This is a genomic window from Enterococcus plantarum (assembly GCF_001730295.1).
In the GTDB taxonomy this organism is placed as follows: Bacteria; Bacillota; Bacilli; order Lactobacillales; family Enterococcaceae; genus Enterococcus_L; species Enterococcus_L plantarum.
The window spans coordinates 1-57,671 of the sequence record NZ_MIKA01000023.1 but is presented as its reverse complement, the minus strand read 5'-3'; the positions used below and the strand labels follow the sequence as shown (position 1 = coordinate 57,671).

At 36.8% G+C, this 57,671-nt stretch carries 53 protein-coding genes, 1 pseudogene, 1 riboswitch and 1 other annotated feature (1 of these 56 running past the window's edge); of the genes and pseudogenes, 43 read left to right on the top strand and 11 right to left on the bottom strand.

Annotation, left to right across the window (positions count from 1 at the left end; translation table 11 throughout):
* A protein-coding gene (locus tag BCR22_RS08540; protein WP_069654516.1) for an acyltransferase family protein crosses the window boundary here: on the top strand, positions 1 to 77 show its end. It extends 1,171 nt beyond the left edge of the window; 77 of the gene's 1,248 nt are visible here — the last part of the coding sequence; the start codon falls outside the window, past its left edge; its stop codon occupies positions 75 to 77.
* A 292-nt stretch (positions 78 to 369) separates the two neighbouring features.
* On the opposite strand, the gene BCR22_RS08535 is transcribed toward BCR22_RS08540, so the two are convergent.
* The 4 genes from BCR22_RS08535 to BCR22_RS08520 form a co-directional block, all read right to left on the bottom strand.
* Complete coding sequence (locus tag BCR22_RS08535) at positions 370 to 915, bottom strand: DUF5067 domain-containing protein (RefSeq protein ID WP_069654515.1); 546 nt, start codon at positions 913 to 915, stop codon at positions 370 to 372.
* A gap of 212 nt (positions 916 to 1,127) precedes the next feature.
* Positions 1,128 to 1,928, bottom strand: a complete 801-nt coding sequence (locus tag BCR22_RS08530) for a TPM domain-containing protein (RefSeq protein WP_069654514.1) — start codon at positions 1,926 to 1,928, stop codon at positions 1,128 to 1,130.
* Positions 1,925 to 3,097: a TFIIB-type zinc ribbon-containing protein gene (locus tag BCR22_RS08525; protein ID WP_069654513.1), complete on the bottom strand. Its 1,173-nt coding sequence runs from the start codon at positions 3,095 to 3,097 to the stop codon at positions 1,925 to 1,927. Before BCR22_RS08525 ends, BCR22_RS08530 begins: the two co-directional genes overlap by 4 nt.
* A 176-nt stretch (positions 3,098 to 3,273) precedes the next feature.
* Positions 3,274 to 4,506, bottom strand: coding sequence for an SPFH domain-containing protein (locus BCR22_RS08520; RefSeq protein ID WP_069654512.1), 1,233 nt, complete (start codon positions 4,504 to 4,506; stop codon positions 3,274 to 3,276).
* Positions 4,507 to 4,801: 295 nt separating this feature from the next.
* Between BCR22_RS08520 and pbp4 the strand changes: the two genes are divergently transcribed.
* From pbp4 to argS, 6 genes are all read left to right on the top strand, one after another.
* Complete coding sequence (gene pbp4, locus BCR22_RS08515) at positions 4,802 to 6,838, top strand: penicillin-binding protein PBP4(5) (protein ID WP_069654511.1); 2,037 nt, start codon at positions 4,802 to 4,804, stop codon at positions 6,836 to 6,838.
* Positions 6,839 to 6,965: 127 nt separating this feature from the next.
* A complete protein-coding gene (gene tsaB, locus BCR22_RS08510; RefSeq protein WP_069654690.1) occupies positions 6,966 to 7,685 on the top strand; it encodes a tRNA (adenosine(37)-N6)-threonylcarbamoyltransferase complex dimerization subunit type 1 TsaB in 720 nt (239 codons plus the stop codon).
* The gene (rimI, locus tag BCR22_RS08505) at positions 7,669 to 8,217 is read left to right on the top strand and encodes a ribosomal protein S18-alanine N-acetyltransferase (RefSeq protein ID WP_069654510.1); all 549 of its coding nucleotides are present in this window, start codon (positions 7,669 to 7,671) and stop codon (positions 8,215 to 8,217) included. The genes tsaB and rimI (BCR22_RS08505) overlap by 17 nt, the downstream gene beginning before the upstream one ends.
* 4 nt (positions 8,218 to 8,221) lie before the next feature.
* The gene (gene rimI, locus BCR22_RS08500; RefSeq protein ID WP_069654509.1) at positions 8,222 to 8,686 is read left to right on the top strand and encodes a ribosomal protein S18-alanine N-acetyltransferase; all 465 of its coding nucleotides are present in this window, start codon (positions 8,222 to 8,224) and stop codon (positions 8,684 to 8,686) included.
* Complete coding sequence (gene tsaD / locus BCR22_RS08495) at positions 8,683 to 9,717, top strand: tRNA (adenosine(37)-N6)-threonylcarbamoyltransferase complex transferase subunit TsaD (RefSeq protein ID WP_069654508.1); 1,035 nt, start codon at positions 8,683 to 8,685, stop codon at positions 9,715 to 9,717. Before rimI (BCR22_RS08500) ends, tsaD begins: the two co-directional genes overlap by 4 nt.
* A gap of 66 nt (positions 9,718 to 9,783) precedes the next feature.
* Positions 9,784 to 9,989 (top strand) — a binding site (T-box leader).
* Positions 9,990 to 10,257: 268 nt separating this feature from the next.
* Positions 10,258 to 11,949, top strand: a complete 1,692-nt coding sequence (gene argS / locus BCR22_RS08490; protein ID WP_069654507.1) for an arginine--tRNA ligase — start codon at positions 10,258 to 10,260, stop codon at positions 11,947 to 11,949.
* An 86-nt stretch (positions 11,950 to 12,035) separates the two neighbouring features.
* Here the strand turns inward: argS and BCR22_RS08485 are convergent, their stop codons facing one another.
* Complete coding sequence (locus tag BCR22_RS08485) at positions 12,036 to 12,989, bottom strand: Gfo/Idh/MocA family protein (protein WP_069654506.1); 954 nt, start codon at positions 12,987 to 12,989, stop codon at positions 12,036 to 12,038.
* A gap of 345 nt (positions 12,990 to 13,334) precedes the next feature.
* Here BCR22_RS08485 and BCR22_RS08480 point away from each other — a divergent pair, with 345 nt between their 5' ends.
* The 11 genes and pseudogenes from BCR22_RS08480 (at position 13,335) to purB (ending at position 22,049) form a co-directional block, all read left to right on the top strand.
* On the top strand, positions 13,335 to 13,856 hold the full coding sequence (locus BCR22_RS08480; protein WP_069654505.1) for a hypothetical protein: 522 nt from the start codon (positions 13,335 to 13,337) through the stop codon (positions 13,854 to 13,856).
* Positions 13,857 to 13,876: 20 nt separating this feature from the next.
* A complete protein-coding gene (locus tag BCR22_RS08475) occupies positions 13,877 to 14,077 on the top strand; it encodes a hypothetical protein (protein WP_069654504.1) in 201 nt (66 codons plus the stop codon).
* Between the two features lie 92 nt (positions 14,078 to 14,169).
* Entirely contained in the window at positions 14,170 to 14,793 is a 624-nt protein-coding gene (locus BCR22_RS08470; protein WP_069654503.1) for a glycoside hydrolase family 73 protein, read from the top strand.
* A gap of 27 nt (positions 14,794 to 14,820) precedes the next feature.
* A complete protein-coding gene (locus BCR22_RS08465; RefSeq protein WP_069654502.1) occupies positions 14,821 to 15,504 on the top strand; it encodes a beta/alpha barrel domain-containing protein in 684 nt (227 codons plus the stop codon).
* Positions 15,505 to 15,979: 475 nt separating this feature from the next.
* Positions 15,980 to 16,288: pseudogene (locus BCR22_RS15710) on the top strand (C40 family peptidase); the annotation flags it as partial.
* A complete protein-coding gene (locus BCR22_RS15420) occupies positions 16,286 to 16,768 on the top strand; it encodes a hypothetical protein (RefSeq protein WP_240485871.1) in 483 nt (160 codons plus the stop codon). The pseudogene BCR22_RS15710 and the gene BCR22_RS15420, both read left to right, overlap by 3 nt.
* A gap of 115 nt (positions 16,769 to 16,883) precedes the next feature.
* Positions 16,884 to 16,981: riboswitch (purine riboswitch) on the top strand.
* A gap of 83 nt (positions 16,982 to 17,064) precedes the next feature.
* A complete protein-coding gene (locus BCR22_RS08455) occupies positions 17,065 to 17,646 on the top strand; it encodes a xanthine phosphoribosyltransferase (protein ID WP_069654689.1) in 582 nt (193 codons plus the stop codon).
* A gap of 2 nt (positions 17,647 to 17,648) precedes the next feature.
* A complete protein-coding gene (locus BCR22_RS08450) occupies positions 17,649 to 18,977 on the top strand; it encodes a nucleobase:cation symporter-2 family protein (protein ID WP_083241790.1) in 1,329 nt (442 codons plus the stop codon).
* 155 nt (positions 18,978 to 19,132) lie between these two features.
* Entirely contained in the window at positions 19,133 to 19,621 is a 489-nt protein-coding gene (gene purE / locus BCR22_RS08445; protein ID WP_069654500.1) for a 5-(carboxyamino)imidazole ribonucleotide mutase, read from the top strand.
* Entirely contained in the window at positions 19,605 to 20,735 is a 1,131-nt protein-coding gene (purK, locus tag BCR22_RS08440; RefSeq protein WP_069654499.1) for a 5-(carboxyamino)imidazole ribonucleotide synthase, read from the top strand. The genes purE and purK overlap by 17 nt, the downstream gene beginning before the upstream one ends.
* 18 nt (positions 20,736 to 20,753) lie before the next feature.
* A complete protein-coding gene (purB, locus tag BCR22_RS08435) occupies positions 20,754 to 22,049 on the top strand; it encodes an adenylosuccinate lyase (protein ID WP_069654498.1) in 1,296 nt (431 codons plus the stop codon).
* Between the two features lie 273 nt (positions 22,050 to 22,322).
* Here purB and BCR22_RS08430 read toward each other — a convergent pair whose 3' ends face one another.
* Positions 22,323 to 22,709 carry a hypothetical protein gene (locus BCR22_RS08430; RefSeq protein ID WP_069654497.1) on the bottom strand — a complete coding sequence of 129 codons (387 nt, stop codon included), beginning with the start codon at positions 22,707 to 22,709 and terminating at the stop codon, positions 22,323 to 22,325.
* Between the two features lie 300 nt (positions 22,710 to 23,009).
* On the opposite strand from BCR22_RS08430, the gene purC reads away from it, so the two are divergent.
* From purC to purD, 9 genes are read left to right on the top strand one after another with little or no spacing between them, the layout of a single operon-like run.
* The gene (gene purC / locus BCR22_RS08425) at positions 23,010 to 23,726 is read left to right on the top strand and encodes a phosphoribosylaminoimidazolesuccinocarboxamide synthase (RefSeq protein ID WP_069654496.1); all 717 of its coding nucleotides are present in this window, start codon (positions 23,010 to 23,012) and stop codon (positions 23,724 to 23,726) included.
* Positions 23,727 to 23,743: 17 nt separating this feature from the next.
* Positions 23,744 to 23,992: a phosphoribosylformylglycinamidine synthase subunit PurS gene (purS, locus tag BCR22_RS08420; RefSeq protein ID WP_069654495.1), complete on the top strand. Its 249-nt coding sequence runs from the start codon at positions 23,744 to 23,746 to the stop codon at positions 23,990 to 23,992.
* A gap of 1 nt (position 23,993) precedes the next feature.
* A complete protein-coding gene (purQ, locus tag BCR22_RS08415) occupies positions 23,994 to 24,677 on the top strand; it encodes a phosphoribosylformylglycinamidine synthase subunit PurQ (RefSeq protein WP_069654494.1) in 684 nt (227 codons plus the stop codon).
* Entirely contained in the window at positions 24,674 to 26,896 is a 2,223-nt protein-coding gene (purL, locus tag BCR22_RS08410) for a phosphoribosylformylglycinamidine synthase subunit PurL (protein ID WP_069654493.1), read from the top strand. Before purQ ends, purL begins: the two co-directional genes overlap by 4 nt.
* A complete protein-coding gene (gene purF, locus BCR22_RS08405) occupies positions 26,881 to 28,329 on the top strand; it encodes an amidophosphoribosyltransferase (protein ID WP_069654492.1) in 1,449 nt (482 codons plus the stop codon). The genes purL and purF overlap by 16 nt, the downstream gene beginning before the upstream one ends.
* A gap of 47 nt (positions 28,330 to 28,376) precedes the next feature.
* Complete coding sequence (purM, locus tag BCR22_RS08400; RefSeq protein ID WP_069654491.1) at positions 28,377 to 29,417, top strand: phosphoribosylformylglycinamidine cyclo-ligase; 1,041 nt, start codon at positions 28,377 to 28,379, stop codon at positions 29,415 to 29,417.
* A 2-nt stretch (positions 29,418 to 29,419) separates the two neighbouring features.
* Positions 29,420 to 30,001: a phosphoribosylglycinamide formyltransferase gene (purN, locus tag BCR22_RS08395; RefSeq protein ID WP_069654490.1), complete on the top strand. Its 582-nt coding sequence runs from the start codon at positions 29,420 to 29,422 to the stop codon at positions 29,999 to 30,001.
* Positions 30,001 to 31,542: a bifunctional phosphoribosylaminoimidazolecarboxamide formyltransferase/IMP cyclohydrolase gene (purH, locus tag BCR22_RS08390; RefSeq protein ID WP_069654489.1), complete on the top strand. Its 1,542-nt coding sequence runs from the start codon at positions 30,001 to 30,003 to the stop codon at positions 31,540 to 31,542. Before purN ends, purH begins: the two co-directional genes overlap by 1 nt.
* Positions 31,543 to 31,556: 14 nt before the next feature.
* Complete coding sequence (gene purD / locus BCR22_RS08385; RefSeq protein WP_069654488.1) at positions 31,557 to 32,822, top strand: phosphoribosylamine--glycine ligase; 1,266 nt, start codon at positions 31,557 to 31,559, stop codon at positions 32,820 to 32,822.
* 85 nt (positions 32,823 to 32,907) lie between these two features.
* Here the strand turns inward: purD and BCR22_RS08380 are convergent, their stop codons facing one another.
* Together BCR22_RS08380 and BCR22_RS08375 are read right to left on the bottom strand one after the other, a co-directional pair.
* Positions 32,908 to 33,291: a hypothetical protein gene (locus BCR22_RS08380; protein WP_069654487.1), complete on the bottom strand. Its 384-nt coding sequence runs from the start codon at positions 33,289 to 33,291 to the stop codon at positions 32,908 to 32,910.
* Positions 33,292 to 33,386: 95 nt separating this feature from the next.
* Positions 33,387 to 34,055 carry a DNA/RNA non-specific endonuclease gene (locus BCR22_RS08375; RefSeq protein WP_069654486.1) on the bottom strand — a complete coding sequence of 223 codons (669 nt, stop codon included), beginning with the start codon at positions 34,053 to 34,055 and terminating at the stop codon, positions 33,387 to 33,389.
* Positions 34,056 to 34,254: 199 nt separating this feature from the next.
* Here BCR22_RS08375 and BCR22_RS08370 point away from each other — a divergent pair, with 199 nt between their 5' ends.
* The 4 genes from BCR22_RS08370 (at position 34,255) to BCR22_RS08355 (ending at position 40,650) form a co-directional block, all read left to right on the top strand.
* Positions 34,255 to 34,956 carry an ABC transporter ATP-binding protein gene (locus BCR22_RS08370; protein ID WP_069654485.1) on the top strand — a complete coding sequence of 234 codons (702 nt, stop codon included), beginning with the start codon at positions 34,255 to 34,257 and terminating at the stop codon, positions 34,954 to 34,956.
* Complete coding sequence (locus BCR22_RS08365) at positions 34,957 to 38,391, top strand: FtsX-like permease family protein (protein ID WP_083241788.1); 3,435 nt, start codon at positions 34,957 to 34,959, stop codon at positions 38,389 to 38,391.
* 235 nt (positions 38,392 to 38,626) lie between these two features.
* The gene (locus tag BCR22_RS08360) at positions 38,627 to 39,151 is read left to right on the top strand and encodes an NfeD family membrane protein (protein ID WP_069654483.1); all 525 of its coding nucleotides are present in this window, start codon (positions 38,627 to 38,629) and stop codon (positions 39,149 to 39,151) included.
* A gap of 20 nt (positions 39,152 to 39,171) precedes the next feature.
* Positions 39,172 to 40,650, top strand: a complete 1,479-nt coding sequence (locus BCR22_RS08355; RefSeq protein WP_069654482.1) for a flotillin family protein — start codon at positions 39,172 to 39,174, stop codon at positions 40,648 to 40,650.
* Positions 40,651 to 40,691: 41 nt separating this feature from the next.
* Here BCR22_RS08355 and BCR22_RS08350 read toward each other — a convergent pair whose 3' ends face one another.
* The gene (locus BCR22_RS08350; RefSeq protein WP_069654481.1) at positions 40,692 to 41,300 is read right to left on the bottom strand and encodes an FUSC family protein; all 609 of its coding nucleotides are present in this window, start codon (positions 41,298 to 41,300) and stop codon (positions 40,692 to 40,694) included.
* Positions 41,301 to 41,415: 115 nt separating this feature from the next.
* On the opposite strand from BCR22_RS08350, the gene BCR22_RS08345 reads away from it, so the two are divergent.
* Together BCR22_RS08345 and BCR22_RS08340 are read left to right on the top strand one after the other, a co-directional pair.
* Positions 41,416 to 42,375: an aromatic acid exporter family protein gene (locus BCR22_RS08345; protein WP_069654480.1), complete on the top strand. Its 960-nt coding sequence runs from the start codon at positions 41,416 to 41,418 to the stop codon at positions 42,373 to 42,375.
* Between the two features lie 140 nt (positions 42,376 to 42,515).
* Positions 42,516 to 43,019 (top strand): HD domain-containing protein, encoded by a 504-nt coding sequence (locus BCR22_RS08340; RefSeq protein ID WP_069654479.1) that lies wholly within the window; start codon positions 42,516 to 42,518, stop codon positions 43,017 to 43,019.
* Positions 43,020 to 43,073: 54 nt separating this feature from the next.
* Here BCR22_RS08340 and BCR22_RS08335 read toward each other — a convergent pair whose 3' ends face one another.
* On the bottom strand, positions 43,074 to 44,441 hold the full coding sequence (locus BCR22_RS08335) for an MATE family efflux transporter (RefSeq protein ID WP_069654478.1): 1,368 nt from the start codon (positions 44,439 to 44,441) through the stop codon (positions 43,074 to 43,076).
* A 317-nt stretch (positions 44,442 to 44,758) separates the two neighbouring features.
* On the opposite strand from BCR22_RS08335, the gene BCR22_RS08330 reads away from it, so the two are divergent.
* The 5 genes from BCR22_RS08330 to recQ all read left to right on the top strand — a co-directional run bounded on the left by BCR22_RS08330 (position 44,759) and on the right by recQ (position 51,227).
* On the top strand, positions 44,759 to 46,030 hold the full coding sequence (locus BCR22_RS08330; RefSeq protein ID WP_069654477.1) for a voltage-gated chloride channel family protein: 1,272 nt from the start codon (positions 44,759 to 44,761) through the stop codon (positions 46,028 to 46,030).
* A 52-nt stretch (positions 46,031 to 46,082) separates the two neighbouring features.
* Positions 46,083 to 46,361 (top strand): UPF0223 family protein, encoded by a 279-nt coding sequence (locus BCR22_RS08325; protein WP_069654476.1) that lies wholly within the window; start codon positions 46,083 to 46,085, stop codon positions 46,359 to 46,361.
* A gap of 1 nt (position 46,362) precedes the next feature.
* Positions 46,363 to 47,136, top strand: coding sequence for an inositol monophosphatase family protein (locus BCR22_RS08320; RefSeq protein ID WP_069654475.1), 774 nt, complete (start codon positions 46,363 to 46,365; stop codon positions 47,134 to 47,136).
* 222 nt (positions 47,137 to 47,358) lie between these two features.
* Positions 47,359 to 49,185, top strand: a complete 1,827-nt coding sequence (typA, locus tag BCR22_RS08315; protein WP_069654474.1) for a translational GTPase TypA — start codon at positions 47,359 to 47,361, stop codon at positions 49,183 to 49,185.
* A 254-nt stretch (positions 49,186 to 49,439) separates the two neighbouring features.
* Positions 49,440 to 51,227, top strand: a complete 1,788-nt coding sequence (gene recQ, locus BCR22_RS08310; RefSeq protein ID WP_069654473.1) for a DNA helicase RecQ — start codon at positions 49,440 to 49,442, stop codon at positions 51,225 to 51,227.
* 53 nt (positions 51,228 to 51,280) lie between these two features.
* Here recQ and BCR22_RS08305 read toward each other — a convergent pair whose 3' ends face one another.
* On the bottom strand, positions 51,281 to 52,060 hold the full coding sequence (locus tag BCR22_RS08305) for an ABC transporter ATP-binding protein (protein ID WP_069654472.1): 780 nt from the start codon (positions 52,058 to 52,060) through the stop codon (positions 51,281 to 51,283).
* A 158-nt stretch (positions 52,061 to 52,218) separates the two neighbouring features.
* Here BCR22_RS08305 and BCR22_RS08300 point away from each other — a divergent pair, with 158 nt between their 5' ends.
* From BCR22_RS08300 to BCR22_RS08280, 5 genes are all read left to right on the top strand, one after another.
* Complete coding sequence (locus tag BCR22_RS08300) at positions 52,219 to 52,788, top strand: YceD family protein (protein WP_069654471.1); 570 nt, start codon at positions 52,219 to 52,221, stop codon at positions 52,786 to 52,788.
* A gap of 56 nt (positions 52,789 to 52,844) precedes the next feature.
* Positions 52,845 to 53,024, top strand: coding sequence for a 50S ribosomal protein L32 (rpmF, locus tag BCR22_RS08295; RefSeq protein ID WP_010763436.1), 180 nt, complete (start codon positions 52,845 to 52,847; stop codon positions 53,022 to 53,024).
* Positions 53,025 to 53,270: 246 nt separating this feature from the next.
* The gene (gndA, locus tag BCR22_RS08290) at positions 53,271 to 54,692 is read left to right on the top strand and encodes an NADP-dependent phosphogluconate dehydrogenase (protein ID WP_069654470.1); all 1,422 of its coding nucleotides are present in this window, start codon (positions 53,271 to 53,273) and stop codon (positions 54,690 to 54,692) included.
* Between the two features lie 148 nt (positions 54,693 to 54,840).
* Positions 54,841 to 55,527, top strand: a complete 687-nt coding sequence (locus BCR22_RS08285) for a response regulator transcription factor (protein WP_010765234.1) — start codon at positions 54,841 to 54,843, stop codon at positions 55,525 to 55,527.
* A 5-nt stretch (positions 55,528 to 55,532) separates the two neighbouring features.
* Entirely contained in the window at positions 55,533 to 57,035 is a 1,503-nt protein-coding gene (locus BCR22_RS08280; protein WP_069654687.1) for a HAMP domain-containing sensor histidine kinase, read from the top strand.
* The last annotated feature ends 636 nt before the right edge of the window (positions 57,036 to 57,671 follow it).

The window sequence follows — 57,671 nt, the reverse complement described above, 5'->3', positions numbered from 1 at the left end:
TTATCAAGTTTATTAATAAACTATTCAAGAGTATTTTTTATAGTGATTTTAAAGAAATGAAAAAGAGTTTGGAATGAGGGGATAACTAGAAACACAATCTTTAGTGATTCTTCTAATGTGATTTGATTTCTGATAGTCTCGTTTTTAATCAATTTTAGTTTATTTTAAGAGGTAAATAGTATTATTATATAGGGGTGTATAAAAAGTTGATTACTTAAAATAAATCAAACGAGAAAAAAGTACATAGCTGTCAATGAAGTTATTTCTGTTTAACACGCAACTGTTAAATTTAGAGAAAAAAATGGAATAGCAATCATAAATTTCATGATTGCTATTCCATTTTTCAAATGAATATCTGAAAAGCGAGGATTATTTTAAGTTAATGGTTTTTTGCCCAAGTTCTTTTCCAGCCATTCCTTGAGTCGCTTTCAAAATAACTGGCGTTTCTGTGTCATCTAAGTCATAAGAAATAATAGCTTTCACTGTACCTCCAGGTTTAATATCATCCAGTTGATGTTCCGTGTATTCTGCAAATTTTTCATCTTGAGGCGTCATACCAACGGTTAGTTTATTGATCGTATCTTTACTTTCTTGTGTTAATCCCATACAAGCAATCCAAACTGTAGCAGCTGAAATCAGCTCTTCACTATTGTTCGTTACTTCATAAGTAATTGCTAACTGTGGTTTTTCTCTTAGGAGATTTTCGTCAGCAGGTAAAACTTCAGTTGATAATAGTTTAAGAGTAGCCATTTCAATTTTTAATGTATCGTCTTTAAAAGAGACATCATCTGTTTTTTGGGGGGAAGTTGAAGTCATTTCATTTTTTTTGGTATCGGTAGATTTACTATTGCCTCCACAAGCAACCAACGTTATACTACACAACGTTAACACACCTAAACTTAATAATTTTTTCATCGATATATCCTCGCTTTATAAAATAATGGTGATAAAAATCCCTAATAAGATTCAAATTAAATTTACTTATTTAAAAAAAGGATTTGTTTCTATACTACCTTGTATTTTACTAAATAACAAGGTGACTTTTACTCGTAATATAATTAATTGCAGAAACGAACAAAATTCGAGGAACACACTATAATACGAGACGATGTTTTATTTTTTAGGGATTAAAAGCTACGACCACCACCGCCAAATGTTCCGCCGCCTGTGGAGTGAGTACTGCTTCCGCCGCCTGAACCGCCATTGGAATTATTTCTAGGGATTCGACGGGTCGTGATAAATGAATTGATTAGCACATCGTTTCTTCGCGTCAAGTTAAGCGTTGATTTTTCTCTAAAAGGGTATTTGTAGGTACCAAATTTTAATTGGTATTTGGATACACTAATAGCAAAGAAGATACCACTTAAAACAATTGCTGCTACAAAGGCAATGATGATTTCAGTGGTAGTCAACGTTTTGAAACGAGTAATTTTTCCTGTTTCAGTGTCGACTCGATAATGTCCACCAGGAACACCTTGATCAAAGTAGGAACCTATATTTTCTAGGAAAGTTTGTGCTGCTTGAAAATAATTTCCGTTTCTCATGCTGGGTTCAATATCATCTAGTGTTTGGTTAATTCGCTTATCTGTCATGTAATCAATCATATTTCCAGAAGTTGAAATTCTAAACTTTCTTTGATTCATATCAACATAAAAAGTGATACCATTTTGATTTTTACCAATGCGGTCAAGCATATAATAGTCTGCGAACCGAGTAGAGTCTGAATCATTATCCGTATTGCTCATAATAAAAATCCGTGCTTTCGTTTTTGCCTCAATTGGGCCAATCGCTTCTTTCAATTGAGTAATTTGTTCAGAGCTGAAAAGAGAAGCTTGGTCATCGATGGAATCATCTGCCGCTTTGGCTTTTAACGAAAACCCAAATAGTAGAAAAAGAACAACGAACAGAGTAAAAGGGATCTTTCTCATATAAACCAACCTCCAATCAAGAAAATAGCTAAAATTGCAGCAAAAATGCCAAATGTAAATAACCCTAAACGCTTATAACTAACTGGTAAAATCCCACTTACTTTCCCTGTCTGTCCATTCATAGCGTAGTAATATACTTTTTTTGACTGACTGTTACTACGATATGTTACGACCCAAATCGGCAACAACATATAGTGATTTTTTTCGCTGTTTAAAGAAATATCTGTTCGTAAGTTGGTTAAAGTAGTATAGCCAGAAGCCGTATCTCTTAGTAACGATTCAGAATAATCTTTTAGTTCATTTTGAATAGCATTTTGGATCGTTTCATATTCAATGTCTCTTTTTTCAGCCTGAAATCCCGCCAAATATTGACTTTTAAAGGAAACAGCTTTGTCTATTAAAAAGGGCTGAACTGCTTCTACCATTTTTTGCTGTACATTTTTAGAAAGAGCATTTTTGATCAATTCCGTAAAAGAAATCTTTCCTTGTCGTTCGATATCGAATTGTTTCGTTTCAGTGTATTCAATATCACCAACACGCCATATACGAATCGCAGTTCCCGTCCCATTTAGTTGACCATCGATTTGAGCATCTACGACCCAATAGGGGAAATAGACACCTGTCATCAGATCAATTTGTTGTTTATTGAAAAAGTCTTTTGGAATAAACCATTTTTTCTTTGTCCAAGCTAAGAACTTTTCAATCGCTTCTTCTTTTTCAATAGCAAAAGGCAAGACTTTTTCAGGAAGAAAATTACCACTCAATCTTCCAGATAAAACAACCGGATTATGACAATAATAGCAATATGTAGCCGCAGTTGTTGCTTCAGTAACGATTTGCGCACCACAGCTTGGACAATTGAATAATTCCATTGCTCCTTCTAAGGTATCATTTGTCAAACCATCTGAACCAGTTGCTTCTTTAAAAGTAGCCGTATCTTCAGGAGTCATGTCCTCTTTCTGCGATTCGGCTGTAAATGTTAACTCAGCTTCAATATATTGCTTCTGCTCATCTTCTAGATGTGCTTCTCGTTGTGAGGATTCATAAGAGGTTACTTCAGCTTCTGTATAGACACTGAGACAGTATTCACAATGAAACATTTGATCTTTCGGATCAAATAATAAGGGACCGCCACAGTTTGGGCATTTGTGTGTAAAGGTATCCGTCATAATTGTTCCTTTCTTTGAGTAGCGAATTAATATAAGTGAAAAGCGCTTTTACAAATAGTTGAGTGTTGATTAGAAGAAAAAGAAGCTAGGATTGCTTCTGCTCCAACCGTTTATTTGCATTTAGGGTGTGATACAAAAGTATTTTTTACTTTTGTCCCACACCCAATTTCTTCGGCTTATAAAGGAATTCCTTGAAATGGTTTGCCACAATGTGGACAGAATTTTGGAATACCAGTAGATAAATCAACGATTTCACTGCATTCGCTGCATTTCATTTCTAATTTTGGTTTTTCATTTGTTGGCTTTGGTGTTCCACAGTTTGAACAGAACTTGCCGCTATTTTCAGTTCCACATTGCGGACAGGTCCAGGTACTATCAGATCCTTGCGCATTTTGTTGATTTTGTTTTTCTTGTATTTGTTGTTGATTGGTTTGAGACGCTTGAGCAAAGTAATTACCACTTGTATTCATGCCCATTCCAACGCCCATAAAACCATTCATTGCTCCACCTTCATTACTTCCGGCAGCTTCCATGCCACGAGCCATTGCGCCTTGTACATAGCCTTCACGAACTCCAGCATCACTAAGCATGGCACCTTGATTGCGCATATTGATCAATTTAGTAGAATCATCTGTATAAGAGATGCTTGCTACCGCAACAGAAACGATTTCCATTCCTCGTAGTGAGCGCCATTCATCATCTAGTACTTGCCCCATATATTTACTTAATTCTAAGCTTTTAGATGGTACATAAGAAATGCGTTCGCCATCTGCTGACATTTTGTTGATTGCTGCCTGTAGTGCCGTTAAAAATTCAGCTAAATATTGTTCGTTGGTATCATTAATATCAACTTGGGATTTATTTCTAGGAATTGCATTTGAAAAGAATAATAAAGGATCTGTAATTTTGATTGAGTAATTCCCATGTGCACGTAGAAATAGTTCAGCATTGTAAAAATTATCAAAATAATTAATCGGTGAAGATGTTCCAAATTTGATACCTCTGATTTCTTGTAGGTTGATGTAAAAAACTTGTTGTTTTTGAGGTGTTACGCCACCAAATTTAAAACGGTCGAATGTTTCAGAAATCGCATCTTTCAATGAGCCATTAAAAGCAGAAGGTGCGGAATCATTTTTCACAGTATAATATCCTTCTTCAGCCGTATAATCAATGATCTTTCCGCCATCGACTAAAATCATCATCATATTCGGATAAACATGAATAACAGAACCATCAGTCAAAACATCTTCTGTTCCTTTGCGATTTGACCCTCTTTTATCATTTTTACGAACAAAAACGCCTTTTGTCATAACGGTTGTATCACTCATGTTATCGGGTTCAATAACTTCGATCCATTGGTCCGCTAAACCGCCACCGATTGCACTTGTTGCTGCTTTAATAATTCCCATCTGAAATTCCTCCTAAATTTAAAGCCGTATTTCGCTTGATTCATTTATACCTTCTTTTGAATACTAGTTCAAGAAGCTAGATAAGAAAGTAGTAAGTAAAAATAGTATACCATAGGTTGGTGTAAGAAAAACAGCACCAAAGCCTGATTATAAAGGCAATTCAATCACAAAAAAGCAGCGCGATAATCAAAAATTTTTCTTTTTTTATAAAACTTCCTTTTTTCTATCTTAGATTTTATAAGTTAAGGTATAATAAAGAAAAGAACGTCGAAACAAGGACTTGGGGGATGAGAAATTGGAAAGAAGAAGTAAGAAAAAATCAAACAAAACAATTATTTTAGCAATAAGTGGCGTGGTGATACTGGCAGCGGCTGTCGGAGGCTATGTTGTTTATGGTACTTGGCAGAAGAAGCAGGAATTAAATAAAGCAGAAAAATCTGCTAAGGCTTTTCTAAACAACCTTTCAAAACAAGAGTTTGATCAATTCTCAGATTTATTAGATGAACCATCAGTAAAGGATAGCGGTTATGAGAACAAGCAGGTCATAGAAAAATATCAAACCATTTTTTCTGGCATTCAAGCTGAAGGAATCAAAAGTAAAGAAGTAAAGGTGAAACAAGAAAAAGAAGGAGAATATACATTTACCTACAAATTAGATATGACAACACCTTTAGGGAAATTAAATGATTTATCTTATAAAACGACTATCAAAAAAGTAGATCAACAGTATAAAATCAATTGGGCTCCCAATTTGATTTTTCCAGAAATGTCAGGCCAGGATAAAATTTCAATTGGTATCGATGCGGCGAATAGAGGAGAAATCGTTGATCGTAATGGAGAAGGATTAGCTGTTAATCAAGCTTTTGATCAAGTAGGAATCGTACCTGGTAAGCTTGGAGAAGGCCAAGAAAAGACAGATAATATCAAAGCATTCAGTGATCAATTCAATGTATCTGTTGATGAAATTGAGCAAAAACTCAAACAAGATTGGGTCAAACCAGATGCTTTTGTACCTTTGACGGTTTCTTTTGATCCAGTGACAACATTACCTCAAGGAGCCGCTTCTCAAGATACGGTTGTTCGTTACTATCCTTTAAAAGAATCTGCTGCTCAATTAGTCGGATATGTCGGCACGATTACTGCTGAAGATATCGAGAAAGATCCTACACTTAGTAGTACTGGTGTGATAGGGAAAGTCGGCTTAGAACAGGCTTTTGATAAACAGTTACGCGGACAAGACGGTGGAAATATCACAATCACTGACGCACAAGGGGATGCAAAAAGTGTCCTGCAAAAAGTAGATAAAAGAGATGGTGAAAAAATTCAATTAACGCTTGATAAGAATGTTCAATCGCAAGCATACGATATCTTTAATAATCGCCCGGGGAGTGCGGTCATCATGGATCCGCAACAAGGGGATTTATTAGCGGCAGCGAGTTCTCCGTCGTTTGATCCGAATAAGATGGCTAATGGTATTTCTCAAAAAGAATATGATGGCTATGCGAATAATGAGAATTTACCATTTACAGCTAGATTTGCGACAGGCTACGCACCAGGTTCGACCTTTAAGACAATCACGGGGGGAATTGGGTTAGATGCAGGCACATTGAAGCCAGAAGAAGAAATCGCTATCGATGGGTTGAAATGGCAAAAAGATGCCTCTTGGGGAGATTATTTTGTGACGCGTGTGAAAGAAGCTAGTCCTGTAAACCTAAGAACAGCGTTGGTTAATTCTGACAATATTTATTTCGCTCAACAAACATTGCGAATGGGAGAAGATAAATTTAGAAAAGGACTGGATAAATTTATTTTTGGAGAGAAATTAGATTTATCTATCCCAATGAATCCAGCGCAAATTTCGAATGAAGACAAGTTCAATTCAGAAATCTTACTAGCCGATACAGGATATGGTCAGGGACAACTGTTGGTAACGCCTATTCAGCAAGCCGCAATGTATACGGTATTTCAAAATGAAGGCAAACTTGTTTATCCAAAAATCGAGCTAAACAAAGAAACTAAAACAAAAGATAATGTCATTAGTTCGAATGCCGCGAATACGATTGTGACAGATTTGCTTGGTAGTGTTGAAGATGAAACGGGGTATGTCCACAATATGTACAATCCAGAATTTTCATTAGCGGCGAAAACAGGAACTGCTGAAATCAAGGAAAAACAGGATACGCTTGGAAAAGAAAATAGTTTTCTTTTAGCAATGGATCGAAGCAACAACAAATTTTCAGCGATGATCATGGTGGAAGATTCAAGAAAAAATGATACAGCAACAAATATCAGTAAAACGTTAATCGATTATTTAGAAGCAAATATCAAATAATAACACAAAAAGGAGCGAAGCGCTTGAGGCGTTTTCGCCCCTTTTTATGTTATTGCCACGTTTTTTTACGAACGTACAAAAATATGCTACAATGAACCAACTACATGATGAAAGAAAGGGATTTTTTGTGCGGATTTTAGCGATCGATACGTCAAATCAAACATTGGCCATTGCTGTTTGTGAAGACAAGAAAATAATAGGACAATATACAATCACTGTAAAGAGAAACCATAGCTTAACGTTGATGCCAGCAATCACACAATTGGTGAAAGATGTTGGGATGACACCTAAGGACATTGATCGGATTGTTGTGGCTCAAGGTCCAGGTTCATATACAGGATTAAGAATAGGTGTAACAACGGCCAAAACATTGGCTTACACATTAAATAAAGAATTAGTAGGTGTGTCTAGTTTAAAAACGTTAGCCGCAAATTGTGTTAAGGTAAGAGGAACAATCATACCGATTTTTGATGCGAGAAGAAATAATGTTTATACTGGAGCATATCAATATGTTAACGGTGTTTTGACAAATGTCATAGAGGACCGGCATATAGCGATGGAAGATTGGCTTGGTCAGCTAAAAGACATTGATTCTGTTTACTTTGTTGGAGAAGATGTTGAAAAATTCCGCTCACTGATTGAAGCCACTCTCCCTAATGCTGAAATTTGTGCTAGTTCAGAATGGCAAATTCCAAACGGTGCAGTCTTAGCAGAATTGGGTAGAGTAAGTGAACCTGAAGCGGATATCCATCACTTTTTACCTAATTATTTAAAACGAGTAGAAGCAGAAGAGAACTGGTTAAAAGATCATGTATCTGAGGTAGATAATTATGTTGAAAAAATTTAATCTTTTTCATAGTATTTTGGGCATTTTTTTTAAGAATCGCCCATATGATGAGAAGACTGTAAAAATCTCAGAACAAGAGTATTATGTTCGTGGGATCACACTCGATGATATCAAAGATTTACTTTCAATTGAAAGGGAAGTATATGCTGGAGAATTACCTTGGACAAAAACGGCTTTTTTAGTTGAACTTCAAGCAGCAGAGCCTCATTTATACTTACTTATTCAAAAAGAAGGAAAAACAATTGGGTTTATTGGATGCCGTATTTTTGATAAGGATGCTCATATTACAAATGTTGCCGTTGCAATGCAAAATCAAGGAAAAGGAATTGGGAGTTTCTTGATAAGAGAGGTTCAGCAGTTTGCAAGAATCAACAATTGTGAGAAGATCTCGTTAGAAGTCCGAATCAGCAATAAAAATGCACAGCGGGTCTATCGACAACTTGGATTTGTATCCAATACCATTAAGCCACATTATTATACTGAAAATAAAGAAGATGCATTAGAAATGATATTATCTTTAAAAGAAGAGTGAAGCGATGTATTATTCAAAAGAAGAGTTGCCAACAAGACAGGCTGCTAAGAAACTTTGGCGGATATGTGACCATTCATATGACCATGGATCACCCTGGACAGAAAAACAATTTGACGTTGATTTAGCACAAGAAACAAGTCACTATCTTGTCTTAATTAAAGAAGGCAAGTGGATTGGTTTTGTCAGCTATCATTTAGTATTAGATGAAGTTGAAATTACGCATGTTGTGATTCGTAAGGAATGTCAGCAAAAAGGTTATGGCAGTCAATTGATTGATCAGTTGATTCAACGAGTAAATGAACAAGATGCTTGTCAAGTGTTTTTAGAAGTTCGAACATCAAATGTATATGCACAAAATTTATATGAAAGAAAAGGATTCAACGCGATCAATCGTCGAAAAAAATATTATAGTAATCCACAAGAAGACGGGATTGTGATGTGTTTAACTGTTAAGGAAGTGAAACAATGATTTTTTTAAATAAAAAAAGAAAATTGATACTGGCTATTGAAAGTAGTTGTGACGAAACCAGTGTTGCTGTTATTGAAAATGGCGATACAATTTTATCTAACGTTGTGGCTTCTCAAGTGAAGAGCCATCAACGTTTTGGAGGTGTTGTACCAGAAGTTGCGAGTCGTCATCATGTAGAAGAAATTACGTTATGTATTGAAGATGCTCTAGCTGAAGCAGATGTAAAACCAGATGACTTAGGTGCAGTAGGCGTTACGTATGGTCCTGGTTTGGTAGGGGCTTTATTAATCGGTATCTCCGCTGCTAAGGCATTTGCTTGGGCACATGATTTACCGCTGATTCCAGTCAATCATATGGCTGGGCATATTTATGCGGCTCATTTTGTAGAACCTTTGCAGTTTCCGTTAATGGCATTATTAGTGAGTGGTGGTCATACGGAATTAGTTTACATGAGAGAGACAGGTTCTTTTGAAATCATCGGTGAAACAAGAGATGATGCTGCAGGTGAAGCATATGATAAAGTCGGCAGAGTTTTAGGTCTAACCTATCCAAGCGGTAAAGAGATCGATGAACTGGCCCACCTTGGAGAAGATACGTGCCATTTTCCACGAGCTATGATGAAAGAAGACAATTATGATTTTAGTTTTAGTGGTTTGAAAAGCTCATTTATCAATACGGTTCATAATGCTGAACAACGCAATGAAGAATTGATAGTAAAAGATTTAGCTGCAAGTTTTCAAGCGAGTGTTATCGATGTTTTAGCCGATAAAACGATTCGAGCTTGCAAAGAATATCCTGTCAAACAATTAGTTATGGCAGGTGGTGTTGCCGCAAATATAGGCTTGCGTGATCGATTAAGCAAAGAAGTGACGGAAGAACTGCAAGGCGTAACATTTATCGTGCCACCACTTAGACTATGCGGTGACAATGCAGCGATGATTGGTGCTGCTGCATTTGTCGAAGCTGAAAAAGCTCATTTTGCTGATTACCACTTAAACGCGGATCCTAGTTTATCCTTTACGACCATCTAAACATTAAAATCAACAGACAAGACTAGGCATAGAGAAAAATATTTGTTATAATGAACCAAGTTTAATAATGATTCATCGATAAAGAGAGTACTTCATTAGCTATTATTCAAGCGATTTCGGGAAGGTGCAAGCCGAAAATAATCAAATGAAGGAAGCGCACTTTTGAGAATCTGCCAAGGCAGACGGCTATCTACCGTTAATAGATTAAGTGGGTTCGTCTTTATAGAGGACGAACAATTAGAGTGGTACCGCGGGAAAATCTCGTCTCTGGTGTTTTTTAACACTAGGGATTTTTTTTGTTTATCACGCCACTTCGTTTTGATATCGTTGTTGCAAATCAAGTAGAAAAGAATCATTTTATAATGTGTCAGAAAGTCAGGTTGCTTTGCTTATATTTTAAGAAATGAATCACTAAGTTTAACTCTGGTAAACTATTGAATCACCAATCCACTTTGATTTAAAAAAGTAGGACCCATTTCTCAAAATCAATGATAATGCAGCTAGAATAAATAATACAAATCACCTATTAGGAGGATAACTATGAATAACAAAGAAATCGTAGCAAAAGCCATTTATGAAGTGGTAAAAGAAGATTTATCATTAGAAACCGTTACCCAATTATTGGAAAATCCTAAGTCAGTTGATCACGGAGATGTAGCGTTTCCAGCTTTCTCATTGGCGAAAGTCTACCGTAAAGCACCGCAACAAATTGCAGCTGATTTAGCTGAGAAAATTGCTGGAACAGACTTTGAAAAAATCGAAGTGGTTGGACCTTACCTGAACTTTTTCATGAATAAAAAAATGGTAAGTCAAACAATCATCGGTCAAATTGCAAAAGAAAAAGGACACTACGGAGATAGCTCGATCGGTAACAAAGGCAATGTACCAATCGATATGTCTTCACCTAACATCGCGAAACCAATTTCAATGGGGCATTTGCGTTCAACAGTTATTGGGAATTCAATTGCGTTTATTCTTGAAAAGAGTGGTTATACACCTATTCGTATCAATCACTTAGGGGATTGGGGCACTCAATTCGGTAAATTGATTGTGGCTTATAAAAAATGGGGTTCAGAAGACGGAGTCAAATCGGCGCCAATCACTGAATTATTACGTCTGTATGTTCAATTTCATGAAGAAGCTGAAACACAACCTGAACTAGAAGAAGAAGCACGCGCTTGGTTTAAAAAACTAGAAGAAGGCGATGCTGAAGCCACTGAATTATGGAAATGGTTCCGTACAGAATCACTAAAAGAATTCGACAAAATCTATGCAATGCTAGAAGTTTCCTTTGATTCATACAACGGAGAAGCTTTCTACAACGATAAAATGGACGAAATTGTAACAATGCTAGAAGAAAAACATCTATTGCAAGAAAATGAAGGAGCTGAAATCGTTGATTTATCTGCATATGACCTAAATCCAGCGCTAATCAAAAAATCAGACGGTGCAACGCTTTATATCACACGTGATTTAGCGGCGGCTGTTTACCGTAAACGTAATTATGATTTTGCCAAAGCGATTTATGTTGTCGGAAATGAACAAAGCAATCATTTCAAGCAATTAAAAGCTGTTTTAAATGAGCTTGGATTTGACTGGTCCAAAGATATGCATCACGTACCATTCGGTTTGATTACACAAGGTGGCAAAAAACTATCAACGCGTAAAGGGAAAATCGTTTTGCTTGAAGAAGTGTTGAACGAAGCAGTTGAACTGGCGAATAACCAAATTATGGAGAAAAACCCTGATTTACCGAATCGAGAAGAAGTGGCGAGACAAGTTGGAATTGGTTCTGTTATTTTCCACGATTTAAAAAATGATCGTTTGAATAACTTTGATTTTGTTTTAGAAGAAGTTGTTCGTTTTGAAGGTGAAACAGGTCCGTATGTACAATATACACATGCACGTGCAATGAGTATTTTAAGAAAAGCTGATTTCACAATCGATGAGACGAAAGAGTATGCCTTAGATGATAAAGATAGCTGGGAAGTTGTGAAACTATTGCAAAAATTCCCAGAAGTTGTCATGCAAGCTGCTGAAAAATACGAACCATCAGTTATTGCAAAACATGCGATCCAAGTTGCTCAAGCCTTCAATAAATACTATGCACATGTCAAAATTTTAGCTGAAGATGAGCAAAAAGAAGCGCGTTTAGCGTTAGTGTATGCGATGGCAACGATTATTAAAGAAGATTTACGCTTACTTGGTCTACATGCGCCGAATGAAATGTAACGAGCAAAAAAGCTGAGGCAAAAGGACAGTAATTCCTTTTTGACTCAGCTTTTTTTTAACTAAAAAACCTACTTTTCTGGCATTATTTAATTAGTCCAATTTTGTTGCATTTGGTCCAAAAGATCGATAACGTCTTTTGTTAAAAAGAGAGAACGATTGGATATTTCTCCTTCGATCATTTTAATCATATTAGTGATTTCGTAGTTTAAGGCTTGAGTACTGTCCCCAGAAACAATTGTTTCCACAGTTCCGTCATTAAAGAAAATTTTTGCTTCATCTGCTCGTGGATACTCGTTGATCACAATATAAGCATCTTCAAAAGCGACAACTCCTTGTTTGGGCATTTTTGCTTGGAAACTTAAGGAAACTGTCGCCATTTCTTGTACATCGTTTTGTAAGATCGTCGCTGATTGTTCGTCTACACCAGTTGAGAATGGCTGCATAACGGATGCAATAACTTTGGGTTGCGAAGTAAAAAACCAGCGAGCAAAAGAAACCGCATAAGTTCCAATATCCAATAAAGCGCCGCCAGCTAAATCAGGATTAAAGAATCGATTCGACGGATCAGGTTCTTTGTAACTACCAAAAGGCGCTTGAATCATTTTTAATTTTCCAAAACGATTGGAGTCGATTTGGCTACGTAATTTTTGGTATAAGGGCATGTTGAAAATAGTCATTGCTTCAGCTAATATCAGGCCTTTTTCTTCAGCTAGCGTCATAGCTTGCGTTAGTTCTGCGCTATTCATCGTAATCGCTTTTTCACAAAGTACATGTTTACCTGCTGCCAGAGCTTTTAAAATATGTTCGATATGTTGACGATTGGGAACGGCGATATAGACGATATCGATCGCTTGATCGGCTAACAACGCTTCAAATGAACCATAAGCTTTGGGGATATCGTGTTCGTTTGCAAATGCTACAGCTTTACTTAATGTTCTAGAAGCAACGGCTGTTATTTGACTATTTTCTTGTTGAAAGCTGTTAGTAAAACTAGTTGCAATTTCTCCAAGACCGATGATTCCCCAATTGTAGTATTTCATATATATCCTCCTTAATAATAGAGCAGTGGGGCGTTATCATTTCTATAAAAGAAAAAATCAAGAGTGAGAAACTCTTACGGCTTTAAGAAAACAGCCCACATAACTCAATAATAACAAAAGTTGAAAGAGCTTCTGCACTTTTTCTGACGCATTAAGTAATTAAAAAGCTCTATTTTTATTATACATGAGAAATGAAAAATAATGGATTATTTTGGACAGATATGTTGAATTGTCTTATTATTTATAGAAACAAGTGGCGTGTTTCTTAAAAATACAGAAATAAATGATTCAAAAAGATGCATTTTTTTACTAATTTCAGTAAAATGGGAGAAGGAGGCGAAAGTCATGCACCAAATGTATATAGATATTCTTATCGATGCAATTATAGAACAATTTGAAACGGAAGAGCACTTCTATACTGACTATCTCCAAATTACAGAAGAAAATTGGACAAATTGGAAAAAAGGTAGAATTAATTTAACAAGTGAAGAGATGCAAAAAATAAAAAACTTATTTTCTGATTACGAATGGATGCTGACACAAAAAATATTACGTCAAACCATTCTATTTCCAGAAAAAAGAAACATAGCCATTTCAGAATACAAACGCCTAAAAACAATAATCGCTAAAAAATGGTTACAATCAGGAGCAGGTGTTGCTGAATTGATACCGTCAAAAGCAAACCGCGACGAAAAAGAACAGGCATTTATTGATCTAAAAGTAACGGTTTCTTATGATGAGTGGGGGTTTGATGATATTGTCACGTTCAGATTGCCGGCAACTCTACAAGGTCAATTAAAAGAATCAAAAGTAGAATTACTAGATTGGGTAAATGAAAATTTGATGGGTACTTACGTTGGTGAATAAGTAAGTAAGGGAGTTTTTTTGTGAAACAAATTTTAGGAATCTTATCCGTCATCATCGTATTAGGTGCTGTGATTTTTGTCCTTTTTGGTCATTCAACACCAAAAGAAAAAACAAAAACGAGCAGTGAGGAAACACAAACAACAAGCACCACGGCAACGCCAACCACGTCTGAAAAACAAACGAATACATCGACAACTATGACTACAACTGCAGTTGATTGATTGTCTAGGGAAAAACTGATATAATCAGTCAGCTATTATCCTAAATAAAAAAAGTTAGTACAGGAACGAATACAAAACAAAGTAGGGAATGTATGAATAGTCCAAGGTATAAGAAGAAAAAAGTGAGAAAAACGAATTTACCGATGCTTTTTGCGGGTTTGTTGATTGTTGGTGTAGCGTTTATCTTTTCAATCAATGTATTGTCAGACAGTTCGAAAACAGAAGAAGAGTCAGCTCAACAAAAAGAGCAAGTAACAAAGGAGCAGTTTATTGATAGAATCAGTCCTTATGCAAAAGAATTACAAGCATCTTATGGTGTGTTACCTAGTATCATAATAGGGCAAGGGATATTAGAATCAAATTGGGGACAGAGTACGCTTGCTTCAAAGTATAATAATTTATTTGGAATCAAGGCCTATGGGGAACAAAAAAAAGTCAACCTTGAAACACGTGAATATATCAATGAAGAATGGATCGTTATCCAAGGGGATTTTAGAGTGTATGATACGTGGGAAGAGTCAATGGATGATCATACACGTCTATTTGTTAACGGTGTAACATGGAATCCACGTTTATACGAACATGTTCTTCTGGCAAAAAATTATAAACAAGCGGCTCAAGCTTTACAAGATGCTGGTTATGCTACAGATCCAACATATGCAGATAAAGTGATTCATGTCATCGAAAGCTACGATCTTAATCAATATGATCACTAATAGATGAAGTAAAGGGGAGTAAATTAAATGAATGAAAAATGGGTGCCTGAAATTGTAACACCTTTAAAACAAGATATCGTTCAAGTGCCGAAAGTAATTGCGCAAGCGAGCGGAATCCGAATTTTTGGAAAAAAAATTAAGTCAATTATTTTTACGACAGATATTGCAATAATTAGAAATACAGATGCAAATGCAGTAATTGCTGTATATCCTTTTACACCTCATCCAGCCATTACAAAAAGTATTATTGAAGCAGCGGATATTCCTGTATTTTCAGGAGTTGGCGGTGGGTTAACTCAAGGTCAACGCTCGGCTTACATGAGCTTGTTCGCGGAAGCTCAAGGATCGATCGGTGTCGTATTAAATGGTCCAACACCAGTTGAAACAGTTGAAATGGTTTGTGAAGCTATTGATATTCCAGTCGTTAGCACGGTAACTTCTATCCATACACCAATCGATGAAAAAATAGCAGCAGGGGTTACGATGATCAATATCAGTGCTGGTAAAGATACAGCTAAGACGGTTAAGTTTTTCCGAGATAAATACCCTGAATTACCAATTATTGCAACAGGTGGGCCAACAGATGAATCAATTACAGAAACGATTGAAGCTGGAGCCAATGCGATTACATATACACCGCCTAGCAACGGTGAACTTTTTAGTCAAAAAATGAATAAATATAGACATTTAGAAAAAGAGAATGATGTTTAACCTATACAGAGCAAATTTTTACTGTAACAAACGATAATCAAGGGCATATTTTCGTTTATCTAGCCGTTGATTATTTATTTGCCTTCAGTAATTGCTGAGGATTAATTGATAAAAACATTCTATTATAAATAGAATGTTTTTATCAAGGTGAATTTAATTTATTTTATGTTATGATGGATGAAAATGGTTTAGGAGTTGGGAATTGATGAAAAAATATTGTTACGTGGTTGGCGCGGCCGTTACACTTTTTACGATTTTTGGAATGGCTAGTACTACCGAAGCGACTGAAACAGTAAGTGAAGAAAGCTACCAAGCGGCAATTGAATCAGGATTTACACCTGAACAGATTCAACAGATTCAAGAAATGCCTGATTTTTCTTTAGAAAATATTCAAGAAGAACCGGCAGCTAGAAGTGCTGTTGTATTTTCAGCCACTCAAAAAAATCAAGTCGTTTCTGAAGCTAAAAGACATTTAGGTAAACCATATGCATGGGGTGGAAAAGGACCGAATGTATTTGATTGTTCAGGATTGACTCGTTACGTATTTTTACAAGTTACTGGAAAAAATATCGGTGATTATACGATACCGCAAGAAAAAGCTGGAGAACAAATCAGTGTTGCTCAGGCTGAACCAGGAGATCTCTATTTTTGGGGAGCAAAAGGAAATACCTATCATGTAGCAATTGCTATTGGGAATGGTCAATATATCCATGCGCCAAATGAAAAAGAAGTGGTGAAGATTAATTCAACTACGTATTTTAAGCCTAGTTTTGCTGTTAGGGTGATAAAAAAGAATACCAACAATAATGCGAATCTAGTTAGTTACAGAACTCACCTCCAAGATTTTGGTTGGGGAAACTATGTACAATCTGGTCAAACCAGTGGTTCAGTGGGTAAATCAAAACGCCTAGAAGGAATACAGGTTAAGCTTGATCCTTCAGTGAGTGGAAATATTCAATATAAGACTCATATTCAAGATATCGGCTGGCAAGGATTTAAGTCGAACAATGCATTAAGCGGAACGACTGGTAAGAAAAAAAGGTTAGAAGCAATTCAAATTAAATTAAGCGGTGCGGCTGCTACCAAATATGATGTTCAGTATCGCGTTCACTCTCAAGATTATGGATGGCAAGCGTGGACTAAAAATGGTCAATCTGCTGGAACACAAGGCTTAGCAAAACGTTTAGAAGCAATCGAGATAAAATTAGTTCCTAAAAATACAGCATTACCATCAGGTGGAAAACCTGCGTTTATCAAAAAATAAATAAGGAACAACTGAAAAAGAGATAAAAACGATCCATAGAAACAATAAGTGACTCTGTAAAATTTCAATGAAAAAACAATTATTTTCATTGAAATTTACAGAGTTTTGTACTATTGTATACTAATAACAAGAAGCTTATATATGATCATAATAAGGATGATCGTCTCTACCCAACACCGTAAATGTTGGTCTATAAGTGAAAAAGAGTCTCAGACCCTTTTTTGCTTATGCAAAAAGGGTCTTTTTGTTTGTATAAGAAGAGTTGCGTAGAAAATGTGATGGAGGAGTCGGAAAAAATGGAAGAATTAGTACAACGAATCAAAGAGGATGGTCGTGTTTTAGGGGAAGGTGTGTTAAAAGTAGACAGCTTCGTTACCCACCAAGTCGATCCTAATTTAATGGAGGCGATTGGCTATCGTTTCGCTGAAGTATTTGCAGATGCTGGCATCACAAAGGTTGTTACAATCGAGGCTTCAGGAATCGCACCTGCTCTTTTTGCAGCGAAAAAACTGGAGGTACCAATGATTTTTGCTCGTAAAGCAAAAAGCTTAACGATGGATGAAGAACTACTGACAGCTTCTGTATATTCGTTTACTAAACAAGTGACAAGCCAAATATCTATTTCAAGAAAATTTTTGTCAAGTGACGATAAAGTATTGATTATTGATGATTTTTTAGCGAATGGTCAAGCTGCAAAGGGATTAGTCGAATTGTGTCAACAAGCAGGGGCAACTGTGGATGGAATTGGTATTGTCATCGAAAAATCTTTCCAAGATGGACGAGCTTTATTAGAAGAAATGGGTATGCGTGTTATTTCTTTAGCTCGTATTGACTCTTTGAAAAATGGTGAAGTTGAATTTCTTGAGGGGGATGCATAAACTTGGAGAGTAAAGTAAATACAAAAGAAGTTAACAATCAACCAGAAACTGAAAATGGCAAAGCGGCAGTCTTGGGTCTTCAGCATTTATTGGCGATGTATGCAGGAGCTGTAGCCGTACCTTTATTGATCGGGACGGGTTTGAATTTTAATTCAGAGCAGATGACCTATTTAATTTCAATTGATATTTTTATGTGTGGCATTGCGACGTTGTTGCAATTGACAGTGAATCGATTTTTTGGAATTGGCTTACCTGTAGTGCTTGGCTGCGCAATTCAAGCGGTAGCGCCATTGATTATGATTGGTAGCGATAAAGGTGTAGGTGCAATTTATGGTTCAATCATTACTTCTGGTATTTTTGTTGTATTAGTCTCGGGAATTTTTTCTAAAATCAAAAAGCTATTTCCACCTTTAGTAACGGGAACTGTAATCACGGTCATTGGGTTGACGTTGATTCCAGTTGCAGTGGAAAAAATGGGGGGAGGTCTCGCTACAGCTACGAATTTTGGTGACGGGACCAATTTACTTCTGGCTTTTGTAACAATTGGTTTGATCATTGTTGTCCAGGTTTGGGGTAGAGGATTCTTCAAATCGATTGCCGTTTTAGTTGGTTTAATCGGTGGGACTGTTCTTGCAGCAGTTCTAGGTCAAGTGAACTTGACACCAGTTGGGGAAGCGACATGGTTCCATTTTCCACAGCCTTTTTATTTCGGTAAGCCAACGTTTGATATCTCTTCAATCGTGTTGATGATCATTATTTCGATTGTCAGTATGGTTGAATCGACAGGAGTTTATTTTGCTTTAGGCGATATAACAGGAAAGCAAATCGGCGAAAAAGAATTAAAAAAAGGGTATCGTGCGGAAGGTTTAGCGGTTATTTTAGGTGGGATTTTTAACACATTCCCATATACTGGTTTTTCTCAAAACGTTGGGTTGGTCCAACTTTCCGGAATCAAAACAAGACGACCGATTTATTACTCAGCATTTTTCCTGATTGCTCTAGGATTATTGCCAAAAGTTGGAGCAGTTGCTCAAATTATCCCTGAACCTGTGTTAGGTGGTGGGATGTTAGTGATGTTTGGTATGGTCGCTGTGCAAGGCATGCGTATGTTATCAAAAGTTGATTACAATAATGATAAAAACTTATTGATCATTGCAATCTCAATTGGGTTTGGATTAGGATTTAATATGCTGCCCACTTTATTCCAACAAATGCCTGAAACAGTAAGGATGTTTACAGGGAATGGTATCGTCATGAGTAGTTTGACAGCAATTATTTTAAATGTATTGTTTAACGGTCTTAAAAATGAGGATCGAACTGAACCATTATGATAGTGAAAAAACCGGATGTTCCTCCGGTTTTTCTTTTTTTATCCGTTCAATACGAACAATAATATTAAAAAAAACTTTAATATTCGATTTTATTTTGACACATAAGATTTCCGTTGATAAAATGTAAAAGAATAGAGAAAGAAAAGAGGAATGGTATGTCTATCATGGTTTCAGTAGTTATGGGAAGTACGTCGGATTGGGTAACAATGAAGCATGCGTGCGATTGTTTGGAAGAATTTAACATTTCTTATGAAAAAAAAGTGATATCGGCGCATCGTACACCAGACCTTATGTTTGAATTTGCTGGGCAAGCGCGTGAGCGTGGCATCAAAGTGATCATTGCTGGAGCTGGAGGTGCGGCTCATTTACCTGGGATGATTGCATCCAAAACAACGTTACCAGTAGTTGGTGTTCCAGTTCAATCAAAAGCATTGAATGGGCTTGATTCATTGTTATCAATCGTCCAAATGCCTGCTGGTGTCCCTGTAGCGACTACTGCAATTGGAGAATCCGGGGCGAAGAATGCCGGACTGCTTGCAGTTCAGATGCTTTCCATGTATGATGTAGAGTTAGCAGGGAAATTAGACGCCAAGCGTAAATTTCTTGAAAAAACTGTGATGGAAAGTAGTGATGAACTTGAATAAACCTTTATTACCGGGACAAATGATCGGTATTATCGGTGGCGGACAATTAGGAAGAATGATGGCGCTCAGCGCACGGGAAATGGGTTTCCGTGTGGGTGTTTTAGATCCAACTGTTGATTGTCCTGCTGCTCAAGTCGCTGATTGGCATTTATTAGCTGATTATGATGACATAGAAGCTTTAGAAGAGCTGGCAAAGCGCTCACAAGTCTTGACCTACGAGTTTGAAAATGTTGACGTTGGAGCATTGATGCACGTTCAAGATTTGGTGAATATCCCGCAAGGAACAGATCTTTTAGCTATTACACAAGATCGTTTACTCGAAAAATCTTTTTTAGAAGCGAACAATATTGTTATCGCTCCATTTGCCACAATCGTAAGTCCGACAGATATCCAAGATGCCATTGACGGAATCGGCTATCCATGTGTCTTAAAAACAACACGTGGTGGCTATGATGGGAAAGGACAATTTGTTTTGTACAGTACGTCCGATCTAGCACCTTCAATGAATATTCTAAGAGAAGGAACTTGTGTATTAGAAGCTTGGATTCCATATGAAAAAGAAATATCGGTATTAGTAAGTGGAAATGGACAAGGAGAGTTCACCGTTTTTCCTGTAGTTGAAAATATCCATCGAAATAATATTTTACATGAAACGATTGCTCCGGCAAGAGTGACTGAAGAAGTTGTTGAAGAAGCGCAACGAATTGCCCGTGTTATTGCAGAAGCTGTTGATTTAGCGGGGACTTTGGCTGTTGAGATGTTTTTAACAAATGATGGTGGCATTTATGTAAATGAACTGGCTCCTAGACCACACAACTCGGGCCATTATTCGATTGAAGCTTGTTCGATGAGTCAATTTGATGCGCACATTCGTGGTATTTGTAGCTGGCCACTGCCAGAAGTTGAGCTTTTATCAGAAGCTGTAATGGTCAATATTTTAGGAGATGAAATATACGAAACAATGGATGTGATTTCTGAGAAACCTGATTGGCATTTTCATTATTATGGCAAAGCAGAAGCAAAAAGAGATAGAAAAATGGGGCACATCACGATTTTAACAGAAGATATTTTTGAAACTTTAGAAGATATATATCAAACCAATATTTGGGATTAAAAAGGAGCAAACAAACGAATGATTGATCGTTACACACGACCTGAAATGGGTGCAATTTGGACAGATGAAAATCGCTACAATGCGTGGTTAGAAGTAGAAATTTTAGCGGATGAAGCATGGGCCGAATTGGGAGATATCCCAAAAGAAGATGTACAAAAAATTCGTGATAATGCATCATTTGATGTAGCACGCATTTTAGAAATCGAAGCGGAAACGAGACACGATGTAGTTGCTTTTACACGTGCGGTGTCTGAAACATTAGGTGAAGAACGTAAGTGGGTTCATTATGGCCTGACCAGTACAGACGTCGTTGATACTGCATACGGCTATTTATTGAAACAAGCAAATGATATTTTACGTGCAGATTTAAAGAAATTTACAGCAATCATTGGGGAAAAAGCGAAGGAACATCAACATACAGTTATGATGGGCCGGACACATGGTGTACATGCTGAACCGACAACATTTGGATTAAAGTTAGCGTTATGGTATTCAGAAATGAAACGGAATGTTGAACGTTTTGAACATGCTGCAAAAGGTGTAGAAGCTGGAAAAATCAGTGGAGCAGTAGGGACTTTTGCAAATATTTCTCCTTTTGTTGAAGAATATGTGTGTGAACATTTGGGCATTAGAGCCCAAGAAATTTCAACTCAAGTATTACCTCGGGATTTACATGCGGAATATGTATCTTCGATGGCCTTGATCGCAACAAGTATTGAGAAGTTTGCAACTGAAATTCGTGGATTACAAAAATCTGAAACAAGAGAAGTTGAAGAGTATTTTGCGAAAGGTCAAAAAGGGTCTTCAGCAATGCCACATAAACGCAATCCAATTGGTTCTGAGAATATGACAGGTCTTGCTCGGGTTATTCGTGGTCATATGGTCACAGCGTATGAAAATGTTACATTGTGGCATGAACGAGACATTTCTCATTCTTCTGCAGAACGAATCATTATACCAGATACAACTATTTTACTAGACTATATGTTGAACCGTTTTTCTACTATTGTAAAAAATTTAACGGTCTTTCCTGAAAATATGAAACGTAATATGGACGCTACTTATGGTTTGATTTATAGCCAACGTGTGTTGTTAAAATTGATCGATCATGGTATGTCTCGGGAAGTAGCATATGATTTAGTACAGCCCAAAACAGCCTATGCGTGGGATAATCAAACAGCATTTAGACCACTATTAGATGCGGATGAAAACATTACTTCAATTTTATCAAAAGAAGAATTAGATGATGCTTTTGATTATCAGTACCATTTGAAAAATGTCGATCTTATTTTTAAACGTGTAGGATTGGTATAAAATAACCGATAAAAGTAGAATTTGGAACTCCGAGAAATAAGCTGAAATCCACGAAAGTTGCTCTTCGAATTTTTGTAGATTTCAGCTTATTTCTGAAGAGGTTACTTCTGGTTCGCCACCGTTTATTCAGATTTCGTGAGGCTGAGATATGACTTGTATAGTTATGTCTTAGTCTCTACGTTTGGTCTAAAGAGCCATCTTATTTGGTTATCAATACTTTAGACACGAAAAAGACAAAACTGTTGAGAAGTTTTGTCTTTTTGTGTTTTAGTACTAAACCATCACTTTTTCGAAGCTACGTAACCGTGCAACCTCGGGTGTTTTTAGAATAGAAAGCAACTGCTCTATAAAAAGATATGTACATTCTTGTTCGTTGAAATAGACATGTATACAGTAGTAGTTTTTAAAATAGTGTTGTTCATGTATTTGATGTATGGTCAATTCGTTATTCAGACTATTCATATAACGGAAGGTTCGTTTACGTCTTTCTGAATGCCGATGAAATGCTCGTTTCAAATTCTTAAATGTATAGTAAGTACACCCTTGATTTAAATTGTGGACTTCCTCTAAGGCAAGTAAATCATTGTATAATTTTGTTCTTTCTTCAGGGATTAATTCTGCCAAAAATTCTTTTGCTAAACTGTCATAACCGCTAGTCATCCTTGTGTTCCCTCCTAAAAAATTATCCCGAATCACGAAAACATGATAGTAGATTTTTTAAAGAATTACTTTCGATTAGCATACCATTTTTCTTAATAGCTGTAAATGCTTACAAGATTTTCTTAATATCTAAAACTAAGATTAAATGCTAAAAAACGAACAATATGGAGATGTAATATGTTGAATGTTAATAAATGTTTGACTGTGGAGAATCATCTTGTTAAACTGTAAACAAATAGAAAGACGAACTTAAAATGGTTTGTTATAATAAATGATACGTAAATGGGAGTGTGGAGGACTGTGGAAAAAAGTAAGTTATTATATAAAGGAAAAGCTAAGAAATTGTTTAAAACCAATGAATTAAAAACGTTACGAGTAGAATATTTAGACCAAACAACTGCATTAAATGGCATTAGAAAAGACACTGTAATTGGGAAGTCTATATTAAATAATCAAATTACAGCTCTAGTTTTTGAGCAATTAGAGTTGAAAGGTATCCATAATCATTTTATTAGATTGATATCTAAACACGAACAATTAGTTGAAGAGGTTGAAATTATTCCGTTAGAAGTTGTCGTGAGGAATGTTTCAGCGGGTAGTTTTGCAAAACGATTAGCGATCCCTGAAGGCCAAGAACTTGAATTTCCAATTTTGGAGTTTTATTACAAAGATGATTCTCTCGATGACCCGATCATTAATGGTGATCATATTAAGATTTTAAAGATTGCAACGGAAGAAGAAATGACTACTATAAAAAATGAGGCACACAAGATAAACCAATTGCTTATTGAGTTGTTTGAAAAAATCAATATTCGTTTGATTGATTTTAAAATAGAGTTTGGTCGTAGAGAAGATGGCACTATTCTATTAGCAGATGAAATCACGCCAGATACTTGTCGTCTATGGGATAAAAAAACAAACGATCATTTAGACAAAGATGTTTATCGTAGAAATATAGGAGATATCGTTCCCGTATATCAAGAAGTATTGCATCGATTAGAACAAACATTCAATTAAAAAAGGAGTGATATAGAATGTATGACGTAAAAGTATATGTTACGTATAAAAATTCAGTTTTAGATCCTCAAGGGGAAGCCGTGAAAGGCGCAGTTCATCGACTTGGTTTCAGTGAAATCGATGAAATACGAATAGGAAAATTTTTCGAAATCAGAGTTAGTAAAACAACGCAACCTATCGAAAGAGTCATTGAAGAAATTTGTGACAAATTACTAGCTAACGTTAATATGGAAACCTATCGTTATGAGATCGAGGAGGAAGTATGAGATGAAATTTGCAGTGATTGTTTTTCCTGGATCGAACTGTGACATGGATCTCTTATGGGCAGTCAAAGATATTTTAGGCGAAGAAGCCGAATATGTCCGTCATGATGAAGAAAGTTTAGCGGGATTTGATGGTGTTTTAATTCCTGGAGGCTTTTCATATGGAGATTATTTAAGGTGTGGTGCAATTGCTCGTTTCTCTAAAATTATTCATGAAGTGATTCGGCTGGCAGATGAAGGCAAACCGGTTTTTGGCACTTGTAATGGGTTTCAAATATTAACAGAAGCTGGGCTTTTGCCTGGTGTCTTACTTCGAAATGAATCATTGCATTTTGTATGTAAGACAATTTCCTTAAAAGTAGTAAATAATCAAACCGCGTTTACCTCAGAATATCAAAAAAATGAAGTGATCAAGTTACCTATAGCGCACGGTGAGGGAAACTATTATTGTGACGACTCAACCTTGGAACAGTTAAAAAAGAATCAGCAAATTGTCTTTACGTATGCGGATGAAAATCCAAATGGAAGTCTTGCTAATATCGCAGGAATTATCAATAAGAACGGCAATGTCCTAGGGATGATGCCACACCCAGAACGGGCTGTAGAAAGTTTATTAGGATCGGAGGACGGTTTACGTTTCTTCAAATCAATCGTTAAAAACTATGGAAAGGTTAGGGCGAATACATGATGGAAGTGAAAGAACCTACAGCACAGGAAATTAAAAGTCAACGGATCTATTCGGAATGGGGGCTAACGGATGAAGAATATCACATGATCGAAAAAGATATTCTAGGACGTATGCCAAACTACACCGAAACTGGACTATTTTCTGTGATGTGGAGTGAACACTGCTCATATAAAAACTCAAAACCCGTATTAAGAAAATTTCCCACAAAGGGATCACGCGTTTTGCAAGGACCAGGTGAAGGAGCTGGGATCGTCGATATTGGTGATGGTCAAGCTGTCGTGTTCAAGGCGGAAAGTCACAATCATCCATCGGCTGTTGAGCCATATGAAGGAGCTGCAACAGGAGTGGGTGGAATCATCAGAGATATTTTTAGTATGGGTGCTCGTCCGATTGCACTTTTGGATTCATTGCGCTTTGGTGAATTGTCCAATGAACGGACTAAATATCTTCTAGAGGAAGTGGTAGCTGGTATCAGTGGATATGGAAACTGTATTGGTATTCCAACGGTTGGTGGAGAAGTAGCGTTTGACTCATGTTATGAAGGAAATCCGTTAGTAAATGCGATGTGTGTTGGGTTGATCGATCATAAAGATATTCAAAAAGGTCAGGCCAAAGGAATTGGGAATGCCATTATGTATGTTGGAGCGAAAACAGGACGCGACGGCATACATGGCGCAACTTTTGCTTCAGAAGAGTTTGTTGAAGGAGAAGACCAACAACGCTCAGCTGTTCAAGTTGGAGATCCGTTTATGGAAAAATTATTGCTTGAAGCTTGTTTGGAATTGATTCTAGAGCATGCTGATATTTTAATAGGAATTCAGGATATGGGTGCCGCTGGACTAGTTTCTTCAAGTGCCGAAATGGCATCCAAAGCAGGAACTGGCTTGATTTTAGATTTAGATGACGTGCCTCAGCGTGAAACGGGAATGACACCATATGAAATGATGTTATCAGAGTCTCAAGAGCGAATGTTGATCTGTGTTAAAAAAGGACATGAAGCAAAAGTTGTTGAACTTTTTCAAAAATATGAATTAGACGCTGTAACGATTGGGAAAGTAACAGAGGATGGATTGTATCGTTTGTACCATAAAGGTGTCGAGGTAGCGAATTTACCGGTCGATGCATTGGCAGAAGATGCACCTGTTTATAATAAAGAACGAAAAGAACCAGCGAGAATCAAAAAATTTGAAGCATTAAAGAATTTCCACCCCCATATTATCGACGGAACAAAGACGATGATGGATTTATTGCAACAACCAACGATTGCCTCTAAAAAAAGGATTTATGCAACCTATGATTCTCAGGTACAAACGAATACAGTTGTGTTGCCGGGAAGTGACGCCGCTGTTTTGCGTGTCCGTGGAACGAAAAAAGCATTAGCAATGACAACAGATTGTAATGCTCGTTATCTTTATCTTAACCCGGAAATCGGTGGTCAGATCGCCGTAGCGGAGGCTGCGAGAAATATTGTGGCAAGTGGCGGACAACCACTTGCTATTACCGATTGTTTAAATTACGGATCGCCAGATAAACCAGAAGGATTTTGGGAACTTTGGACCTCAGCAGACGGCATCGCTAAAGCCTGTGAAGTTTTGGAAACACCAGTGATTTCTGGAAATGTTTCTTTATACAATGAAACAAACGGACAGGCCATTTATCCAACGCCAGTGATTGGAATGGTTGGTTTGATAGAAGATTTATCGCATATTACCACCCAAGATTTTAAAATGGCGGATGATTTGATTTACGTTCTTGGCGAGACAAAAGATGATTTTAATGGCAGTGAATTACAAAAGATGATGCTTGGCTTCATTGAAGGAAAAATAATGGACTTTGATTTAGCGGTTGAAAAAGAAATTCAACAGCTAGTGCTGATAGCTATTAAAGCCGGAATGCTCGAAAGCGCTCATGATTGTTCGGAAGGTGGACTAGCAATTGCATTAGCAGAGTCGGCTTTTAAAAATGAATTAGGCATAGAAGTAGATTTGGCTATGCCAGTCTCATTCCTCTTTTCAGAATCCCAGTCACGATTTATAGTGTCAGTCAGGCCAGAAAACCAACAAATGTTTGAAGAAATGATGCAAGAAAAAGCTGTGTTGATTGGAAAAGTAACGGTTAGCGGGAAAATCAGTATTCAAACGAAAGATCAAAAAATCGAATTGATAACACAAACAGCTAAAGGGCTGTGGGAGGAAGCGATTCCATGTCTTATGAAGTGAAAAGTTTAAATGAAGAATGTGGTATTTTTGGTATTTGGGGACATCCTGATGCGGCTCGTGTGACTTATTTTGGACTCCATAGCTTGCAACATAGAGGACAAGAAGGTGCTGGGATTGTTTCGAATAATGATGGCAAATTAAATGGATACCGAGGATTAGGCTTACTCTCAGAAGTATTTAAAGAGAATCGGACTTTAACTTCTTTGAGTGGAAATTCAGCGATTGGTCATGTGCGGTATGCTACTGCAGGAAATGGTAGTGTAGATAATATTCAACCGTTTCTATTTAAATTTTATGATGGTGCCTGTGGCTTAGCACATAACGGTAATTTAACGAATGCAAAAAGCTTACGAAAAGAGCTAGAGCAAGACGGCGCGATATTTCATTCCAATTCGGATACCGAAATTTTGATGCATTTGATTCGGCGTAGCAAACAATCGACCTTTATTGAACAACTAAAAGAAAGCCTGCAGACTATCAAAGGTGGTTTCGCTTATCTTTTAATGACAGAGACAGCAATGATTGCGGCGCTCGATCCTAATGCTTTTCGACCCTTATCCATCGGTCAAATGAAAAATGGGGCGTATGTGATTGCCAGCGAAACGTGCGCATTAGAAGTTATTGGTGCTTCATTTGTTCGTGATGTAGGACCGGGTGAAGTAATCATCATTGATGATACTGGCTATAAAATCGAGCGTTACACTCAAGACACTCAATATGCGATATGCTCAATGGAATATATTTATTTTGCTAGACCAGATTCTAATATAGCTGGTGTCAACGTGCATACAGCTCGCAAAAATATGGGCAAACGGTTAGCAAAAGAAGCACCAATTGAAGCAGATATGGTAGTCGGAGTACCAAACTCTTCTCTTTCAGCAGCGAGTGGTTATGCAGAAGCGAGTGGTATTCCCTACGAAATGGGCTTGGTAAAAAATCAATATATCGCTAGAACCTTTATTCAACCCACACAAGAATTGCGAGAACAAGGAGTTCGGATGAAACTTTCTGCTGTTCGTGGCGTAGTCGAAGGGAAGCGTGTCATCATGGTGGATGACTCAATTGTCCGCGGAACGACTAGTCGTCGCATCGTACAATTGCTTAAAGATGCGGGGGCAAAAGAAGTCCATGTACGTATTGCGTCACCTCCTCTAAGATTTCCTTGCTTTTATGGAATCGATATTCAAACAAGAAAAGAATTAATTGCTGCAAATCACTCAGTAGCTGAAATCGAACAGTTGATCAAAGCAGACTCTTTGTGCTTTTTAAGTGAGCAAGGGTTGATCGATGCCATTGGTCTTAACTATGAGGCACCTTATTCTGGGTTGTGTATGGCTTATTTTAATGGTGATTATCCGACACCTTTATATGATTATGAAGAAAAATATCAAGCAACATTGAAGGATAAAATCAATTTTGCCACAATAAACTAAAAAGCTAAAAAAGAATACCGTTCATAAATCGTTAGGAGGAAACTATATTGGGAAATGCTTATACAAAAGCGGGCGTTGATGTTGAAGCAGGTTATGAAGTGGTAGAAAGAATCAAGAAACATGTTAAACGTACTGAACGAATGGGTGTGATGGGTGCACTTGGTGGTTTCGGTGGTTGTTTTGATTTAAGTACGGTGGAAGTGAAGGAACCTATCTTGATTTCGGGAACAGATGGTGTTGGAACAAAATTAATGATCGCGATTGAAGAAAACAAACATGACACGATTGGGATTGATTGTGTGGCGATGTGCGTCAATGATATCGTTGCACAGGGAGCAGAACCCCTCTATTTCCTCGATTATATTGCTACAGGGAAAAACAGACCAGAGCACTTGGAGCAAGTGGTAGCAGGTGTAGCGGAAGGGTGTCTTCAGGCTGGAGCCGCATTAATTGGTGGTGAGACAGCTGAAATGCCGGGTATGTATAACGATAACGACTATGATTTGGCAGGATTCACAGTGGGCATTGCAGAGAAAAGCCAATTAGTCACAGGTGAAAATATTCGAGAAGGAGACGTTCTTTTGGGATTAGCATCTAGCGGAATACATTCAAACGGGTACTCTCTTGTTCGTAAAATTTTTTTTGAGATGCACCAAATGACTGGAAAAACAGTGATTCCAGAACTTGATGGAAAACAATTAAGGGAGGAACTGTTGATTCCCACCAAAATTTATGCAAAGATGCTACTACCGTTAATTAAACAGGAATTAGTGAATGGGATTGCGCATATCACTGGGGGCGGTTTTGTGGAAAATATCCCCAGGATGCTCCCAAAAAATTTATCAGCGGAAATCCATTTAGATAGCTGGCCGACATTGCCGATTTTCTCAATATTGGAAAAATACGGTCAAATTCCACCAATGGAAATGTACGAGATTTTCAATATGGGGATTGGAATGGTTTTAGCTGTTTCACCTGAAAAAATCGACGATGTTCAGGGGATTCTAAACGAATGTAACGAACCAAGTTATATTATTGGAAATGTCATTACTAAAGAGAAACAAAGTATTACCTTTAAAGAGGTGTAGAAATGAAATTAGCCGTGTTTGCCTCAGGAAATGGAAGCAACTTTCAGGCAATTGCCGAAGCTGTTGCGATCGGAACAATCAATGCAGAGCTTACTTTGTTGTTTTGTGATAGAAAAGATGCCTATGTTGTCCAGCGAGCACGATCAATGTCAATTCCAGTTGTGTCATTTTCACCAAAAGATTTTGAATCAAAAGCATTATATGAAGGAGAAATCCTCCATCTTTTGGAAGAGGAGCAAATTGACTTGGTGGTTTTAGCTGGATATATGAGAATCATTGGGCCGACATTGTTAGAAGAATTTTCAAATCGTATAATCAATATTCACCCTTCATTATTACCAGATTTTTCTGGTCTCCATGGCATCAGGGATGCTTTTTATGGAAATGTACGTGAGACAGGTGTAACGATTCATTATGTGGATAACGGCATAGATACTGGACCAATAATTGCTCAAGAAAAAGTAACAATTGACGCGACAGATACACTTGTTTCTCTAGAAGAAAAAATCCACAAAGTGGAGCATAAATTATTTCCTGCGGTTTTAGCAGAACTTATAAAAACGCAGCAAGGAGAGCGCATTTGATGATAAAAAGAAGAGCATTGATCAGTGTTTCAGATAAAACGGGAATAATCGCGTTTGCGAGAGGATTAGTAGCCCAAGGGATTGAGATTATATCTACAGGAGGAACAAAAGCAACTCTTGAACAAGAAGGAATTCCCACAATTCCTATAGAGGAGGTAACCGATTTTCCAGAGATGATGGATGGTCGAGTTAAAACATTACATCCAAAAATTCATGGAGGGTTATTAGGTCGCCGTGATTTGACTAGTCATATGGAAGCGATGGAAGTACATGGAATTCAGCCAATTGATATTGTGTGTGTAAACTTATATCCATTTAAAGAAACAATTTTACAAGAAGGAGTAACGAAAGAGCAAGCAATCGAAAATATTGATATTGGTGGACCAAGTATGTTGAGAAGTGCTGCAAAAAACCATAAATTTGTGACGGTTGTGGTCGACCCAAAAGACTATACGCATGTTTTAACTGAGGTTTCAAAAATAGGAGAAACAACTCTGCCAACAAGACAAAAATTAGCAGCTAAAGTGTTTCGACATACTGCAGCTTATGATGCGTTGATCGCAGAATATTTGACTGATAGTGTTGATGAAAAAGACCCTGAAACATTAACTTTGACTTATGATTTAAAACAAATATTACGCTACGGAGAAAATAGTCACCAGCAAGCTGTGTTTTATCAAACTGCATTACCCGTTTCATTTTCAATTGCGAATGCGAAGCAACTACATGGTAAAGAACTCTCTTACAATAATATCAAAGATGCAGATGCGGCGATTCGTATTTCTAGAGAGTTTGATCAACCAGCTGTCGTAGCAGTCAAACATATGAATCCTTGTGGAATCGGGATTGGGGCAACAATCAAAGCGGCATATCAATATGCATATGAAGCAGATCCAGTCTCTATTTTTGGTGGAATCATTGTGTTAAACCGTGAAGTGGATAGCGAAATAGCTGAAAAAATGCATCAACTGTTTCTTGAAATAATTATTGCACCAAGTTTTTCAGAAGAAGCATTCAAAATTTTAAGTAGCAAAAAGAATCTTCGCCTGATGACGTTAGATTTCTCTAAAAAGGATCAAGCGCGAGAAGATGAGAAAGTGTCAGTTTTAGGTGGACTGCTTGTTCAAAATCAAGATATTGTCGAAGAAAAAGTGGAAAACTGGCAAGTCGTTACGAAACGACAACCGACAGAGGAAGAATTAAAAGCGCTAGAATTTGCATGGAAAACGGTCAAACATGTTAAGAGCAATGCTATTGTGGTGACAAATAATCACCAAACTTTAGGCATTGGCGCAGGTCAAATGAATCGAGTAGGGTCCGTACAAATTGCAATCGAACAAGCAGGTGGAAAGGTCAGCGAGGCAGTCCTAGCCAGCGATGCTTTTTTCCCGATGGGAGATAGTGTCGAATACGCTGGGGAAAATGGAATTAAGGCGATCATTCAACCAGGTGGGAGTATCAAAGATCAAGAGTCAATCGAAATGGCAGATAAGTATGGAATCGCCATGGTATTTACAGATATCAGACACTTTAGACATTAAAAGGAGACATACTAATGGGATTAACAATTTTAGTCATTGGAAGCGGTGGTAGGGAGCATGTGATTGCACAAAAATTACTGCAGAGTCCTATTGTAAAGACTGTTTATTGCGCTAAAGGAAACGATGGAATGAAAAAAGATGGGATACAATTAGTAGATCTTGCAGAAAACGATCATTCCGGATTAATCAAATTTGCTAAAGAAAAAGGAGTCGATTGGACATTCATCGGACCTGAAATTCCATTGTTAAATGGAATCGTAGATGATTTTGCAGCCGCTGGTCTATTGGCTTTCGGGCCGCTTAAAGAGGCAGCATTCATTGAAGGATCTAAAGATTTTGCGAAGAAAATCATGAAGAAATACAAAATACCGACAGCAAATCATCAAACCTTTTTTGATTTTAATGACGCACGAGATTATGTGATTAAAAAGGGGGCGCCAATTGTTATCAAAGCGGACGGGCTAGCTGCAGGAAAAGGGGTAATTGTAGCTGAGACTACTGATGAGGCAATTGATGCATTGAAAGAGATGCTCAAAGAAAATAAATTTGGATCAAGTGGTGCTAAAGTTGTAATCGAAGAGTTTCTTTCGGGAGAAGAATTTTCTTTGCTCGCATTTGTTCGAGGTCAAGAAGTTTATCCAATGGTGATTGCACAAGATCACAAACGTTCGTATGATAATGACTTGGGTCCAAATACGGGAGGTATGGGCGCCTATAGCCCAGTACCACAAATACCTGATCGTTTAGTCAAAGAAGCAGTTGAAACAATTGTAAAACCTACTGTAAGAGGAATGGCGGCAGAAAACCGATCATTTACCGGGATTTTGTATACAGGATTGATTGCTACAAAAACAGGGCCAAAAGTGATTGAGTTTAATGCTCGTTTCGGTGATCCTGAAACACAAGTCGTCTTACAACGGTTAGAAAGTGATTTTGCTCAAATTATTGATGATTTACTAAAAGGGAAACAGCCAGATATTCAGTGGAAAAAAGAGGGGTACAGTTTGGGTGTAGTTGTTGCAGCCGAGGGTTATCCAAACGACTATAAAAAAGGGAATCCGCTCCCAAACTTTTCCTATTTAGAGTCAGAACAAGTCTATTATGCGGGAGTGAAGGAAGTTGCAGGACAACTAGTCTCAAATGGCGGACGTGTTTACCTTATTGAAGCCAGCGGTAAATCACTAGTAGAGGCTCAAGAGGCTGTATATAACGTGTTGAATAATACAGATACAACAGGTACTTTTTATCGCAAAGATATTGGATTTAAAGCGTTTGACTAATTGGTTTTAAGTCTAGAGGAAAAATAAAAAATAGACGAATGTAAAACGTTTCAGGGTTTACATTTGTCTATTTTTTACTGCATTTTTAATTTGAAGGTAAGATGTTAGAATGAATTGCTCCATTTGTATAGGCAATAAAAAAATCTGCTAAGACAAGCTCATATGTTTCAATATCCGATGTATAAAGTGAAACAGGAATGACAAAAGTTTGTTCAGTTGTACCAGCAATATAATCGCCATCAATCGTTTGAGCCACGACTAGAAATCCAAGTTCTTTCCAACGTGTAATATCATCTAAATCAACCGTTTCATCAGAAGAAAGATACTGTACGTTTTGCTCAAACTGTTCTTCTATAGTTTGACTAAAAATAATCGTACTTTCTTCATCTTGTTGATTTTCTAACACCACGCTTAAAAATTGTTGCGGGTCACATACAGTAAGTTGGTCTTTGATTAGTTGAAAATCCATTAGGGTACCTCCTAGTTTAAACATGAAACAGGCTCGTTTCGCTTTAATATAAGAATGTTAATAGGTGATATTTGCGCAATTCGAATCAATAGTACCTAGCGCTCGTTTAATATCGTCACTCGAAAATCAACCGTTGTATTTTTGTTTAGTCCTTTTGCTTCCAATTCAATTTCCTTGCATAATAATTTTGTTCCTTCATAAACAGGTGTAACACGATAACGAATGGTTTCACCTTTATCTAATGCTTGACGAATCTGGTTTTCATATTTAGTCATAAAAGGCGTATTGACGGGTGTTTGATAAAGAGTGGTGAGGTTTCTTGCATCATCACCTGAACCGCCAAGTTGACGTCCAATCAAATGACCCCTAGAATGATTCGTTGGTTCTAAACCAGACACAAAACCAGGGGGACGAATGTCTTTATTCGCAGAAGTTCCTGTATTGACCATCGTGGGTTTCAATAAGGCGTCAGCGCCAGTTGCTCGTCCGAGTGAGTCTAAAGAGTGGTAATCAATCCAGCCATTTTTTTTATCAGCTAATTCAGTAGCTGAAAAGGTTGCAGGCCCTAATTCTTTTGGTCCAGGATTTGTTGAACTTACAGGTTTTGTTGTACTTGGTTCGGTTTTCTCTTGAGTGTGAATGCCGAATAATTCTTGAATAGTATCTGGAACTTGAACGCCAAAGACGCCCAATACCAAAATTATTAAAACCGCCACAAGCATCACTGCTGGGTTAAATGGGGGTTTTTGTTTTTTTCTTGCCATGATTTTTCTCCTAACTACTATCAGAGATTGAGAAAGAAAAGTTATTTACTGAGTAAAATTTTCAGACTCATCCTTTCGTTGATTTAATCTCATCCATACATTATACGAAAAAAATATAAAAAATCAAAACGCTTTTGACTTGTCAGAGGACTTGTTTGTCTACTTATGATAAAATTCTTTTGAGAGGGGATTGAATTAAATGGCGTATATTGACGTAATAAATGAATATAAACGATATCATATGGGTGATACGACGATTGCTGCAAATGATGGGATTAGTTTTTCAGTAGAAAAAGGCGAAGTTGCCGTTATTTTAGGACCAAGTGGTGCAGGTAAATCAACTGTGCTGAATATTTTAGGTGGAATGGATTCGTGTGACGAAGGGCAAATCGTAATCGATGGGACCGACATTGCAAAATTCAATGAAAAACAATTGACCACCTATCGTAGAAATGACGTTGGCTTTGTTTTTCAATTTTACAACTTAGTACCGAATTTGACGACCAAAGAAAATGTTGAATTAGCATCTCAAATCGTTTCTGATGCATTGAATCCTGAGGAAGTGCTGCAATCAGTTGGTTTAGGTGCTAGATTAGATAACTTTCCAGCCCAATTATCTGGTGGGGAACAGCAACGGGTAACGATTGCTAGAGCGATTGCTAAACGGCCTAAATTATTACTGTGCGATGAACCTACAGGAGCATTGGACTATGAAACTGGAAAACAAATCCTAACGATCTTACAAGATACTGCTCGTAAAACAGGAACTACTGTCATCATTATCACACATAATTCAGCAATTGCCCCAATGGCGGACCGCGTAATCCGTATCAATGATGCTAAAGTTCGAAGTGTGACAATTAACGATGAACCAAAACCTGTATCTGAGATAGAATGGTAGGTGGCTGTATTGAAAAAAACTGCGTTACTTAAAACAAGTTTTCGTGAAATCAAGCAATCAAAAACCCGCTTTATATCAATTATGGGCATCATTTTTCTTGGTGTCATGGTTTTTGTCGGACTAAAAGCAACAGGACCAGACATGACCCAAACTGCATCAAACTATTATCAAAACCAAAAACTACCGGATGCTCGAATTGTCTCTACACTGGGGTTAACGGAAAAAGATGTTGAACAAGCTAAGCAAGACAAAGATGTGGCAATTGTTTCTCCTAGATACACAAAAGATATTGTCATCAGTGAGCGAAACGTAGCAGTAAAATTTGTTAGTTATGACTTAGATGAAAAGCAACCAATGATCGATTATCGAGTGATTGAAGGTCGGATGCCCAAAAAGAGTGGCGAAATCGCCTTAGATGATCTAGCTCAATTGCGAGGACACTATAAATTAGGTGAAACACTGACACTTTCAAAGGAAGATGACAAAGACAAGTCACTAAAAAAACAAACCTTTAAAATCGTTGGTTTTGTGCAATCACCGGAATATATCGAGAACACCTCTCGAGGAAATACGACAATTGGCAAAGGATCACTAGATTTTTTTGCAGTAGTACCTAAAGAAGACATGGCTCTTTCCACCTATACTGAGATTCTTTTATTGTTTAAAGGTCTAGATGATTTAGACAGCTATTCTAGTGAGTACAAAGATAAACGAGATAAAGCACTCACATCAGTCAAACAAGCACTTAAAAATCGTCCAGAACAACGAGCAGAAGAAATTCGTCAAGAATCAAAAACGTCAGTTGAAAAAGCGCAAAAAGAAATTTCTGATGGCGAGAACGCGCTGAAAGATGCTGAAAATAAACTTAACACAAGCGAACAAGAATTAGCAGCAGGAAAGCAAGAACTAGCACAAGCGCAAGCGACCTACACGGAACAAATCACAGCCGCAGAGAACAAACTCATAGCAAATCAAGCAACAATCACAACGGGTGAAAATGAACTTGCTTCGCAAAAAAGTGTACTTGAACAAAAGCAAAATGAATTAGCGCAAGCCCAAACTCAAGTTGCGCAAGGTCAAAATGCTTTACCAGGATTACAACAGCAACGGAACGAGTTAGCTGGATCGGGCGAATCATTAAATCAGTTAGTCAATGGTTACCAAAGTTTAGCCTCCACTGTTGCTCTTTTAGATCGAGTGCCAGATGATACATTAGCAGAAAGTATTGCAGATGCAGCACCACAAATACAAGCAGCTGTACAAGCTTTAGGGTCGCCAGAAGAGATCACTGCCGCGACAAATCAATTGCTCTCTCAACCTGAAAGAGCCAATATTGCTGTTGTTATGGGAACAATCAATGGTGCTTTAGCCAATCTGTCGGCACAACAAGCTCAGATTACTCAAGGTATACAAACCCTTGACCAAAATATCAATATGATCAATCAATCGATTGCACAATATACAGAAGGGCAACAACAACTTGTAGCAGCTGAAACGCAAATCAATCAAGCCGAAGCGCAGTTAGCTTCCGGAAAAGAACAACTAGCAGCTGGGCGGGCGCAATTGGAACAGTCGAAAATTGACGGTCAAGCAAAATTAAACGAGGCGCAAGCAAAAATAGATGAAGGGCAAAAAGCCTACGAAGAAGGGTTGGCAGAGTTTCAAAAGAAAAAGACAGAAACGTCAACAAAACTAAATGACGCCAAAAAAGAATTAGAAAAAAAACAAAAAGAATTAGCAGACCTAAAAGCGGCTGATTATTATTATTTTACAAGAGATGACAATCCTGGTTATTCTGAATATGAAGATAACGCCAATCGGATTTCTTCCTTATCAACTGTTTTTCCAATATTCTTTTTCTTGATCGCAGCATTAGTGAGTTTAACAACGATGACGCGAATGGTTGAGGAAAAACGGATGGAAATTGGGAGTCTAAAAGCATTGGGGTATCGCAATGGAGAAATTGCGTTTAAATTTTTAGTTTATGCAGCAATCGCAAGTCTATGTGGTGCTGTTTTAGGGTTGTTCGTCGGTTATTATTTATTTCCAACGATTATCTTTGATGCGTATGGACAATTATATAACATTCCAGACTTTGTTACGCCATGGTATTTAAGCTATAGTCTGATTGGCATATTAGTGGCTGTTCTATGTACGGCAGGTGCTGCGATGGTGGTTTTACGAATCGACTTATTTAGCACTCCAGCGATTTTACTCCGTCCTAAGGCACCTAAAGCCGGACAAAGAATTTGGCTAGAGCGGATTAAACCCATATGGAATCGATTAAGTTTTATACAAAAAGTTACGGCACGAAATTTGTTCCGTTATAAACAACGAATGTTAATGACCGTTTTAGGAATAGCCGGCTGTATGGCATTGATCATCACTGGTTTTGGTTTAAAAGATTCCATTTCAGATATCGTAGATGTCCAATTTAATAAAATTTGGCACTATCAGGCAATTGTGACGTTTAAAGGAGATAAATCCGAAAAAGATGAGCAGAACTACCAAGCTGTATTGGATAAAGTCGATGGCTTGAAAGAGACGATGCCGTTATACACTGAATCTTTAAAAACAACGAAAAAGTCTAGTGCTAAACAAGATGTTTCTATCTATGTACCTGAGAAGCCGAAAGAAATCGATCAATTCATTTTATTCAATGATCGACAATCAGCTGAAAAATACCAGCTAACTAATGATGGCGTGATCATTAACGAAAAATTAGCGAATCTGTTCCATTATAAAATGGGTGACACACTTGTTTTGAAAAATAGTGACAATCAGGAATATAAGCTTAAAATCAGTGCTATTGCTGAAAATTATACAGGACACTTTGCGTACATGTCTCCGGACTATTATGAAAAAATCTTTAAAAAATCCCCTAGCTACAATACGGACTTTTTACTCTTTGACAAAACACCTAGTGAAAAAGTAGAAAACAAAATCGGGAAGGAATTGATGGAAAATCAAAACGTTTTAAATGTTTCATTTTTATCAATTTCAAGTGATGCTTTAGATGATACAATTCATAGTTTAAATATTGTCGTTTGGGTCTTGATTACAGTTTCTGGCTTATTGGCATTCATAGTTTTATACAATTTAACGAATATCAATATTTCTGAACGAATCAGGGAACTTTCAACAATCAAAGTCTTAGGGTTTTACGATAAAGAAGTCACGATGTATGTGTATCGGGAAAATATTATTTTAACTATGATCGGGATTTTCATCGGCTGTTTCTTTGGAAAGCTTGTTCACAGTTATGTATTGACAACAGTCGAAGTTGATATGCTGATGTTCTCGCCAACGATTCATTGGCTTAGCTATATGTATTCAGCGTTGATCACTCTGTTCTTTACATTACTGGTCATGTTCTTTATGCATAGAAAACTGAAGAAAGTCGATATGATTGAGGCATTGAAATCAAATGAATAAAGTAGTTAAAAAAATGAAAAAAGGCTGGGATGTGACTCTTAGAGTTATTTCTCGGTCTCTTTTCATTAATTGAAACATCTACGTCTTTTGTATGATTTTATAAGATTAGCTGTCATTTTGTACAAAGTATTGGTAAAATATAAGTATCTTCATGCGAACGTCGGGAGAAAATGGGAGAGGTTGTTAAAAGAATAAGGAGAAAAAAACGCCAAAGAAAAAAGAAAGGAGTGAGAATGTGATACGAGGAGTTCCGATTGAAACAATTTATCTTTATACCTTGATTGTTTGTGCAGGAATTGCTGTTTTATTAGTGATTTTTGGAGACATCTTTGATTTTGACGGGCCAATCGATCCAATGTTGGCAATTCCGTGGTTGGCATTTACTTCATTATTTGGGTACTTAGGAGAGCGATTGCTTGGTTGGGATCATCTGATGGTATTTCTAGTGAGTGGAGCAGTGGCGTCAATTCTAGTATTTTTCTTGAATTTTTATGTATTGGTGCCGATGAAAAATGCGGAATCGACCCTTTCGATTTCAGAAAAAGACATGGAAGGGAATATAGCAACCGTTATCACTCCGATACCAGTTGGTGGAATGGGAGAGATCCAATTGAAAAGTGTCACTGGATCAATCAGCCGACCAGCCGCTTTCTACGCTCCGCAAGATCAACCGACCGAACGAGGAGCGCAAGTACTGATCATTGAAATTAGAGAGCGTGTATGCTACGTGGTTCCTTATGAAGGAAGTTTACAATTATAAAAAAGAAGGAGTAGAAGAAAATGGAATTAGGGATTTTAGGACCAATTGTTCTGGTTGTTTTTATTTTACTGATGTTATTGATTGTGTTTATTTCAAAATATCAAACAGCCAAACCGGATGAGGCATTGATTATTAGTGGGAGTTACTTAGGAAGTAAGAATGTTCATGCCGATGAAAGCGGAAATAAGATAAAAATCGTGCGCGGCGGCGGGGCTTTTGTACTACCAGTCTTCCAACGATCAAACAGAATTAGTTTATTATCAAGTAAATTAGATGTATCCACTCCAGAAGTTTACACTGAACAAGGGGTTCCAGTAATGTGTGACGGAACATCAATCATTAAGATCGGATCGTCAGTTGAAGAAATTGCGACTGCAGCAGAACAATTTTTAGGAAAAACACGTGAAGAACTTGAAAATGAAGCACGTGAAGTATTAGAAGGACATTTGCGTTCCATTTTAGGGTCAATGACGGTAGAAGAAATTTATCAAAACCGTGATAAATTCAGTCAAAGTGTGCAGGAAGTTGCCAGTGTGGATTTAGCAAAGATGGGCTTAATTATCGTATCATTTACCATTAAAGAAGTTCGCGATAAAAATGGCTATCTGGATTCTCTAGGGAAACCAAGAATCGCACAAGTTAAACGAGATGCAGATATTGCTGAAGCTGAAGCTTGGAAGGAAACACGTATCAAAAAAGCAGAAGCAGAAAAAGAATCTCAACAAGCTGAGTTACAACGACAAACTGAAATCGCAGAAGCGTCAAAAGAAAAAGAATTAAAACTAGCAACTTATAAAGAAGCCCAAGATATTGCAAAAGCCAAAGCTGACCAAGCCTACAATTTGGAAACAGCTAAAGCCCAACAAGAAGTTATTGCCCAAGAGATGGAAGTTAAAGTCATCGAGCGTCAAAAACAAATCGAGTTGGAAGAAAAAGAAATTGTTCGTCGCGAGAAACAATATGATTCAGAAGTGAAGAAAAAAGCGGATGCTGATCGTTATGCTAAAGAGCAAGAGGCTTTAGCGCAAAAAGCTCGTGAAGTAGCCGAAGCGGAAGCCGAACGTTTCCGTGTGGAATCATTAGCCGAAGCCGAAGCCAATCAAACTCGCTTGGCAGGGCAAGCGGAAGCCGAATCTATTTTAGCTCGTGGAGCTGCTGAAGCTGAAGCAAAACAAAAAATTGCGGATGCCTTCAAGGAATACGGAGAAGCTGCTGTTTTAAGTATGGTAATGGAAATGTTACCGCAGTTAATGAAAGAAGCTGCTCAACCACTTAGCAACATTGATAAAATTTCTGTCGTCGATACAGGTGGCGGTGGTGAAAATGCGGGTGCTAACCGTATCACTAATTATGCAACGAATTTATTAGCTGGAACACAAGAAACATTAAAAGAAACAACAGGTTTAGATGTTAAAGAATTGATTGAAAACTTTTCAAAAAAAGGAACAAACAGCAATGTGAATTTCTATGGCGAAGAGGCATCAGGTGATAAAGAATAATAAAAAGCGACTAAAATCGGATATGATTTTAGTCGCTTTTTCTATTTTTCAATCTCATCGTGTTCTTTTTCGGCATTAACGCGATCTTGTACTTTCTTTTTGAGTTTTTCCAATTCTTCTTCTTTCTTTGCCAATTCGGCTAAATCCTCCTCAATTTCATGCTTTTCTTCGATTGGTTTGGGTTTAAAAAAGAAATTCAGCCCGATACCAATAAATGTTCCAATAAACGTATCGATCACTCGAGATAGAGCGAAATAAAAGGATTCCCCTTGAGGTATGCTTAAAGAAATCAGTAACAATGTAGCAATTGCCGAGATTATCCCAGAATTATTATTCATACCGTCAGAGACAACAATCACGATTATCACTAAGAGTGGCAGGAAAAATAATTCTACCATGAAATCATTTGAAAAAAGATCCTTCACTAAAAAGTAAAGAATCGCTAACCCGCCACCTAAAGTATTTCCTAAAATTCTAGATTTACCAAAAGTCAGACTAGTTGTTAAATCTTGTCGAAGGGAAAAAACAGCTGCTAGAGCCGCAATCATCGGTGCACCCCTATCTAATACTTTAAATAAAATAATACATATCATCACAGCTAATGCTGTTTTCAATGTCCGCATACCTAAACGAAAAGGACCGACTTCCATGAGCTTTCTCTCCTATAATCAACATTTAATCAGTTTTCTATTTCATGATAACCGAAATAGAGGTAAAATTACTAGTATAAAACAAAAGATTAATCAATTTTTGAGGAGCGGTCAAATGAAAATTGGATTACGAACAATCAAAACAGCAGTAAGTGCGATGTTGTCAATGATCGTTGCTGAAAGTTTAGGCTTATTATATCCAGCTTCTGCTGGAATAATTTCTGTATTGAGCGTCACAAACACGAAAAAAACGTCATTGTTAACGGGAATTTATCGCCTACTTTCATTAGCACTAGCTACTGTAATTGCCTATTTATGCTTTTCTATTTTAGGATTTAATGCTTTAGCATTTGGCGTTTATTTGCTTTTATTTATTCCAGGAGCTGTTTACTTTAAGCTTTCAGATGGTATCGTAGTAAGTTCTGTTTTAGTGACGCAATATCTTGTCGAACAAGATTTATCTTGGTCGATCATCGGAAATGAGTTTTTATTAATGACGATAGGTGTTGGATTTGCTTTAGTGATGAATTTATACATGCCAGATACAGAAAAACGATTGAAAGAAGATCAAGAAGTGATTGAAACGATGTTTCGTAAAATATTAAATAATATGGCATCCTACTTGAATCAGCATGTTAAAGAAAGGGATTTATTCGAAAAATGCAATGACTTAAAGGCGTTTATTCGAACAGGAGAAAATTGGGCGAAAAATCATTCAGAAAATCAGCTGATTTCTTCGAATCATTATTATATAGAGTATTTTACGATGCGACGGTTGCAAAGTAATAGCTTGAAAGATATGTTGCGGATTTTAGAAAACATTACAGTTGAACCTGAACAAGTTGGAAATATTCAAGAATTGTTGCAATATACAGCTGAAACATTTGCAGAAAATAATGATGGACAAGATATTTTAGACCGAATCGACCAAGTATATGAAGTTTATCGAAAAAAAGAATTACCTAAAACTAGAGAAGAGTTCGAAAATCGTGCTCAGCTGTTTCAATTTTTACGGGTATTTCAATCGTTTATAGAAATCAAAGCTGAATTTTCGAAACAGCAAAATGGCAAATAAAGAAGTATATTTATAAAGTAAATATTAAAGTTTCGTTACGCCATTGAAAAAACCTAGTATTTAGAAAAACAAGGTGCTATACTTTCAGCAAGTAAAAAAAACAGAAACTTTAAGTCTCTAAAAAGGTGGAACCAGAATTAATGACTGAAAAATGGCGTGAAGATCAAGAATATATGTCTTATGTGGAAGATTTGTTGGAAACGGAAGAAGTACAGCGTTTAGGAAATTACACGCAGCATGTTCACTCAACTCGTTTAGATCATTCAATCAGTGTTTCTTATTATAGTTATAAATTAGCTAAAAAGTGGAATGGTGATGCTAGAGCAACAGCTCGTGCTGGATTGTTGCACGACCTATTCTATTATGATTGGCGTACAACGAAGTTCGACGAAGGAACTCATGCTTATATGCATCCAAGAATTGCAGTGAAAAATGCTGAGAAACTAACAGAACTTTCAGACTTAGAACGCGACATCATTATTAAACATATGTGGGGCGCAACAATTGCTCCTCCAAAATACAAAGAAAGCTATATTGTTACAATGGTTGATAAATATTGCGCGGTTAAAGAAGCCTCTGAACCAATGACTAACTCAGTTAAAGCGAAATGGCGTCACTATTTCCCTAGAAAACAATCTGTATAGCATAAAAAAACGATCGATTTTCTTTTGAGAATCGGTCGTTTTTTTTAAGATCACTTATGAAGACTTTAGTTTAGTTTCAATTAATTGTTTATGTTCTAATTTTTTTAGTCGCTTGATCGCTTTAAAATAAGAAGCAAGTAACACAATTACAGAACCTGCCCAAGCTAGTGGAGATGCTAGTGCTGCACCGACAAAACCTAATGAAGCAGTTAAAATAATGGCGGCAAAAGAACGCATGACCAACTCCATAATACCAGCTAGCGTTGGAATCACACTTTGGCCAAGACCTTGCAATGTATAGCGAATAATAAATAAGATGGCTAAAAGCCAATACATACTACCGTTGACATTAAAATAAATTTGTGAAAGATTGAGTACCTCTGTTTCTTTTGAACTGACGAAAAGAGTCATTAAATTTTGACCAAAGAGAATCACGATTCCACCCGCAAGTAGGCTAAAACCAATACTCATCACCAGACACTGATTAACCCCTTGTAAAATTCGTTTGTATTTTTTTGCTCCATAGTTTTGGGCAGTAAAGGTCGCCATTGCGATTCCAAAGGACATCATAGGTTGTGTTGCAAATTGTTCGATTTTCCCTGAAGCAGCTTGTGCAGCGACAACATCAGTTCCTAAACTATTTAAAGCCGCTTGTAAAATGATCGCGCCAATAGCAATGATCGAAGACTGAAAAGCCATAGGTAAAGCAATATTCAAATGAGCTCGAAACTCATGTTTATCTATCGAAAAATCTTTTTTTCGTAATTGAAGATTAGGAATTTTCCAGCGAATATAGATAATACATAGTAGACTAGATACAATTTGAGCTGTAACAGTTGCAATTCCGGCTCCCGCGACCCCCATATGAAAGGTAAGAATCAGCATCAAATCTAGTACAACATTGATAACACTAGCAATGATCAAAAATAAAAGGGGCGTACGACTATCTCCTAGGGCTCGAATCACATTTGATAATAGATTGAATGCCATTGCAGCAAAAATACCGATAAAAATAATTGAGATAAAGGTTTGGGCATCATCAATGATTTCGGGTGGTGTTTGCATAAGATGAAGCATTGGTCGAACAAAAACCAAGCTCAAAATAGTTAAAACAATCGTTACGACCCCGCTAATGATGATTCCAGTAGCAAAACTCTTCTTTACCCCTCGGTAGTCTTGTGCGCCAAAACGCTGTGACGTTAAAATGGAAAGACCAGCTGTCAAACCTTGCGCAAAACCAATGATCAAAAAAGTAATACTACCAGTTGAACCAACTGCCGCTAGAGCATCTTTTCCTAACGTTTGCCCAACGATGATCATATCCGCCATATTGTAAAACTGTTGGAAAATATTTCCGATCAATAATGGAATCGTAAAGAAAAAAATCAATTTTGCAGGATTGCCATGTGTTAATTCTTTCAATGAAAACATCCTTTCATTTTGAGAGAACAATCCGTTTGTCGACTTTCTCTACAGTTTTTTTCGAAGACAAGAATAATGTATAGAGTAAATAAAGTAAAACGATTAAATTTTCTTTTTTATAGTAGCATAATATTGAGGTATTGCAAGTGCTTTATAGGGGAAAGTCAGATTTCGTTCAAATGAGTCTTTTTTGACCTTTATAGGATAAACTCATAATTTTTTTCTCGTTTCTTTTTATAAAAATTGTTATAATTAATCAGCGTGGTTCTAAGTAGTGACAGCATGGGAAGTTAATGTATTTTATAAGGAGTGATCGAATGAAAAAGGAATTAAACATGCCGCTAAAAGTGAGCATTTATATGGTTAAATGGTTAATGATTGCTTCTTTGATTGGATTAGTAATGGGTACGTTATCAGCATTTTTCTTAAAAAGTTTAGATATTGTGACGCAAATTAGAGTAGATAATTCTTGGCTATTATTTTTACTGCCAGTCAGTGGGGCAATTTTTGCGTTTCTTTATAAGAAATTTGGAGGGAATTCAATAAGAGGAAATAATCTTGTGATTGATCAAGCAAATGGGGAACAGGAAAATATTCCCTTACGCCTCATTCCATTGACGCTATTTGGTACAATCACAACCCATTTATTTGGTGGGTCAGTTGGTCGTGAAGGAACTGCTGTACAGATGGGGGGGACGGTAGCAGATACAATCGGGCGTCTCTTTAAACTAAATAAAATTGAACGGGAAATTGTCATTATCAGTGGCATCAGTGCTGGATTTAGTTCTGTTTTTGGGACACCTTTAGCCGGGACACTTTTTGGGCTAGAGGTTTTAGTGATTGGGCGTCTAAGATCAGATGGACTTTTTCCGAGTTTTTTTGCTGCTATTTTTGCAAATTTTGTAACTGAGTCGCTGGGTATAACGCATACACATTATGCTATGGGACCGATTCCAGAATGGTCATTACTGATATTTACCAAAATAATAGTTGCCGGTATTTGTTTTGGCTTAGTCGGTTGGCTTTTTAGTCGTTCGATAGTCTGGGTTAAAACAATCTATACGAAGTGGTTCGCAAATGTTGTTTTACGAAACTTCATCGGAGGAATTATTGTAGTGGTTGCTGTTTTTATTTTTAAGACACAGCGTTATCTTGGGTTAAGTTTACCATTATTGAAAGACGCCTTTTATGGAGAGAATCACTGGTTTGATTTTATTGGGAAACTATTTTTTACAGTGTTGTCATTAGGGGCAGGGTACCAAGGTGGAGAAGTGACACCTTTATTTGAAATTGGCGCAACACTAGGCAGTAGTTTAGCTTTAATTCTGCACTTGTCGATTCCATTTTTGGCTGGATTAGGTTTTATTGGTGTTTTTTCAGGTGCAACGAATACGCCGATTGCTTGTTTTATCATGGGAATCGAACTTTTTGGGAGTGAAGCCGCCTTATATTTCTTTATGATTTGTTTGATCAGCTACATGTGTTCAGGGAATGCTGGAATTTACTCAGCTCAAAGAGTAGAGGTAGAAAAAGGTGTTTTGTTCTTGCCTATATGGACAAATTGGCGAAATAAGAAAAGAAACGAATGAACTGTAGAAAAATATTCTTAGCCTATGATAAACTAGAAAATGAGGTGAAAGCATGAAAGATTATCAATACCCATTAGATTTAGACTGGACAACAAACGAAATGGTAATTGTGACCAACTTGTGGTCTGCGGTAGAACAAGCGAACGAAACCGGAATCGACACTAAAGTTTTTTTGAAAACGTACAAAGAATTTAAAACAGTAGTTAGAAGTATTGGAGAAGAAAAACGGTTAGGCAACGAATTTCAAAAAGCATCCGGATACTCGTTATATCGAACACTTCAACAAGCAAAAAAACAAGAGTCAGGCAGATTGAAACTAGGAGCTGATTAAAATGACAAACGAAAAAATGATCATTGAAATCAAAGAATGGTTAAAAGAGGCAGCAGACTATATTCGAGTTAACTTAACTAATGAACTTGACGTTTCACAAAAATCAGGCAGAACTGACTTAGTAACCAATATTGATGAAGAGACGCAATTATTTCTTATCAAAAAAATAAATCAGCATTATCCAAACGATCGAATATTAGCCGAAGAAAAAGGGTTTAATAGCCTCGATTCTTTAAATGGTCGTGTTTGGATCATTGATCCAATTGACGGTACGATGAATTTCGTGATGGAGCATGAAAATTTTTGTATTATGATCGCCGTTTATCAAGATGGTGTTGGACAATTAGGTTTTATTTATGATGTGATGAAAGATGAGTTATATTGGGGAGAAAAAGATCACGGCGTCTTCCAGAATGATAGAAGGTTACCACAACCAAAAGATGCAGCTTTGTCAGAAGGGTTAATTGGGATGAATGCATATATGTATCGTAAAAATATATACTCTGCTGGAGAAATCGGGCATGCAAGTATGGGAATCAGAGTTAGTGGTTGTGCAGGAGTAGAGTTGATTGCTATACTTAAAGGCAATCATATCGGGTATATCTCCAATTTGAGTCCATGGGATTATGCCGCAGGACTGGTGTTGATAAATGAATTTGGATTTAGTTACTCTAATATAGAAGGAAATCCCTTAGCATTTGATAAACGAGAGTATTTTATAGCAGCAACACCCAAAGCTTATACCGAAATGCAGGAAAAATTTATTCATAAATAAATAATAGGTTTTCATTATGTCGAAGAAAAGAGATACTATTTCCACAGAAAACATTGCTTTTTTTCAGTAAATATGGTATTTTTTCAAAAAAAGGCAATAAAATATGAAGTTTTCAGAACTTTTGAAAGCTTTAGACTATATTTCATGAAAAAAATTTGGTATAATAAACAGTCGGATTTAATGAACAAGTGACGTAAGGCAAAAGGATAAGGAGCAATTACATTGAAATACAGAGAAGATATTAGAAACGTGGCAATCATCGCCCACGTCGATCACGGTAAAACAACATTAGTAGATGAACTTTTAAAACAATCAGATACTTTAGATGGACACACGCAATTACAAGAACGTGCAATGGATTCGAATGCGATTGAAAGCGAACGTGGAATCACGATTTTAGCTAAAAATACAGCAGTTGATTACAAAGGCACTCGGATCAACATTTTAGATACACCTGGACACGCGGACTTCGGTGGTGAAGTAGAGCGTATCATGAAAATGGTTGACGGTGTAGTTTTAGTTGTTGATGCCTATGAAGGAACAATGCCTCAAACTCGTTTCGTATTGAAAAAAGCATTAGAACAAAAAGTGACACCAATCGTTGTTGTAAATAAAATAGATAAACCTTCAGCACGTCCTGAACATGTTGTTGATGAAGTCTTAGAATTATTTATCGAATTAGGGGCAGATGATGAGCAATTAGATTTCCCAGTTATTTATGCATCCGCATTAAATGGAACTTCAAGTGATTCTGACAACCCAGAAGATCAAGAACCAACAATGGCCCCAATCTTTGATCAAATCATCGAACATGTGCCAGCTCCAATTGATAATTCAGATGAACCATTACAATTCCAAGTATCATTATTAGACTATAATGATTATGTTGGACGTATCGGTATCGGCCGTGTGTTCCGTGGAACAATGAAAGTCGGCGATCAAGTTGCCTTAATGAAATTGGATGGTAGCGTGAAGAATTTCCGTGTTACTAAAATCTTTGGTTTCTTTGGCTTACAACGTGTTGAAATCAATGAAGCAAAAGCAGGCGATTTGATTGCTGTTTCTGGTATGGAAGATATTTTCGTTGGTGAAACTGTTGCTGACGTTGCAAATCAAGAAGCATTGCCAATTCTACACATTGACGAACCAACATTACAAATGACATTCTTAGTTAATAACTCTCCATTTGCTGGTCGTGAAGGTAAATATGTCACTTCACGTAAAATTGAAGAGCGATTAATGGCAGAATTACAAACAGACGTATCATTGCGCGTAGAGCCAATCGGTCCGGATTCATGGACGGTATCTGGTCGTGGTGAATTGCATTTATCAATTTTGATTGAAAATATGCGTCGTGAAGGATATGAATTACAAGTATCTCGTCCTGAAGTTATTGAACGTGAAATTGAAGGCGTAAAATGCGAACCGTTTGAACGTGTTCAAATTGATACTCCTGAAGAATACATGGGTAGTGTTATCGAATCATTAAGCCTCCGTAAAGGCGAGATGCAAGATATGATCCACACTGGTAATGGTCAAATTCGTTTGATTTTCTTAGCGCCAGCTCGCGGTTTGATTGGGTACACAACTGAGTTCTTATCAATGACTCGCGGATATGGTATCATGCATCATACATTTGACCAATATCTACCAATGATTCAAGGAACAATTGGTGGACGTCATCAAGGTGCGTTGGTTTCAATTGATACTGGTAAAGCAACGACTTACAGTATTATGAGCATTGAAGAACGTGGAACAGTCTTTGTAGAACCTACAACTGACGTATACGAAGGAATGATCATCGGTGAAAATAACCGTGATAATGACTTGACTGTAAATATTACAAGAGCAAAACAAATGACTAACGTTCGTTCTGCTAATAAAGACCAAACATCTGTAATCAAAAAAGCAAAAATTCTTACATTAGAAGAATCTTTAGAATTCTTGAATGAAGATGAATATTGTGAAGTAACGCCAGAAAGCATTCGTTTGAGAAAACAAATTCTTAATAAAAATGAACGTGAAAAGGCAAGTAAAAAGAAAAAATAAGTTTTAATCATATAAAGAAAGGACAGAACTTAATCAGTTTTGTCTTTTTTTTGTGGATAACTTTTAATGAATAACGTAAAAAAATGCGTATGCTATTGCAGAACCTTTGTTAATTAGCCGTTTTTAATTTTAAGGAAACTAGCACTATGTTTCACACAACCCGAATTGTTTCACAAATTAAGGAAATCCTTCCTTGTATTGCCTAATAGTGCGTGCTAAAATAACAACCAGACACAAAGAACGGAGAGAATTTCATGATTGACATCAAAGGCTTACTAAAAGAAAAATTTGGATATGACGAGTTTCGTCAAGGACAAGAAGAAATCATCAATCATGTTTTACATAAAGAGAATGTTTTAGGTATTATGCCAACTGGTGGGGGGAAGTCTATTTGTTACCAATTGCCTGCACTCTTACTAGAAAATCTGACGTTGGTTATTTCGCCGTTGATTTCATTAATGAAAGATCAAGTGGATGCGTTGAATATGATGGGAATCCCTGCAACATTCATTAACAGTACAATTACGCAACAAGAGATGAACAAGCGGGTTCAAATGGCAGTTAATCGTGAGGTCAAGCTTTTATATGTAGCTCCTGAACGACTGGAATCATTTGATTTTCAGCAATTATTATTACATGTGCCAATCGATTTATTGGCAGTAGATGAAGCGCATTGTATTTCTCAATGGGGACATGACTTTCGTCCAAGTTATTTACGCTTAGCAGCGATTATTGAAGAGTTTCAACAACAACCTTCAGTGATTGCCCTTACGGCAACTGCTACACCTCAAGTAGCAGAAGATATTCTTGATCAACTACACATCCCAAAAGATAATCAGGTACAGACTGGTTTTGCGCGTGAGAATCTATCTTTTCAAGTTGTTAAAGATCAAAATCGAGATTTATTTCTTTTAGAGTACTTAAAGTTGAACCAAGGACAATCAGGTATTGTCTATGCAAGCACTCGAAAAGAAGTTGAACGGATTTACCACTTACTACACAGTAAAAAAGTAGCAGTAGGTATGTACCATGGCGGCATGAACGAAGGAGACCGAAACCACAATCAAGAAGAGTTTTTATTTGATAAAATTCAAGTGATGGTTGCTACAAATGCTTTTGGTATGGGCATCAACAAAAGCAATGTGCGCTTTGTGATTCATGCGCAAATTCCCGGAAACATCGAGTCATATTATCAAGAAGCTGGACGAGCTGGTAGAGATGGGCTCCCGAGTGATGCTATATTACTTTACGCACCTCAAGATCTTCAAATTCAGCAATATTTTATTGACCAATCAGAAATGACGATCGATTATAAGCAAAAGGAATACATGAAATTAAGAGAAATGTCTCAATATGCAAATGCACAAATGTGTTTGCAAAAGTTCATTTTACGTTATTTTGGGGAGAAAGGTTCTGATTGTGGTCGCTGCTCTAATTGTTTAGATGAACGTGAATTAGTCGATATCACAGTAGATGTTCAAAAAGTTCTTTCTTGTGTGAAACGAATGGGTGAAAAGTTTGGTAAGGGATTAGTAGGAAAAGTTCTGACGGGTTCTAAAGATCAAAAAATCGACCAGTGGCATTTTGATCGTTTGCCTACTTATGGTTTAATGAAGGATCGAACACAAAAAGAAGTGAATCAATTAATCGATTATTTAACAGCCGAAAGATATTTAAATCCCTCTGATGGACAATATCCCCTGTTATCTGTTTCGCCTATAGGGATTCAAGTTTTACTAGGTAAACAGACAGTCTTTAGAAAAGAAGATCAACGTGTTCGCAAAGTTGTTGTGAATGATGGGCTTTTCGAAACACTAAGAGAATTACGTATGGATTTAGCACAAGAAGCAAGTGTACCGCCATATCTAATTTTTTCCGACAGCACCTTGAAAGAAATGTGTGAAAAGTTACCTAAAAGTTCAATTCAATTATTGCAAGTCAAAGGTGTAGGACAAAATAAGTTAGAGAAGTACGGAGAAAAATTCTTAGCAGCAATAGAGTCATTTAAACTGACTGAAACAAAAGATGTTACGACGTTGTGAAATTGGAGTAAAAAGTTAGAGCGAAGCTCTAACTTTTTTAGCCTCCATTTCTATTATTTAGGATAAACAGCAAAACGTTTATCCTTTAAAGGAATAATTTGGATCGGTTCAGCATAAAAATTAGCGAAATTTTCTTCATTGAATAGTTCAGATTGTGTTCCTTTAGCAAAGATTTCGCCATCTTTCAACAGCATCAGGTGATTGAAACATGGCAGAATTTCCTCAGTATGATGGGTAACATAAAGCAATGTAGGGCGATTTTCTTGTTCAGATATATGCTGTATTTGAGATAAAAGTTTTTCTCTAGCAAATAAATCTAAGCCATTACAAGGTTCATCTAGGATCAATAATTCTGGGTTTGCCATCAAAGCTCTAGAAATCAAAACCAATTGCCGTTCTCCTTGAGATAAAACAGCGTATTTTTTTCCGATAAGCGATTCACCGCCAGCATTTTTTAAAATCATTTTGGCTTGCTCTAGCTCTTTATTCGAATAGTCTTGGTAAATACCAATACTAGCGAATTTACCAGATAGAACAATTTTCTCTGCTGTCTCGCCATTTTTCATGCGGTACTGCAAGGCAGTACTGACCCAACCGATTCTTCGCTGTAGCTCGGGTATGGAGGCCTCGCCGAATACTTGGTTTAGAACCACCAGTTGCCCCTTAGTTGGCCATAAATACCCACAGATCAATTGCAAAAGCAAGGTCTTTCCCGCGCCATTTAATCCAATGATAGCCCAATTTTCGGATGTTTCAATAGACCAATTCACGTTATGTAACAACATCTGTTTATCCCGAATAAATGAGACGTTTTTAAATTCAAAAGCTTTCATGCTAACTCCTCCTTTGCCTTATTTTACCACTAAGAATGATGAATAGAATAGTAGTAGCTGAAAAAAATTGAAAGAAGAAAACACTGTCAAGAAAATTTCATTGACAAAGCTTTCAAAGCCTTGTATAATTGCTTTTGTTGCGTTATGAGGTGATGAATATGAAATGGTCTTTACTAGAACTAAACAAATACAAAGACGAACCCTGTGAATTTTCGGAGACACTTGATTTAAAAGCGTCTTTGATGAAAAGAGATAATCTTATTCTAGATGTTAGTCCCGTCAAAGCAACCGGGATACTAAATGTAGGAAAAGAAGAGTACTTGCTTCACTATAAAATCGATGTTATTGTAACAGTTCCATCTTCACGTTCTTTAGCACCTGTTCCTCTTACACTTTCGATTGATGTTGATGAGGTATTTATGACTCTGGAACAATATCAGCAAAGAGATGAACGTTTGGCGGATGAAGAAATCATCTTGTTGGAAAAACCAACAATTGATTTAGATGAATCAGTCGAAGATAACATTCTTTTGTCTATTCCAATTCAAGTGTTATCAGAAGAAGAACAAACAAGCCAAGATATGCCGAAGGGCAATGACTGGGAAGTTCTCTCAGAAGAAGAGTATGCACAAAAAAGACAAGAAGAAGCACAACAAACTATGGATCCTCGTCTTGCTAAATTATCCGAATTGTTCAGTGAAACATCTGATGAGGACGATAAGCAGTAAGATTGGAATATATCGTGCATTTTATGCACACATCTTTACAAGGAGGTGGAACACCAATGGCAGTACCAGCTAGAAGAACTTCAAAAGCTAAAAAGGGCAAACGCCGTACTCATTACAAATTAACGATTAAAGGCTTGAACGCATGTTCAAACTGTGGTGAAATGAGAAAAAGCCATCACGTCTGTCCAGCATGTGGTCATTACGATGGAAAAGACGTAATCTCTAAAGAAGCATAAAAAACATTTTTTTGAAAATGTTAAAATCCCCTAGGCTAACCATGGAGCCTAGGGGATTTATTTTGCTTAAGAATAACTGATTTGATCGACAATTTTCTTTAAATGTCTAGATTCTAAAAAAATTAACAAGAATAAATCAAATTAATCGAACTATTTTGTTTTCATATCAAGCATTCTACGTTATAATGATGTAGATTATAAGAAAATTCTAATGAATTTTTTTCAAAGATAGTGGGAGGATACAAGATGACAAAACAACAATTTGGCGTAGTCGGAATGGCCGTAATGGGAAAAAATTTAGCCTTGAATATCGAAAGTAGAGGATACTCAGTAGCTCTATTTAATCGTACAGGTTCAAAAACAACGGATGTCGTTGAAGAACATCCTGATAAAAATTTCAAAGCGACTTATACAATTGAAGAGTTTGTAGACTCTATTGAAAAACCGCGTCGTATTATGTTAATGGTTCAAGCTGGTTTTGCAACAGATGCGACAATTCAAGAACTGTTACCTCATTTAGATAAAGGAGATATTTTGATTGACGGCGGGAATACATTCTTTAAAGATACGATTCGTCGAAACGAAGAACTAGCTAATTCAGGAATCAACTTTATCGGTACTGGTGTATCTGGCGGTGAAGAGGGCGCGTTAAAAGGACCTTCAATCATGCCCGGTGGTCAAAAAGAAGCGTATGAACTAGTTGCGCCAATTCTAGAAAAAATTTCAGCTAAAGCAGAAGACGGTGAACCATGTGTGACATATATTGGTCCAAATGGTGCAGGTCATTATGTTAAAATGGTACATAACGGAATCGAATACGGAGACATGCAACTGATTGCGGAATCATATGATTTAATGAAAAATATTCTTGGTGTATCTGTTGATGAGATGGCCGAGATTTTCAAAGAATGGAACCAAGGTGAACTAGATAGCTATCTTGTAGAAATCACGGCAGATATCTTAACTCGTAAAGATGACGAAGGAACAGGAAAACCAATCGTGGATGTGATCATGGATGCTGCTGGTAATAAAGGAACAGGTAAGTGGACTAGCCAAAGTGCTTTAGATTTAGGTGTTCCACTACCATTGATCACAGAATCTGTTTTTGCTCGCTTCATTTCTGCTTATAAGGATGAACGTGTGAAAGCAAGCAAAGTTCTAGCTAAGCCTGAAGCACCTGCTTACCAAGGGGACAAGAAAGAATTAATTGAAAAAATTCGTGAAGCTCTTTACTTTAGTAAAATCATGAGCTACGCACAAGGATTTGCTCAATTGCGCGTAGCTTCAGAAGATTATGATTGGGACTTACCTTTTGGTGAGATTGCCAAGATCTGGCGTGCAGGATGTATCATTCGTGCTCAATTTTTACAAAAAATCACAGATGCGTATGATAAGAACCCAACAATCGAAAACCTACTATTAGATGAGTATTTTATTGATATCACGAAAAAATATCAACAATCAGTTCGTGATGTTGTGTCGATCGCTGTTCAAGCAGGCGTTCCAGTACCGACATTTGCTTCTGCAATTGCTTATTATGATTCTTATCGTTCTGAGCGTTTACCAGCAAATCTGATTCAAGCGCAAAGAGATTATTTCGGTGCACATACGTATCAACGTATTGATAAAGAAGGTACTTACCACTATAGTTGGTATAATGAACAATAATAGGATGGAAAACCATGGGATTCAAAGGCTTCTCATGGTTTTCTCTCTGCTACAAGAGGTAAATAGGTTGTTACTAGCTTTTTGGAGTAAAAGTGGGTATAATGGGTAGGCTTTAAGATAGCTTTTAAAGAGAAAGGACAAATAACCAATGAGTAATATTCTAATTATTGAAGATGAAAAGAACTTGGCACGTTTTGTAGAATTGGAGCTGAAACATGAAGGTTACACTACGGAGGTTCACTACAATGGACGTACTGGTTTAGAAGCGGCTTTAAATAATGATTGGGATGCTATCCTTTTAGATTTGATGTTGCCTGAATTGAATGGGCTTGAAGTTTGTCGCCGTGTACGCCAAGTCAAAAATACACCAATTATCATGATGACGGCAAGAGATTCTGTTATTGATCGAGTATCTGGTTTAGATCACGGGGCGGATGATTATATTGTAAAACCATTTGCTATAGAAGAGTTGCTAGCACGTTTACGTGCCTTGCTTCGCCGAATCGATATCGAAGGTGACAAAAATGTAGCAAAACAAACAACGATTACGTATCGTGATTTAACAATCGAAAAAGAAAATCGCGTTGTTCGCCGTAATTCGGAAATGATTGAATTAACGAAACGTGAATATGAATTATTATTAACTTTGATGGAGAATGTCAATGTCGTATTAGCCCGTGATGTCTTATTAAATAAAGTTTGGGGTTATGAAACAGAAGTTGAAACCAATGTGGTAGATGTTTATATCCGTTATCTACGTAATAAAATTGATGTTCCAGGCGAGGAGAGTTACATTCAAACTGTTCGTGGAACAGGTTATGTGATGCGCTCGTGAAAATAATAAAAAAAGCAACAAAAAAAGAACTGAAGGGGCCTTCTTTGACAATCAAGTGGGCTTCTGCAAGTTCTTTCTTCATATTTGTTGTATTTACTATATTTGCAGTGATCACTTATAAATCTTCTGTTAAGCTTATCGTTGAAAAGGAACGTGAAAATGTAGAAAGGACGATTTCAGAAGTAGGCAATCGTTTAGCCAATTCAGATGGGAATTTAACTATATCGGATGTTTACGAGAAACTAAAAACACCTACCGTAGATGAAAATGAGTTAGATAGCAAAAAAGTCTCTGTAGAGGGGTCATTGATGGAAATGGACACAATGCTTTCTGAATTGGGACAACCAGCATTGTTTTTGTCTGTTTACGATACAAATGGCACATTAGTATTTGAGACTCAAAAAGTTCAAAGTCAGTTGCAAAAAAAACAGAAACTAGAGCCTGAAATCAAAACCTTAGATGATAGAACGGGTTTTTTGATTATTCAACCTGTTTATTCAAAAGAGAATAGAGAACAGATCGGGTTCATTCAGGCTTTTTATGAGTTGTCTTCTTTTTATGATATTAGAAACCGTTTATTATTGACGTTAGTCGTTTTAGAGATCATTTCATTCATATTAAGTAGTATACTTGGTTTTATTTTGTCTTCCTATTTCTTAAAACCCTTGAAAGTTTTACGAGATACAATGGACACGATTAGAAAAGATCCACAGTCGGATATTCATATGCCGGATATTCATTCTAATGATGAATTGGCAGACCTTGCGGAGATTTTTAATGAGATGTTAGACCGCATGAGACGATACCTTGAACAACAAGAACAATTCGTTGAAGATGTTTCTCATGAGTTACGTACACCTGTTGCAATTATTGAAGGTCATTTGAATCTGTTGAATCGCTGGGGGAAAGAGGATCCAGAAATATTGGATGAATCTTTGGAAGCTAGTCTACAAGAGATTGTAAGGATGAAGAGTTTAGTACAAGAAATGTTAGATCTATCGCGTGCTGAGCAGGTAGACGTTCAATATTCAAATCATACATCAAATGCTAAACAAGTGGTGTACCAGGTCTTTAACAATTTTAAAATTTTATACCCAGATTTTGTTATTACTTTAGATGATGACTTATTACACGAAGTGACCTTAGGTATTTATCGGAATCACTTTGAACAGCTTCTAATCATCATTTTGGATAACGCTGTAAAGTATTCAACATCTCGAAAAGAAGTTCACATTTCAATCTCAAAAACATTAAATGAATTCGAAATTGCGATTCAAGATTTTGGTGAAGGAATTCCAGAAAAAGATTTAGAGAAAATTTTCAACCGTTTTTACCGAGTGGATAAAGCAAGAGCCCGCAATAAAGGCGGAAATGGATTAGGATTATCAATTGCTAAGCAACTTGTAGAAAATTACAAAGGAAGAATAGATGCGGAAAGTGTTGTTCACCAAGGAACGATATTTAGAATCTATATTCCAATCGTAAATAAAAGCGAAATAAAAGAGTAGGAGGCTAAACTCTTACTCTTTTATTTTTATTTTTGACGAATAATAGATCATTTATAATAAAAAATGTTACAGGAAAAACGAATACTCACGTGAACTATAGGCTGTTTGTTCGCTAAGAAAAAAAGAATGTAAAATAGACATTTTCTAGTTGCATTTTACAATAAGTATTGTTATATTTATTAATGTTCTGATGATAACTGGTTGCTTGAGTTAAAGCGAAAAAATAATTTTTTTTCTGCTTGACGAAAAGAATATAATCATGATAGAATAACAAAGTTGTTAATTCAAAACGACAAAAAAACTTAAAAAATCAGGAAGAAAGTTGTTGACAAATAACAAACAACCTGGTAAACTAATGAAGTTGTCACGAAACATTCGATAACATCGAGCAGAAAAAAACTTTGAAACTTTTTTTAAAAAAGTGTTGACATCGAATCGAAGATTTGGTATGATATAAAAGTTGCTGCGAGGTAATACAGTAGACCTTTGAAAACTGAACAAAGTAAGACGAACCAAATGTGTAGGTTGTTTTTACAACGGTAAAAACAAACAACAATTTTTAACAAAGCGAAGCAATATGCTAGCAAACAAATGAGCTTAACAATCTTCGGATTGTGTTCAACTTTTATTATGAGA

Coding starts and splice junctions, on each gene's coding strand:
- BCR22_RS08535 (WP_069654515.1), bottom strand. CDS start 915: ATGAAAAAATTATTAAGTTTAGGTGTGTTAACGTTGTGTAGTATAACG.
- BCR22_RS08530 (WP_069654514.1), bottom strand. CDS start 1,928: ATGAGAAAGATCCCTTTTACTCTGTTCGTTGTTCTTTTTCTACTATTT.
- BCR22_RS08525 (WP_069654513.1), bottom strand. CDS start 3,097: ATGACGGATACCTTTACACACAAATGCCCAAACTGTGGCGGTCCCTTA.
- BCR22_RS08520 (WP_069654512.1), bottom strand. CDS start 4,506: ATGGGAATTATTAAAGCAGCAACAAGTGCAATCGGTGGCGGTTTAGCG.
- rimI (WP_069654510.1), top strand. CDS start 7,669: ATGTTGAAAAAATTTAATCTTTTTCATAGTATTTTGGGCATTTTTTTT.
- rimI (WP_069654509.1), top strand. CDS start 8,222: ATGTATTATTCAAAAGAAGAGTTGCCAACAAGACAGGCTGCTAAGAAA.
- tsaD (WP_069654508.1), top strand. CDS start 8,683: ATGATTTTTTTAAATAAAAAAAGAAAATTGATACTGGCTATTGAAAGT.
- argS (WP_069654507.1), top strand. CDS start 10,258: ATGAATAACAAAGAAATCGTAGCAAAAGCCATTTATGAAGTGGTAAAA.
- BCR22_RS08485 (WP_069654506.1), bottom strand. CDS start 12,989: ATGAAATACTACAATTGGGGAATCATCGGTCTTGGAGAAATTGCAACT.
- BCR22_RS08480 (WP_069654505.1), top strand. CDS start 13,335: ATGCACCAAATGTATATAGATATTCTTATCGATGCAATTATAGAACAA.
- BCR22_RS08470 (WP_069654503.1), top strand. CDS start 14,170: ATGAATAGTCCAAGGTATAAGAAGAAAAAAGTGAGAAAAACGAATTTA.
- BCR22_RS08465 (WP_069654502.1), top strand. CDS start 14,821: ATGAATGAAAAATGGGTGCCTGAAATTGTAACACCTTTAAAACAAGAT.
- BCR22_RS08455 (WP_069654689.1), top strand. CDS start 17,065: ATGGAAGAATTAGTACAACGAATCAAAGAGGATGGTCGTGTTTTAGGG.
- purE (WP_069654500.1), top strand. CDS start 19,133: ATGTCTATCATGGTTTCAGTAGTTATGGGAAGTACGTCGGATTGGGTA.
- purB (WP_069654498.1), top strand. CDS start 20,754: ATGATTGATCGTTACACACGACCTGAAATGGGTGCAATTTGGACAGAT.
- BCR22_RS08430 (WP_069654497.1), bottom strand. CDS start 22,709: ATGACTAGCGGTTATGACAGTTTAGCAAAAGAATTTTTGGCAGAATTA.
- purS (WP_069654495.1), top strand. CDS start 23,744: ATGTATGACGTAAAAGTATATGTTACGTATAAAAATTCAGTTTTAGAT.
- purQ (WP_069654494.1), top strand. CDS start 23,994: ATGAAATTTGCAGTGATTGTTTTTCCTGGATCGAACTGTGACATGGAT.
- purL (WP_069654493.1), top strand. CDS start 24,674: ATGATGGAAGTGAAAGAACCTACAGCACAGGAAATTAAAAGTCAACGG.
- purF (WP_069654492.1), top strand. CDS start 26,881: ATGTCTTATGAAGTGAAAAGTTTAAATGAAGAATGTGGTATTTTTGGT.
- purN (WP_069654490.1), top strand. CDS start 29,420: ATGAAATTAGCCGTGTTTGCCTCAGGAAATGGAAGCAACTTTCAGGCA.
- purH (WP_069654489.1), top strand. CDS start 30,001: ATGATAAAAAGAAGAGCATTGATCAGTGTTTCAGATAAAACGGGAATA.
- purD (WP_069654488.1), top strand. CDS start 31,557: ATGGGATTAACAATTTTAGTCATTGGAAGCGGTGGTAGGGAGCATGTG.
- BCR22_RS08380 (WP_069654487.1), bottom strand. CDS start 33,291: ATGGATTTTCAACTAATCAAAGACCAACTTACTGTATGTGACCCGCAA.
- BCR22_RS08375 (WP_069654486.1), bottom strand. CDS start 34,055: ATGGCAAGAAAAAAACAAAAACCCCCATTTAACCCAGCAGTGATGCTT.
- BCR22_RS08370 (WP_069654485.1), top strand. CDS start 34,255: ATGGCGTATATTGACGTAATAAATGAATATAAACGATATCATATGGGT.
- BCR22_RS08355 (WP_069654482.1), top strand. CDS start 39,172: ATGGAATTAGGGATTTTAGGACCAATTGTTCTGGTTGTTTTTATTTTA.
- BCR22_RS08350 (WP_069654481.1), bottom strand. CDS start 41,300: ATGGAAGTCGGTCCTTTTCGTTTAGGTATGCGGACATTGAAAACAGCA.
- BCR22_RS08345 (WP_069654480.1), top strand. CDS start 41,416: ATGAAAATTGGATTACGAACAATCAAAACAGCAGTAAGTGCGATGTTG.
- BCR22_RS08340 (WP_069654479.1), top strand. CDS start 42,516: ATGACTGAAAAATGGCGTGAAGATCAAGAATATATGTCTTATGTGGAA.
- BCR22_RS08330 (WP_069654477.1), top strand. CDS start 44,759: ATGAAAAAGGAATTAAACATGCCGCTAAAAGTGAGCATTTATATGGTT.
- BCR22_RS08325 (WP_069654476.1), top strand. CDS start 46,083: ATGAAAGATTATCAATACCCATTAGATTTAGACTGGACAACAAACGAA.
- BCR22_RS08320 (WP_069654475.1), top strand. CDS start 46,363: ATGACAAACGAAAAAATGATCATTGAAATCAAAGAATGGTTAAAAGAG.
- recQ (WP_069654473.1), top strand. CDS start 49,440: ATGATTGACATCAAAGGCTTACTAAAAGAAAAATTTGGATATGACGAG.
- BCR22_RS08305 (WP_069654472.1), bottom strand. CDS start 52,060: ATGAAAGCTTTTGAATTTAAAAACGTCTCATTTATTCGGGATAAACAG.
- BCR22_RS08300 (WP_069654471.1), top strand. CDS start 52,219: ATGAAATGGTCTTTACTAGAACTAAACAAATACAAAGACGAACCCTGT.
- rpmF (WP_010763436.1), top strand. CDS start 52,845: ATGGCAGTACCAGCTAGAAGAACTTCAAAAGCTAAAAAGGGCAAACGC.
- gndA (WP_069654470.1), top strand. CDS start 53,271: ATGACAAAACAACAATTTGGCGTAGTCGGAATGGCCGTAATGGGAAAA.
- BCR22_RS08285 (WP_010765234.1), top strand. CDS start 54,841: ATGAGTAATATTCTAATTATTGAAGATGAAAAGAACTTGGCACGTTTT.